This window comes from Phyllobacterium myrsinacearum, from assembly GCF_002980555.1.
In the GTDB taxonomy this organism is placed as follows: Bacteria; Pseudomonadota; Alphaproteobacteria; order Rhizobiales; family Rhizobiaceae; genus Phyllobacterium; species Phyllobacterium myrsinacearum.
The window spans coordinates 57672-114711 of record NZ_PVBT01000001.1 but is presented as its reverse complement, the minus strand read 5'-3'; the positions used below and the strand labels follow the sequence as shown (position 1 = coordinate 114711).

Below are 57040 nucleotides of genomic sequence, written 5' to 3'. Positions count from 1 at the left end.
GATCATGGCGAAGGGCATGAGGTAAGGCCAGGTGACATAGCGGAAGGTCTGCCACGGCGTGCAGCCATCGACACGCGCGGCTTCCACGGGCTCCTGCGGCATGGCGAGCAGGCCCGCCAGGATCAGGATCGCGAAGACCGAGGTCGAAGACCAGATTTCCGCGACAATGATCGAGAACAGCGCCAGATTGCCGTCGATCAGCCACGGGATGGCCGATGTGGTTATCCCCAGCGACTGCAGCACATTGTTGACGAAGCCGATATTGTCATTGAACAGGAATTTGAACTGAAAGCCGACGAGCACCGGTGAGAACATCATCGGGAACATCATCAGCGTGCGCAACAGACGCTGGCCGCGCGTGGCCTTGTTGACCAGCATGGCAAGACCGAGACCCAGGAACATTTCAGCATTCAGAGCGATGGTCAAAAGCAGAACCGTCCGCCCGAACGCCGTCCAGAATTCCAGGCTGGTCAGCGCGCTCACATAGTTGCGGAAGCCGATGACAACCCAGATCGTCTCGGGTTTCGTCAGCCGGAACGGCGTGAAGCTGGAGTAGAGCGAAAACAGCAGGGGCAGGACGATGACGGCAGCCAGAACGATAATGGCGGGCAGCAGCAGGAGCGTCGGCGCTGATAATTTGGGAAATTTCATCTGGAATATGGGCCTTTTAATCTCTGCTCTCGGGTAAGTGTCATGCATCACCCCCCTCTGGGCTGTCGCCCATCTCCCCCACAAGGGGGGAGATCACATCGACATCAACACTTTCGCTTTTATTGCAACATCTCAGGACTATTCGAAACCACGGTGAAGGCTGATCTCCCCCCTTGTGGGGGAGATGTCCGGTAGGACAGAGGGGGGTAGATATTCAATGCCCCGCCTCCCAACCGCATCAAAGCTTGCCGGCATCCTTGAGAATATCGGTTGCCTTCTGGGCAGCGGTGTCGAGCGCTTCCTTGGAGGTCTTGTCGCCAAGGATGGCGGCCTGCAGCTCCGGATAGACCGCGTTGGAAATCTCGATCCATTCGGCCAGCGGCGGAACCGGGAAGGCATTCTTCGCCGCTTCCTGGAAAGCCGCCAGAACCTCCGTCTTGTACGGATCGCTCTTGGCCTGATCGATATCCCAGGCCCAGACCGCCGTGCGGGTCGGCAACGGTCCGGCCTTGGCTTCCAGCTTCTGGCTGTCTTCATTGGTCAGCCACCAGACGAGCGACGCGGCGGCGTCCTTGTTGGCGCAGGCTTCCGTGACCGAGAAGCCGTGGCTGCCGGACCAGCCGGTGCGCTTGCCCGACGATCCCGCCGGTTGAACCTTGACGCCGACATTGCCGGCAACCTTTGAGGACTTCGGATCATTGAAGAAGCTTGCCCAGCCCGGCCAATCCAGATTGATGGCGATGGAGCCGGAGGCAAAGCCCTGGCCGAGATCGTCCCACAGATAGTTGGTTGTACCGGCGGGAACGGCCTTGGCCTTGTAGAGATTGACGAACCAGTCGAGCGCCTTGATGCCCGCGGCCGAATTGAAGGCGGGCTTGCCGTCCTTGTCGATGTACTCGCCGCCCTCGGCAACCAGCATTTCATAGAAGCGGCCATTGATCGCCTCTTCCTTGCCGGCAAATTGCGTGCCGTAGAAATCCGGCGCCTTGGTGAAGAACAGCGCCTGATCCGTCACCTGCTGCCAGGTATCGGGCGGTGTCAGCTCATAGCCATACTTGGCCTTGAAGGCCGTCTTGTTGGCTTCGTCGGCATAAATGCTCTTCTGGTAGTACAGCGCGGAAACGTCGAACTGCGCGCGCGGCAGCATCACCAGCTTGCCGTCGAGGGTCGAGGCCTTGATGTTGGCCGGCACGAAAGCAGCGACTTCCGCCGCCGGTATCAGCGGTGTCAGATCCGTATAGATGCCCGGATATTGCGGCGCAAAGGATGAATGGTTCGAACCGACGCACCACTTCAGGCTGCCCGAAGCGATATCCGACTTGATCTCCTTGTCGAGTTCGAAGTGATTCTTCTTGGACAGGATGTTGACCTTGGCGCCGGTCAGCTTCTCCCATTCGCCGATACGCTCATACAGCGGCTCATATTGCTGGCCGCCGATCAGTTTGGCGTCGATGGTGACGCCCGCGAACTTGCCCGGCAGCTCGGCGCCAAAGGCAAGGCTTGTGCTCAAAAGCGCAATAGCGCCGGCCGAAACACTGGCTAGCAGGTTTTTCATGCAGTTCCTCCCAACATCCAGAGTGCCGCCTCCCGGCACTTTTCTTCACCCATATATGGGCGTGTCATTCATATACAAACATTTACAGACTTGACCGTCAAGCGCGGAAACGCTTTCCTATGAAGATAATCTTCGTATATGCATTGGGTGAAATGAGGGGATAACCATGTTGGAAGAAGACGACAGCGACCGGTATCGCGCCCCGGCACTCGACAAGGGACTGGACATTCTCGAGCTGCTTTCGGGCATTGATGGCGGCCTCACCCAGGCGGAAATTGCCAAGCATCTTGGCCGCAGTCCCAATGAGTTCTACCGCATGCTCGACCGGCTGGTCCGGCGCGGCTATGTCACCCGGCTCGAGGGCGACCGCTATTCCCTGACCCTGAAACTCTTCGGACTTGCTCAGCTGCATGCCCCGGTTCGCCGGCTCGCCTCCTATGCCACGCCGCTGATGCGCGATCTTGCGGTCCTGACCAAGCAGGCCAACCAGCTCAGTGTGTTTGACCGCGGCGCGGCCGTCGTCATTGCCCAGCAGGAGGCACCGGATTATTGGGGCATTTCCATCCGCGTCGGCTCGCATATCAGCCTCTTCAACACCGGCTCCGGTCATGTGCTTCTGGCGTTCCGCTCGGATGAGGAACGCGCCATGATGATTGCCGAATATGAAAAACATGCCGACGACATTGCCCAGCCGGCGGATTTTCGCGAGCGGCTCGACCATATCCGTGCGCGCGGCTATGAGATCATGCCCAGCGCCCAGACCGCAGGCGTCTACAATATATCCGCGCCAATCCTGGGACCCGATGGGCGGTCCATCGCGGCCCTGACCTGCCCCTATATCAAGCTCCTGAACATCCCCGACGCGCCGGACGTTGATCAGGCGCGCGAAATGCTGGTGACGACAGCACACAAACTCTCCGAGCTTGCGGGCGCGGATGTCATCCATTCCAGCGTTGTGCGCCACGCGTGAACGGGAGCAGATCAGGCATGTTCATCGATACACACCTTCATCTCATCGACCAGTCGGCCCTGCATTATCCTTGGCTTGCCGGTGTCGAGGCACTCAACCGGGATTTTCTCTACGGCGAATATGCGCTGCAGGCGCAGCGGGCCGGAATTACCCGGGCGCTGCACATGGAAGTGGATGTGACCCCATCCGAAATCCAGACCGAAATTGACTACGTCGCGGGCCTTTCGAAGGGTGAAGGCAGCCTGATTGCCGGGGCGATTGCCGCCTGCCGCCCGGAAGAGGCCGGTTTTTCCGCCTACCTTGAACGCCAGCGGGCCAACCCGTTCGTCAAAGGCTTTCGCCGCATCCTGCACACCATGCCGGACGATCTGTCGGAGAGTTCCCTCTTCCGCGACAATATCCGGCGTATGGGCGGATCGGGCCTGACCTTCGATCTGTGCGTGCTGCCGCGCCAGACGGACCGGGCGATCACACTGGTTGATCTTGCTCCCGATGTGACCTTCATCCTCGATCATTGCGGCGTGCCTGACATCAAGGGCGATGATTTCGCCGTCTGGCGCGGCGGGATCACCGAGATCGCCAAACGCCCCAATGTCATCGCCAAGATTTCCGGCATCGTTGCCTATGCCGATGCGCAATGGCAGGCGGAAACGCTCAAACCCTATGTGCACCACGTCATCGGCAGTTTCGGCTGGGACCGGATTGTCTGGGGCAGCGACTGGCCGGTCTGCACGCTGGGCGGCGGCCTTGCCACATGGATCGCCGCCACGCACGCACTGGTTTCGGGATGCAGCGAAAGCGAAAAGACCAAACTGTTTTCCGGTAATGCCGAGCGGGTGTGGACGCTTTAGGCGTTGGTTCACCTTCACCCCCTCTGGCAGGGCAGAGGGGGGTGATAAACCATCCGCAAGCTCAAATCCCTTGCCTGCCAGGCCCCGGCGCTTTACCTCTGGTCACCAGCAGCACAACCAATGGCGGGAGATACAATGGCAGCGGAGCTTCACGGACCAGACCTTCTCAGTGCCGTCGTGCTTTTGGGAGCAGGCGTTGTCGCCGTGCCCGTTTTCAAGCGGCTGGGACTTGGCTCCGTCCTCGGCTATCTCGCCGCCGGTCTGGTGATCGGGCCTTTCGGCCTTAAATTCTTCTCGGACCCGCAGACGATCCTGCACGTCGCCGAACTTGGCGTCGTCATGTTCCTCTTCATCATCGGCCTTGAGATGCAGCCCTCCCGGCTCTGGGGCTTGCGCAAGGAGATTTTCGGCCTTGGCGCCCTGCAGGTCGGCGTTTGTGCACTCCTGCTCACCGGGGTTGGCATCGCCACCGGCTTTCCCGTCGCCATATCCTTCGTCGCCGGTGCCGGTTTCGTCCTGACGTCGACGGCCATCGTCATGCAGCTGCTGGAAGAGCGCGGCGAGATATCGAGCACCAAGGGCCAGCGCATGGTCTCGATCCTGCTGCTGGAAGACCTTGCCATCGTGCCGCTTCTCGCGCTCGTCGCCTTCCTCGCGCCCATCGCCGCCACCGATGCGCCGCCGTCTGGCCTGCGCTGGATGGATATCGGCATTGGTGTCGGCGCGGTCGTCGGCCTCATCGTCGCCGGCCGTTACCTGCTCAATCCCCTCTTCCGTTTCCTTGCCCAGTCGCGGGCACGCGAGGTCATGACCGCCGCCGCGCTCCTCGTCGTGCTCGGCGCCGCGCTCGTCATGCAGGTCAGTGGCCTCTCCATGGCGATGGGCGCTTTTCTTGCCGGTGTGCTCCTGTCCGAATCCACCTTCCGGCATCAGCTTGAAGCCGATGTCGAACCGTTCCGCGGCATCCTGCTCGGCCTGTTCTTTCTCGCCGTCGGCATGTCGCTGGACCTGAGCGTCGTCACCGCCAACTGGCGCAGCGTGCTGTTCTACGTCGCCGCCTTCATGGTGGTGAAGGGCATCGCGATCTATATCGTCGCCCGCCTGATGCGCTCGTCCCACACGGAAGCGCTGGAGCGCGCCGTCGTGATGGCGCAGGGCGGCGAATTTGCCTTCGTGCTCTATTCCACCGCCACCTCGGTCGGCATTCTCGATGGCCGCGCCAATGCCATGCTGACGGCCATCATCATCATCTCCATGGTGCTCACCCCGATCGCCATCATCGGCCTGCGCTATATCCTGCCGCGCGAAAAACAGTCGCTCGATGGCGTCGATGTCGCGGAAGGCCTGTCGGGCAGTGTCCTCGTCATCGGCTTTGGCCGGTTCGGCCAGATCGCCAGCCAGCCTCTGCTGATGCGCGGCGTCGATGTCTCGATCATCGACAATGACATCGAAATGATCCAGGCGGCAGCCGAATTCGGCTTCAAGGTCTATTACGGCGACGGCACGCGTCTCGATATCCTGCATGCCGCCGGTGCAGGCCGCGCGCAGGCCGTCCTCATCTGCGTCGACAAGCCTGACACCATTCTCGCCATCGCCGAGCATATCAAGGCGGAATATCCGCTTGTGCAGGTCTATGCCCGCTCCTTCGACCGCGGCAACACGCTGGCGCTGATCAAGGCCGGCGTCGAGTATCAGATCCGCGAAACCTTCGAGTCCGCTTTGTCATTTGGCGAGAACACGCTGATCGGCCTCGGCGTCGCGCCAGAGGAAGCGGCGGAGATCATCGGCGACGTGCGCCAGCGTGATGCCGAACGCCTCGACCTGCAGCTTGCCGGCGGCATCCATGCCGGCAATGACCTGATGAAGGGCAATGCACCGGTTCCAGGACCCTTGGTCAAGCCACGGCAATCCGGCCGGGCTCTGAGCGAAGAAACCGCCCGCGTGCTGCCGGCGGCGCAAACCGCCGACAGTGCAAACTGATTGCAACCACCATGGAAGGACAAGCAATGGCTGAAACCGATCAGGCGATCATCGACGGTATTGTCGGCTTCTGGCGCAAGGCCGGTGCCGACGCTTGGTTCAAGAAGGACGCGGCGTTTGACGAAACCTTCCGCCAGACCTTTCTCGACAGGCATTTCGCCGCCGCCCGGCGCGACTACGATCACTGGATCGAGACCGCCGATGGCGCGCTGGCATTGATGATCCTGCTTGACCAGTTCCCGCGCAATTGCTTTCGCGGCACCGGTCATATGTATGCAACGGACTCGCTGGCACGCCATTACGCCGGAGAGGCGCTGGAAAGAGGCCACGATCTTGCCCTCGAGCCGTCCGTGCGCGGCTTTCTCTATCTGCCCTTCATGCATTCGGAAGATATCAATGAGCAATTGCGCTGCGTGAAGCTTTACACCGCATCGGCCCCGAGCCAGCTCGAATGGGCCGAAGATCATTACAATATCATCCGCCGGTTTGGCCGGTTTCCCCACCGCAACGCCATTCTCGGGCGGAAATCCACGCCGGAAGAACAGACTTTCCTCGATGCGGGCGGCTTTGCCGGGTAGGCGGATTTCCTGCCCCGCTGCCGAATTTTCGCCACATCCTCTTGAACGCAGCCGTGCAGACTGCCATTATAAGCGCACCTGGCACCCGTAAATTTCACCAATGACGCCAGTCAAACAGGGACTGACCGCGCCTCGATGCCGGACGAACAATCTGAAGAGCCTCCAAGTCCGGACTTGCGAAGCAAGCTGACTCTGCCCGTGCAGCGTCAGCAACAACTCCCGTTTATCTCCCTAAAATTCGATTTGGCCTGCGTTGCGGGCGGATGTGCGCTGGCTTTCCCAGCCGCATCCGCACGCCATGCCGCGCACTGACCCGTATCTCTTAGAAGGAACCGACTTCCCAATGGAATGGATTGCCGACCCCAATGCCTGGATTGGTCTCGCCACGCTGATCGTGCTCGAGATCGTACTCGGGATCGACAACCTCGTCTTTATCGCCATCCTTGCGGACAAGCTGCCGCCGAGCCAGCGCAACCGCGCGCGCATCGTCGGCCTGTCCCTCGCCCTCATCATGCGCCTGGCACTGCTCGCTTCCATCTCCTGGGTGGTCACGTTGACCACGCCGCTTTTCAGCGTGGCGGGTTTCGGTTTCTCGGGGCGCGACCTCATCCTGATTGTCGGCGGCCTGTTCCTGCTGTTCAAGGGCACCATGGAGCTGCACGAGCGCCTTGAAGGCCATATGTCCGCCAAGGAATCCAATGGTGTCCATGCGGTCTTCTGGCAGGTCATCGCCCAGATTGTCGTGCTCGACGCCGTCTTCTCGCTCGACAGCGTGATTACCGCCGTCGGCATGGTGAAATATCTGGAAGTCATGATGATCGCCGTCGTCATCGCCGTGGGCGTGATGATGCTGGCCTCCAAGCCGCTGATGGCCTTCGTCAGCCGTCATCCGACCGTTGTGATCCTCTGTCTCGGCTTCCTCATGATGATCGGCTTCAGCCTGATCGTCGAAGGCTTCGGCTTCCATATTCCGAAGGGCTATCTCTACGCCGCCATCGGCTTCTCCGTGCTCATCGAAGCTGCCAATCAGGTTGGACGGCATAACCGCGACAAGCGCATCACCACGATGGATCTGCGTGACCGCACGGCAGGCGCGGTGCTGCGCCTTCTGGGCGGCGGCCGGACCGGCGATGCCAGCCACCACTCGGATGCGCTGGATGTGATTGCCGAGCAGACAGCCGCCGGCGAAGTCTTCCATCCGGAAGAAAAGGAAATGATCCGCGGCGTACTCGACCTGGTGGAGCGTCCGGTGCGCTCCATCATGTCGCCGCGCAACGAGGTCGAATGGCTTGATCTTGATGAAACCAACGAGGAACTGCTGGCGGAAATCCGCACGCTCTCCCATAGCCGCGTGGTCCTCGCCCGGGGACGGGTCGATGAATTTGTCGGCGTCGCCCTGACCAAGGACCTGCTGTTCGCCATTCTCGACGGCGGCAAGATCGACTGGGACAAGGTCACCCGCCAGCCGCTGATCCTGCATGAAAATGCCAATGTCCTGCGCGTCATGGAGCAGTTGCGCGGCACGACGGTGCAGATGGCGATTGTTCTCGACGAACATGGCTCATTCGAGGGCGTCGTCACGCCAACAGACATTCTTGAGGCCATTGCCGGCGACTTCCCGGACGAAGGCGAGGAAAGCCCGATCCTCGAGCGGTCGGAAGACGGCAGCATGGTGGTGGACGCCTATATCGACATCCGCCGCCTCGGCGGTCTGATCGAACGCGATCTCGTCGATGACGGCGACCGCTACACGACGCTGGCCGGTTACATCCTGTGGAATCTCGGCCACATCCCGGCCCAGGGCGAAAAGCTGAAAGTCGATGATTACGCGTATGAAATCGTCGAGATGGACGGCCGCAACATCGGCAAGGTGCGGATTTCGCCCACGGAGACGGCGGCTTATATTTGATCCTGCCCAAAAATATTCCCGCCCCGGCTGACCCCGGGACGGGAATGAGGCATCGCCCGTCAACACGACGCGATGGATTTGGCCAATGGTCCCAACGGTGTGATCGTCGTGTTTATCGTGCGACGCGCAAGCGATAACCCGATCAATCCGGCCAAAATCAGGCGGCCTGCCGCGCCCAGCTGGGAAATGGGTCGAACAGGTCCTCCCATTTACCCGGCGTGAACGCCTCCGCATCCACCAGGCACGCGTCCAGTTGCGCCCGCAGATGCACTTCGTTCATCGGATCGACTCCGATGAAGACAATCTCCTGCCGCCGGTCGCCCCAGACCTTGTGCAGGTAGGGTTTCATGGATTTCAGCCATTTCGGATGCTCCGGCCAGCGGTTGCGCGGGATCGACGACCACCACAGGCCGCGTTTTTCCGCACGCACCAGCGCACCCGCCTGGCTCAGTTCGCCGACGTAATCCGGCCGCGTCGCCAGCCAGAAGAATCCCTTCGATCGGATGACGCCGGGCCAGTTCTTGTCGAGAAAGGCCTGGAATTTCTGCGGATCGAACGGGCGCCTCTCGCGATAGACGAAGGAGCGGACGCCATATTCCTCGGTCTCCGGCACATGATCGGCAAAGCCGTTCAGTTCCTTGAACCAGAGCGGGTGCTCCTGCGCCCTGTCAAAGTCGAACAGGCCGGTATTGAGCACCTCGCCCAGCGGCACGTCGGCGAAATCCGTCTCGATCAGCTTGGCATCGGGGTTGAGTGCCCGGATGATTTTGCGCGCCAGATCGCGGTCATACAGGGACGAGTCGGAAATCTTGTTGAGGATGATGACATCGGCGAATTCGATCTGGTCGACCAGCAGGTCCACCAGCGTCCGGTTGTCCGCATCGCCGAGCGATTCACCCCGGTCCTTCAGGAAATCCGCCGAGGCGTAGTCCTTCAGGAGATTGGCCGCATCGACCACGGTCACCATGGTGTCGAGTTTTGCCACATCGGAGAGGCTGCGGCCGTTCTCGTCGCGGAAATCGAAGGTCGACGCCACGGGCAAGGGTTCGGAAATGCCGGTCGATTCGATCAGGAGGTAGTCGAAGCGATCCTGTCTGGCCAAGGCTTCCACCTCCTGCAGCAGATCATCGCGCAGGGTGCAGCAGATGCAGCCATTGGTCATTTCGACCAATTGCTCATCCGTGCGCGACAGGTTGGCGCCGCCGTCACGTACAAGCGCGGCATCGATATTCACCTCGCTCATATCGTTGACGATGACGGCAACGCGCCGCCCCTCGCGGTTGTTGAGAATATGATTGAGCAGGGTCGTCTTGCCGGCTCCGAGGAACCCCGAGAGAACCGTGACCGGAAGGCGGCTGGGTATGGCTGTGTTGTGCATGGCTATTGCCCTCAAGAAATGGCCTGCCGCGGGGGATCGCTGCAGGCCGGATAACATCAATCGTGAACCTCGCCGGAGCCGCCGGCGGCCACGACATTGAAAGGCTTGCCGTCGAGCGCGATCTCGCGGTCTTTCGCGAAGGCGGCCGCCTTGATCACGTGCAGGCGGCTTTTCAGGGGATCGCTGACGATGATCTCGTCGCCGGCAACGGCAATGCGCGGCCGCGGCAGGCTCCAGTGGCCGTCCATGCTGTAGGGTTCGGTCAGCTTGAGCGATTTTTCGATTGTGGCGGTAATGACATTCAGCTGGTGCAGCTGGCCGTCCTCGGTGAAGATGTAGGCAAATTGCGGCCGGGCTGAATCCACGGCAAAATGCACGCGGCGGGCCGGCAGTTCGACCCGGCGGAACGGTTCGGTATCGCCCGGCTCCACCAGCACCACCGCCTGCGGACCGTAATTGCCGAGGAAATATTGCAGACCCTTGCCGCCGAGGAGCGTGGTGATCTTGCCATCAGGCAGCGATGCCGCATAGGCGAGATGGCTGATCTCGGGCGCATCCGCGCCGGATTTGACCAGGAGCAGCCCGGTCTTGCAGGCGATGGCCAGAATATTGCCTGACGATGCTTCCCCATGCAGATCGGGGCATGCATGCAGCGAACCGACCGGGAACCCATCCCCGCCGAGAACCTTGATGCCGACGGGCAGTTCATCCACCGGCTTTTCCGGATGCGGTTCCGTCACCAGAACCGTGCCGCCATAGGAGATGGCAACGCCGTGATGCGGCGAGGCCAGCTTGATGCTGCGCGCATCGGCTTTTCCGGCCAGCACATCCTTTTCCCTGACGATCTTGACCACCCCATCGCCGTCGAAGAACTGGGCAATGTTGCCATTGTGATCGACGAAGTGCGAAGGCCGCTGGCCTTCCAGCTTCAGATCAAGCAGTTTTGGCGCCTCGACCTTGAGATCGCCATGGGCGCCATGGTCCTCCACGGCAATTCCGGTCGACAGGACCGCAACCTCGCCGCCGTCGCGCTGCACGGCAAAAATCGTTTTTCCGCTGTCGGACAGCGACAGGCCGGCCGGTGCCTTCACCGTGAACGTATCGATGATCCCACCGGTCCGCGGATCGAGCACGCGGATGGTCGGCTCCGCATGATCCGAGACGAAAATGCGCCAGGCGGTCTGCTCATTGGCCAGTGCGGGCAAGGCGGCAAAGCCGAAGGCCATGGCGAGGGGCAGTGCTTTCTTCAGATGTCGTGACATGCTTGTTCCTTTATGTGTCGTGGGAGTCCTGCTGGTATAATGTAATAACATTACATTTGTGCCAATGAAAAAAGCGGAGTCATCCCCCGCTTTTTCCGGCGCAGCCGATCAGCTGCCGAGAATGGCCTTTTTGAACGCACTGATATTGTGGTGCATCATGTCGATATAGGTGCTGGCGCCTTCGCCCGGTTCCGACAGGGCATCGGAGAACAGCGTGCCGCCGACTTTCAGCTTGGTCTCGCTGGCGATCTGTTCGATCAGGCGCGGATTGGTGATGTTCTCGACGAAGATCGCCGAGGCCTTGTCTTCCTTGACCTGCTTGATCAGCGCCACCACGTCGGCCGCCGACGGCTCCGCATCGGTCGACAGGCCTTCCGGTGCCAGGAACTTCAGACCATAGGCATGCTCGAAATAACCGAATGCATCGTGGGAGGTGATGATCAGGCGCTTGGCCTCCGGAATGGCGGCAATACCGGCCTTCACGTCGATCTCGGTCTGATCCAGCTTCTTCGTATAGTCCGCACCATTCTTCTTGTAGGTGTCGCAATTCGCCTTGTCGGCATTGCAGAAGGCATCGACGATGTTCTTCACATAGATCTTGGCATTGGCAATCGACTGGAACGCATGCGGGTCGAATGCACCGTGGTGGTGATGTTCGCCGCCGGCCTCCGCATGCCCTTCCTCTTCTTCCTGCGCCTTGAGCGGTTCGACACCCTTGGTCAATTCGACAATGGGCGCCTTGGTGCCGCTGGCCTCGACCAGCCGCGGCAGGAAGCCTTCAAACCCCAGGCCATTGACCAGAACGACATCGGCCTTTGCCAGTGCCGCCGCATCGGAAGGCTTGGGCTCATAGACATGGCTGTCGCCGTTCGGGCCGACGAGGTTGGTCAGGGAAATCTTGTCGCCGCCGACATTCTTGGCAAAATCCTCGATAATGGAAAAGCTGGAAACAACCTTCAACTCGGCAGCAAAGGCCGTGGAAGAACCCGCACCAAGTAATAGTATAACGTTTAAAGCCGTGGCGAATGTGAAAGCCTTGTGCATTGATAGTCTCCTTTATCTGGGTTTAGGCGGTTCTGTGGCGGTGGGAACGCATGCGGCTGCTGAGAACGCCGCGTGAGCCGGCAAGAATGGAGGCGATATACATCGCGCCAGCGGAAAGGATGATCGCCGGGCCGGACGGCAGGGCAAAATGATAGGAGATCAGCAGGCCCGCGACGCAGGATATGACCCCGATAAGAATGGCGACGGCGCACATCGGGCCGACACGGGTCGTCCAGAAGCGCGCGCCGGCGGCAGGCAGCATCATCAGGCCGACCGACAGCAGCGTCCCGAGCGCCTGGAAGCCGCCGACGAGATTGAGCACCACCAGCGCCAGGAAGATGAAATGCACGGGCGTGCCGATGCGGCTGACCGAGCGCAGGAACAGGGGATCAAGGCACTCGGCCACCAGGCCGCGCCAGAAAATGGCGAGGGTCACGATGCTGACGCCGCAGATCAGGCCGATCAGGCTCAGCGCTTCGTTGTTGAGGGCAAGGACCGTGCCGAACAGCACATGCATCAGGTCGACATTAGAGCCGCGCAGCGAAACGATCATCACCCCCAGCGCGAGGGATATCAGGTAGAAGGCAGCCATCGAGGCATCCTCCTTCTGGATGGTGAAGCGGGACACCGCCCCGGCGCCAAGCGCCACGATCACCCCGGCGATCAGCCCGCCAATGGTCATCGGCACGATCTGCAATCCGTAGAGCAGGAAACCGGCGGCAGCACCCGGCAGGATGGCATGCGACATGGCATCGCCGGTCAGGCTCATCCGCCGCAGCATCAGGAACACGCCGACGGGACAGGAACTGAGCGACAGCGCCAGCGAACCGAGCAGGGCGCGCTGCATGAAGCTGTAGTCGACGAAGGGTGCGATGAGGAAATCATACATCCGGATCAGGCCCCTGCCCGGCTGTGGCCATCATGATGGGCATGGTGCGGATGATCATGATTGTGACCGCCGCCGGCAGACGATTGCGCGTCATCCTCGCACCAGGGCGCACTCTCGGCCCAGGCCTCATGGAACTGGCGGGCATGCAGCAGGTTTTCCGGACGAAGCGTCTCCCGCGAGGCACCCCAGGCAATGGGCTTGCGCGCCAGAAGCAGGGTTTCGGGGAAATGCTCCCGCACCAGGTCGAGATCGTGGACCACGACCATGATGGTGCGCTTTTCGCCGTGCCAGCGCTTGATCAGCGCAATGAGATCGCCAACCGTCTTGGCATCGATGGCATTGAACGGTTCATCGAGCAGGATCAAATCGGCATCCTGCACCAGCACCCGGGCAAACAAGGCACGCTGCAATTGCCCGCCGGAAAGACTGTCGATGGGGCGCTTTTCAAAGCCGCCCAGCCCGACCCCCATCAATGCCCTTGAAACCTGCTCGCGATCTCCAGCGGTAAAGCGGCCGAGCAGGCCGCGCTTGGGCCAGAGCCCCAGCGAAACGAGATCGATGACCCGTGCCGGAAACGAGCGGTCCAGCTCCGATTGCTGCGGCAGATAGGCGACACGGATGTCCTTCTCGACCACGACGGAACCCGACATCGGCTTGAGAACACCGACGATACCCTTCATGAGCGTCGACTTGCCCGAACCGTTCGCCCCCACGACGGCGGTCAGCGACCCGCGTTCCACCACGCCGCTCAGGTGATGAACGGCCGGATGGCTGCGATAGCCAAGGGTAAGGTCACGAAAGGTCAGGCATTGGTCGGTCATGATACATCCGTATGCACGCGATAAGGGAAGTTCAACGGCTCACACCCATCACGTGTTTTCTTGACGTCTCGATATGTGATGTTATTACATTAGTCAACAATGGCGATTTTGAGAACGGGACAAATAATTTATCCACTGGCAGTCAACGGCGCCGCCACCTATCTTAAAGAGAGCAGATTTTGCGAAAAGAGACTTGTTTGCCGCTGTTTCACGCGATAGCTGCTTGGAAGTGCACTTTCAGGAGACCCGAAGGCAATGACAACCGCCCATGAGCTGACGAAGAACCAGGCGCTGGTGTTCAATACGTTGTCGCGCGCCGAAGGCCCCTTGAGCGCCTACACCATCCTCGACCAGCTGCGCGGCGACGGTTTCCGTGCACCGCTGCAGGTCTACCGCGCCCTGGAAAAACTGCTCGACTACGGCATGGTCCACCGTCTCGAAAGCATCAATGCCTTCGTCGCCTGCGCGCATCCCCACAATCACAGCCACAATCATGGCATGATCGCCTTCGCCATCTGCGAGAAATGCGGGCAGGTCTCGGAATTTTCCGACGATGTCATCACCCAGAGGGTCCGGGAATGGACCTCCCAGAACGGGTTCAAACAGACCAAGACGACAATCGAAATCCGCGGCGTCTGCGCCGCTTGCGGCACCGCCTGATCAGGCCTTGTAGGCCTTGAGAAACAGGTCGACGCCCGCCGTCACGGTCTTGCGGATCTGCTCCGGCTCCGGTTCCAGCTCCATCTGGCCGAACAGGCGGCGGCGCAGCAGGCCCGAATGGAAAAGGTCTGAAAGCTGATAGGCTGCCAACTCCGTATCCTCGATCGCGAGAGATCCGGCAGCGACATGTTTGTCCAAAAGCGCGCGCATCAGGGCAAGACCCTTTTTCGGCCCCTTTTCGTAAAAGCTGGAACTCATGGAGGGCATGCGCTCCGCCACGCCGATGATGACGCGCTGCGCCCGGATACCGGCATTCGATGTAATCAGCGTCGACAGTGAGATGCCGAACTGGATCAAGGCTTCGCGCAGGTCGCTGTTATTGCTCTCCAGTGCCTGGTAGATGCCGTCGAACAGCGCCGCCTTGTATTGCTGGCACAGGTCGATGAACAGCTCTTCCTTGTTGTTGAAATAGACATAGATCGTGCCCTTGGACACGCCCGCCTCGCGGGTGATGTCATTCATGCTGGCCGCATCGAAGCCCATCTGCGAGAAGACGCGATTGGCCCCATCCAGTATCTGCTGCCGTTTGACGGGGTCCTGCCCTGCGGCCAGACGGCCGGGGCGTTCGGAAGCGGTCATGCCTGGGTCCACAACGGATGCCTTGGTAGACGACATATTAGTCAAGTTTCCTCATTTTTGATTCTTTTTCGAACCAAGCGGTTCGATCCCCTTGATATGCGCTCTCATTTGCGCTATGTCAACGATCGAACCGATTGGTTCAATCAGTTTTCAGATTGAACATCTGTAGAAAGAGCCCTCTATGTCCGCGCCGAAATCCACCAACGAGGCTGAGATTCGTCAGTTCCCTGCACCTGCCCCTGCTTCCAAGGTGGAAGCACCGGCGAAAAGTGAAGCCCCGCAGCATGAGGTGGCCGCCACGACCCCGGCACCGCCAAAACGCTCGGTGAAGCGCTTCATATTGCCCGTCATCATTGTCGCTGCCGTCGGCGCCGGTGCCTGGTATGGCCATGAATGGTGGACAACGGGCCGCTTCATGGTCTCGACCGACGACGCCTACATCCAGGGCGACATCACGGCCATTGCGCCGAAGATCACCGGCTATATCGATACGATCAACGTCGTTGCCAACCAGCGCGTCAAGGCGGGCGATCCGCTGATCACACTCGACAATGGCGACTATACCATCGCGGAAGAACAGGCCGAGGCGCAGATCGCGACACAGCGCCTGACGCTTCTGCGCATCCAGGCCCAGACGGAAGCTGCCAAGGCATCCGTCAAGCAGGTCGAAGCCGGCAAGGTCGCCGCACAGGCGGTTCTGACCAATGCGGAAGCCGCCGCAACCCGCGCCGGCCAGCTGCATGCGACGCGTTTTGCCTCCCAGTCCCAGCTCGACGACGCCACCGCCGCGCTTGACCAGGCCAAGGCGAACCTCGTTTCCGCCGACGCCCAGATCGCTGCGGCGGTTGCCAATGTCGGTGTGCTCGAAGCCCAGTACAAGGAAGCCGAGGGTTCCATCGCCTCGCTGCAGCTGAGCAAGGACAAGGCCGCCCGCGACCTCTCCTTCACCGTCATCCGCGCGCCTCTCGATGGCGTCGTCGGCAATCTCTCGGCCAAGAAGGGCGATCTCGTCACTCCAGGCCAGCGGCTTGCCGCGCTTGTTCCCGTCAATGCGCTCTATATCGACGCGAACTACAAGGAAACGCAGCTGCGTGACATCGTGCCGGGCGAAAAGGTGCGGGTACGGGTCGATGCGCTCTCCGGTGACACGTTTGAAGGCACCGTCGCCTCGATTGCTCCGGCATCGGGCGCCGTCTTCTCGCTGCTCCCGGCCGAAAATGCCACGGGCAACTTCACCAAGGTTGTCCAGCGCGTGCCGGTTCGCATCGCCCTGCCCGCTGACATTCTGGCATCCGGCAGGCTTCAGGCGGGCCTGAGCGTCATCGTTGACGTCGATACCCGCACGGCACCGGCCAAGTAAGCGTCCCCAGCAGCGGAACCCGGATCATGTCGAGCACGACCATCAGCGGAAAGCCAGCGGCACCGGCCGTGCCGTCCGACCATATCGATCCGAAGAAAGCCATCGCCTTCGTGGCGATGGTCTTCGGCATGTTCATGGCCATTCTCGACATCCAGATCGTGTCGGCGTCGCTTGCCGAAATTCAGGCGGGTCTGAGCGCAAGCTCCGACGAGATTTCCTGGGTCCAGACCTCCTATCTCATCGCCGAAGTCATCATGATCCCGCTGTCCGGCTTCCTCGGCCGGCTCCTGTCGACGCGCGTCCTGTTCACCATTTCCGCGGCGGGTTTCACCGCGGCCAGCATTCTGTGCGCCACCGCCTCCAACATCGACCAGATGATCGTCTACCGCGCCATCCAGGGTTTCATCGGCGGCGGCATGATCCCCAGCGTGTTCGCGGCAGCCTTCACCATCTTCCCGCCTTCCAAGCGCTCGATCGTCTCGCCCATCATCGGCCTCGTGGCAACGCTGGCGCCGACCATCGGACCGACTGTCGGCGGCTATCTCAGCCACGCCTTTTCCTGGCACTGGCTGTTCCTCGTCAACGTCATTCCCGGCATTATCGTTGCCTTTGCCGCATGGAACCTCATCGACTTCGACAAGGGCGACAAGTCACTGTTCAGCAAGTTCGACTGGTGGGGCCTGGCCGGCATGGGCGCGTTCCTCGGCTCGCTCGAATATGTGCTCGAGGAGGGCCCGCGCAATGACTGGCTGCAGGACAGCACCATCTTCTTCTTCGCCATCGTTCTCGTCATCGGTGCGCTGCTGTTCTTCTACCGTGCCTTCACCGCCGAGGAACCGATCGTCGATCTGCGCGCCTTCAAAAACCTCAATTTCGCCTTCGGCTCGGTATTCTCCTTCATCATGGGCGTCGGCCTCTACGGCCTGACCTATCTCTATCCGCTCTATCTCGGCCGCATCCGGGGCTATGATGCGCTGATGATCGGCGAAGCCCTGTTCGTCAGCGGCCTGGCCATGTTCATGACCGCGCCCGTCGCCGGTTTCCTGTCCAACCGCATGGATCCGCGCCTGATGATGATGATCGGCTTCATCGGTTTTGCCGCGGGCACCTGGACCATGACTGGCCTCACCGCCGACTGGGATTTCTACGAATTGCTGCTGCCGCAGATCCTGCGCGGCTGCTCGCTGATGCTGTGCATGGTGCCGATCAACAATCTGGCGCTCGGCACCCTGCCGCTGTCCCGCCTCAAGAACGCTTCGGGCCTTTTCAACCTGACGCGCAACCTCGGCGGCGCCGTGGGCCTTGCCGTCATCAACACGATTTTGACGGATCGCGGCGTCAAGCATTATGCCCAGCTGTCCGAAAAAGTGCGCTGGGGCAATCCGGAAGCCGAGAATCTGATGGCCAGCATGGCCAAGAATTTCCAGTCCCGCGGCATTGACGGCTCAAGCGCCGCGCTCAGCCGGATTTCCGGCATGGTGCACCAGCAGGCCTCGCTGATGTCGTTCATGGACGTCTTCTATATCCTGACGATGCTGTTCGCCACGCTCGCCCTCTTTGCCGTGCTCATGCGCAAACCGGCACCCGCTGCCTCGGGCGGCGGAGGCGGCGGGCACTAACCCGCCTGTTCGCCCTTGAGGCGGCTTGACCAGTCCTCGACCTTGCCGGTGGCCAGACGGCGCTCGGCATAACGGCGCCATCCATCGGGAAGCCGTTCCAGCGCGGCCATCTGCGCCAATTCATCGAGGTTCATGGTGTCCACGTACAGCGTGCGCCACAGCCGGTGGATAGTCCACTCGGGCGAAGTCCGGTCAATGAGCGCCAGCGTGTCACCGGGCGCGACATAGCCGCTTTGCAGAACCCGGTAATACCAGCCGGTCCGTCCCGTTTTCTGCACCCGCATGGACATGTCGGCGACGCCGAAACGTGCGGTCAGCTTCCAGCAGGGCTGGCGTCCCTGCGAGACCTCGACACGCGCCCCGCCCAGCTGGAACACATCACCGAGTGCCACCGTGGTCTCATCAAGCCCGGTGGTCGATATATTCTCGCCGAAGGCCCCGGCCTGTTCGAGGAGGGGGATTGCCCCGATATCGGCAACCCATTTGTCATAGTGATCGTAGGGATAGTGGTGGACGGCCTTCTCGATGCCGCCATGGCGCACGGGATCGCCCTGCGCATCCCCCTCAAAACCGGTCTCGCCAAGCCAGAGCCGCCCGTTGACCGGCTTTTTTGCGATCCCGCTCGGTATTTTTTTGTCGCCGAGCGGCGCGAGGGCACCGGTCAGCAGTGCGATTGTACAATCTTTGATCGTCATGATGCCCGGTTTTCTAGCAGGATTTGCGCCGAATTGCGACCCGAATCCAGCACCGCGATTCCACCGGAAAACGGTGGTGCCGCGGTATCCGCCAGACGCGGCAGATCCCCGAATTTTTGCAAAATAATGTTAGTCCGCTAAGCGGATTTTTCGAGCCCCCGCCGGTCCTTGTGGACGAGCATGTCGCAGGAAATCAAATGCGACATTCATTATTCGGCTAAGTGACGCTCACGCCAATCTTTTTGTCGTTATGGGAGCAATTCCGCGCCCTGTCCAGACACTGTCATAATTCTCGCGCGAGCGAATTGCTAAGCCACCAAAAAAATGTTTCACTTCTTTCCACTGCTCAGGAAAAGACGTTCGCGGGCCTGTCATCTAACTGACATGAGAGCCCTATATCGGGAGGCAGGAACGTCGAAAAAGAGCCAATGACGTTTGTCGCTTAAACAGGGGTGTTAAAATGGTTGTTTCTTCAAAACGCTTGCTCTCTCTATCGACAGCGCTGCTGTTCGCAAGCACCACGCTTTCGTTCGCGGACGCACCAGCCGATTTGGTTGCCGCCGCGAAAAAGGAAGGGTCGCTGACGACGATCGCATTGCCGCACGACTGGTGTGGTTACGGCGACATCATTGCCGGCTTCAAGGCAAAGTATGGCCTGACCGTCAACGAACTCAATCCGGATGCCGGATCGAAGGACGAAGTCGAAGCGATCAAGGCCAACAAGGACAACAAGGGCCCGCAGGCGCCTGACGTCATCGACGTCGGTCTTTCCTTTGGCCCCGATGCCAAGAAAGACGGCCTGACACTGCCTTACAAGGTTTCCACCTGGGATTCGATCCCGGCCGAACTGAAGGATGCCGACGGCCATTGGTATGGCGACTATTACGGCGTCATGTCGTTCGAAGTGAACACCGACATCGTCAAGAACGTTCCGAAGGATTGGGCTGACCTGCTCAAGCCGGAATATGCCAATACCGTTGCGCTTGCCGGTGATCCGCGCGCTTCCAACCAGGCGATTCTCGCCGTCCAGGCTGCCGGCGCATCGACCGGTGCCAAGCCCGGTGCCGCTGCCGCTGAAGCCGGCCTGAAGTATTTTGCCGACCTCAACAAGGCAGGCAATTTCGTTCCGGTTATCGGCAAATCCGGTACGCTCGCCCAGGGTGCAACCCCGATCATCATCAACTGGGACTACAATGCGCTTGCCGGCCGCGACACACTCAAGGGCAACCCGCCGGTTGAAGTCGTTGTGCCCGCATCGGGCGTTCTTGCCGGTGTGTATGTTCAGGCCATCAGCGCCTACGCACCGCATCCCAATGCCGCCAAGCTCTGGATGGAATATATCTATTCCGATGAAGGCCAGATCGGTTACCTCAAGGGCTATTGCCACCCGACCCGCTTCAAGGATCTGGTGAAGAACAACAAGGTACCGAAGGAAGTCCTCGACAAGCTGCCCCCGGCTGCTGCCTACGAAAAGGCCTTCTTCCCGACGCTTGATGAACAGGCTGCCGCCAAGGAAGCCATCACCAAGGGCTGGGACAAGGTTGTCGGCGCCAACGTCAAGTAATCTCTGCCTATCGGGTCCCCGTGGAAACATCCGCGGGGATTCCCCTTTTCAGAGACAGGACGTCCCGGCGCGCCCTCGGCTTGAACCGGCGGCCAGTTTGTTCGCTTCGCAAATGATGCGGCAGCGGCTATAATGCAGCTCAGAAAGCGGTCTTCAAAATCCATGAGTGCGATTTCAGAAGCAAGCACCTCCTCCATCCCACCTGCCGCCACCCAGGAGCGCAAGCGCTTGTCGCTTGACTGGCTCGGCGTCATGCCGTTCTTCCTGTTTGCCGTAATGTTCCTGGTTTTGCCGACGATCTATCTCGTCGCCGGCGCGTTTCAGGATGCGCAGGGCAATCTGACTTTCGCCAATCTGGTCAACCTGTTCCAGCCGTCCATCATCGATGCATATGTGATATCGATCAAGATTTCGCTGACATCGGCGCTGCTTGGCGCATTCATCGGCTTCAGCATTGCTGCTGCGATCACTTTGGGCGGCCTGCCGAGCTGGATCCGCGCACCGATGATGACATTCTCGGGCGTTGCCTCGAATTTCGCCGGCGTTCCGCTTGCCTACGCCTTTCTGTTCACACTCGGACGCACCGGCCTCGTCACGTACCTTCTGGTCAACGTCTTCGGGTTCAATCTCTACGCCCACGGTTTCAATCTCCTCAGTTTCTGGGGCCTGACCATCACCTATCTCTACTTCCAGATTCCGCTGATGGTGCTGATCATCACACCGGCGCTGGACGGGCTGAAGCGGGAATGGAAGGAAGCCGCGCTCATTCTCGGCGCAACCGGGCCGCAATACTGGCGCATGGTCGCCTTCCCGATCCTGTGGCCGGCCCTGCTTGGCACCATTCTGCTGCTTTTCGCCAATTCCTTCGGTGCCATCGCCACGGCCTATGCGCTGACCGGCTCATCGCTGAGCATCGTGCCGATCGTCCTCTACGCGCAGATTCGCGGTGACGTCCTGCAGGACCCGCAGCTCGGCTATGCCCTGGCCTTCGGCATGATCGTCATCACCGGTATTTCCAACGGCATCTACATCTGGATGCGCGCCCGCAGTGAACGGTGGCTCAAATGAAGAAAAACCGTTTCTGGTCCTGGGTCGCCCTCGCCTTCGGCATCCTCTATTTCGCCCTGCCGCTGATCGGCCTGTTTGAGTTTTCGCTGCGCATGCGGCGCGGGGTCTATTCGCTTGATGCCTATTGGGTCGTGCTGAGCGATCCCGGCTTCCAGGCGACGTTCGCCTATTCCGTCGTCATGGCCATCGCCACCATTTTCGTCGGCGTGCTGCTCATCGTTCCCACCGCCTATTGGGTACGCCTGCGCCTGCCGGGCTGGCGGCCGTTCATCGAGTTCATCACGCTGCTGCCGCTGGTCATTCCGGCGATTGTCATCGTGTTCGGCTATATCAGGCTGTACAACACGTCATCGATCCTGCCGCTGACCGGTTCGGCCATGGGCACCAACATCCTTTTATGCTTCGGCTACACGACCCTGGCGCTGCCCTACATGTACCGCGCGGTCGATACCGGCCTTGGCGCCATCGATATCCGCACCATGACGGAAGCCGCCGAAAGCCTGGGCGCAAGCCGGATAACCATCATGGCACGCATCATCCTGCCCAATGTGCTGATTGCGGTGCTGTCGGGTGCGTTCCTGACCTTCGCCATCGTCATCGGCGAATTCACCATGGCCGCCCTCCTGAACCGTCCGGCATTCGGGCCGTTCCTGCAGCTGCTTGGCGCCAACCGCGCCTATGAACCGGCGGCACTTTCCGTCATCGCCTTTGCCATCACCTGGGTTTGTATGGGGCTTATCCAGGTCGTCACCCGTTTCAACAAATCCCTCGCTGCAACCAAGCGATAATCGGGAACCTTGCCAATGTCATTTCTCACCATCAGCCATTTGAAAAAAAGTTTTGGACCCACGACGGTCGTTCACGATTTCAATCTGGACATCGAGAAGGGCGAATTCATCTCCTTCCTCGGCCCCAGCGGTTGCGGCAAGACGACGGTGCTGCGCATGGTGGCGGGCTTTGAAACACCGACGTCGGGCACGATCAGCATCGGCGGCAAGGACGTCGTCAACCTCAAGCCCAACCAGCGCAATATCGGCATGGTGTTCCAGGCCTATGCGCTTTTCCCCAACATGACCGTGGCGCAGAATGTCGCCTTCGGCCTGAAGGTTGCCAAGAAGCCGCAGGCGGAGATCAACGCGACGGTGCATGAGATGCTGTCGCTGATCAAGCTCGACCATCTGGCCGAGCGTTTCCCCTACCAGCTCTCCGGCGGCCAGCAGCAGCGCGTGGCGCTTGCCCGCGCCCTTGCCACCAAGCCGCAGGTTCTCCTGCTCGACGAGCCGTTGTCAGCGCTCGATGCCAAGATCCGCGTGTCGCTGCGTGAAGAGATCAGGGCGATCCAGCGCAAGCTTGGCATCACCACGATTTTCGTCACCCACGATCAGGAAGAGGCCCTGTCGATTTCCGACCGCATCGTCGTCATGTATGAGGGCAAGGCCGAGCAGGTCGGCGCGCCATTCGAGATTTACAACCAGCCCTCGTCGCGGTTCGTCGCGTCCTTTGTCGGCACGCTCAACACGCTGGATGCGGTTGTGCGCGATGCGGCCACCGGCACCATCACCGTCGACGGCAAGGATGTTTCGATCGGCCTGAAGCGCCTCAACGGCCACAAAACAGGCGACAAGATTTCCCTGGCCGTGCGCCCGGAGGCCGTGAGCCTCGGCGACGCGACCGGCAACCGCGAGACGACGCTGGACGGCAAGATCAACAGCGTGCATTTCCTTGGCTCGGTCATCCGCATCCGCGCCTCGCTCGGCCAGAACACCGTGTCCTTCGACACGTTTAACGATCCAAGTGCACCGCCGCCGGTGCCCGGCGAAGATGTCAAGGTCAGCCTTGCCGCCAAGGACCTGCTGGTTCTGGAGCATTGAAGGCCGGTATTGCTTGCAATCGGCAATCATGCTATTAGCTAGACTATCTTAGCTAATAGGATATTGTCATGGTCACCGTGAATATGCACGATGCGAAAACCAAACTTTCAAGTCTGGTCGAGGGCTTGGAATCTGGCCGCGAGAACGAGATAGTTCTGGCGCGTAATGGCAAACCTGTTGCCAGACTTGTGCCCTATAGCGCTCCGAAACGCTTCGGCGCGGCACAGCATATTCTTGCAGGCTTGAACCTTCCTGAAACGGTGGAAGCGTTCAACGCAGGCGATACCGAGATAGCAGCAGATTTTGCAGCGAGTGGCGAGCAAGACATTTTTCCATGAAAATCCTGCTCGATACGCACATCGCGATCTGGATTGCTGCGGGCAATCCCAGCGCTTCGCGGAAAATCAAGGATATTGCTGACGATCCTGAAAATTCGTTGTTCATCAGCAGCGCGGTCATATGGGAAATCGCGATCAAGCATGGCAAGGGACAGTTGGCTCTTCACCCGCTTGAGGCCAGATCATCGTTTCATCAGACAGGAATGACCGAACTGCCAATCAGTGTCGACCACACGTTAGCGCTTACTTCGCTGGCCCAATACCCGGATCATGCGGACCCATTTGATCGCATCATGATTGCCCAAGCTCTGCATGAAGCGATGCCACTCCTGACAGCGGACGCGAAGCTTTGGCGCTATCACCCGACACTCGTCATTCCTGCTTGACCAGAGCCCAGCAAAAAGGCGCTGTTTCCAGCGCCTTTCAATTTGACGATTGAAGCGGGCCGGAGCCTATCCTTCAATCGCTTCGTCCAGCAGCTTGAGCGCTGCTTTCTTTGTCAGTTTGACCGGATTGCCGCCGGCGGTCGGATCGACAATCGCCATGTCGGCGATCAGTTCCTTCTGCTTCTTGCTCATGTTCAGATCCTTGATCAGACCGGGCAGCGCATGCGGCACCTTCAACTCCTTGCGCAGCTTGAGGATCGCCTTGGCAAAACCGTCGAACCCGCCCTTGATGCCGATATAGCTGGCCAGCCGCGCAATGCGCTCTTCCACCGCATCGCGGTTGAACGCCAGCACATAGGGCATGAACACCGCATTGGTCATGCCGTGGTGGGTGTCGTACAGCGCGCCGATGGGATGCGACAGCGAATGGATCGCGCCGAGGCCCTTCTGGAAGGCGGTGGCGCCCATGGCCGCGGCGCTCATCATATGGGCGCGCGCCGTCAGGTCCTTGCCATTGGCATAGGCCTTGGGCAGGTTTTCGAACACAAGCCGGATGCCTTCGACCGCGATGCCGTCGGCCATCGGGTGATAGCCCGGCGCACAATAGGCCTCGAGGCAATGCGCCAGCGCGTCCATGCCGGTACCGGCGGTGATGAAGGCGGGCATACCGACCGACAATTCCGGATCGGCGATGACGATTGCCGGGAGAAGTTTTGGATGGAAGATGACCTTCTTGGTGTGGGTCTCTTCATTGGTGATGACACCCGCGCGGCCCACTTCCGAACCCGTCCCCGCCGTGGTCGGCACGGCGATGATCGGCGCGATGACATCGCTGTTGGCGCGCGTCCACCAGTCGCCCACATCCTCGAAATCCCAGACCGGCCGGGTCTGGCCCGCCTGGAAGGCGATGAGCTTGCCAAGGTCGAGCGCCGAGCCGCCGCCAAAGGCGATGACGCCGTCGTGCTTGCCCTTCTTGAATACGGCAATGCCGGCGGTGAGGTTGGATTCGACCGGGTTGGGTTTCACCTCGGAGAAAACGCCGTAGGGAACTTTGGCATCATCGAGGATTTTCAGCGTGCTCGCCACCACCGGCAGCTTGGCGAGGCCGGGATCGGTGACGAACAGCGGCCTCTTGATGCCGGTCGCCTCGAGAACCTCGGGCAGTTCCTTGATACGGCCCGCACCGAAGCGAACGGTGGTCGGGTAATTCCATTTGGAGATCAGCTTGCTCATCATGTGTCTCTTTCAGAAAATCAGATCGCTTCACGCAGGTGGAAGGATTTGGGACGGGTCAGGTTGCCGTAACCGATGGCCGACATGGCGGCGCCCTTGCCGGTTTCCTTGACGCCGGTCCACACCAGCGCCGGATCGATATAATCGCAGCGGTTCATGAACACCGTACCGGTTTCGATCCGCTCGCCAATGGCAGCGGCCCGGTCCGTATCGGTGGTCCACAGCGACGCCGTCAAGCCATACTGGCTGTCATTCATCAGCGCGAGGGCTTCCTCGTCATTGCGCACCTTCATGATGCCGACAATGGGGCCAAAGCTTTCCTCGCGCATGACGCTCATCTGGTGGTCGACGCCGGTCAGCACTTCGGGCGCAAGATAGGGCGATCCGGCCGCGTCATTGGCAACGCGCATATTGACATGCGCCTTGGCGCCCTTGCGCAGGGCTTCCGCCTTCTGTTCGCGGATGAGTTCGGCAAAGCGTGTCTGCGCCATCGGGCCCATCGTGGTGGCCGCATCGAGCGGATTGCCGACCACATACTGCTTCGTCAGGTCGACAAAGCCGTCGACAAAACGGTCATAGACATCCGCATGCACATAGATGCGCTCGATGCCGCAGCAGCACTGGCCGGAGTTGAAGAAGGCGCCGTCGACCAGATTGGCCACCGCATGGTCGAGATTGACATCAGGCAGCACATAGGCCGGGTCCTTGCCGCCAAGCTCCAGCCCGAGCGACATGAAGGTGCCCGCCGCCGCCTTTTCGATGGCGCGGCCGCCACCGACCGAGCCGGTGAAGTTGACGTGGTCGATCAGGCCCGACCCCAGCAGTTTCTCGGTCTGGGCATGGTTCAGCACGATGTTCTGGAAAACGCCCTTCGGCAGCCCGGCCGCAGCAAAAGCCTGGGCGAAACGCTCGCCGACAAGCAGCGTCTGCGCCGCATGCTTGAGGATGACGGTGTTGCCAGCCATCAGCGCCGGGATGATCGTGTTGACGGCGGTCAGGTACGGATAGTTCCATGGCGCGATGACCATGACGACACCCAGCGGCACGTGCCGGATGTAACGGCGGAAGCCCGGCTTGTCATTTTCGATAACAGGCGCAAGCGCCCGTTCGGCAATCGCGACCATGTAGCGGGTGCGTTCCTCCACGCCGCCCTTTTCCCCGCCATAGCGCACGGGGCGGCCCATCTGCCAGGCGATCTCCGGCATGATCGCGTCATTCATGGCAAGCAGCGCATCCAGCGCCGCAAGGCAAAGCCGGCCGCGTTCAGCGATGCTGGTCTGCGACCAGCCGGCCTGCGCCTGCCTTGCCGCTTCCACGGCCGCGTCGATGGCCTTGTCCGTTGCAACGGGACGCTCCGCGTAGACGGAGCCGTCAATGGGGGTGATCAGTTTGACCGTCTCGGTCATGGGTAAACCTCTAGCCTGTGTTTTCCAAAAACTGGCCCTGCCCCGCAAATGCTTGCCGCGGGACAGGCCTTTGCCGTGATCTTCAATACCGTTCGAAACCGCGATGCAACTCCCAATCGGTGACGCGGCGGTCATATTCGAACTGCTCCCACCGGGCGGTGTGCACGTAATGCTCGACCACCTCGTCGCCGAGCGCCGTCTTCAGCATTTTCGACTTCGCCAGCGTTTCGGTCGCCTCGCGCAGGGTCTTGGGGATTTCGCGCAACCGCGCCCCGCCATAGGCGTCGCCCTGGAACGGCTTGTCGAGTTCCAGCTTCTCGTCGATACCCGCCAGACCCGACGCGATCAGACCGGCAAAGGCGAGATAGGGATTGAGATCAGCCCCGCCAATGCGGCATTCGATGCGGATGCCCTTGGTGCCTTCGCCGCACAGGCGGAAGCCCGCCGTCCGGTTGTCGAGGCTCCAGACATTCTTCGTCGGCGCGAAGGTGCCCGCCTGGAAGCGCTTGTAGGAGTTGATGTAGGGCGCGAGGAAGAAGGTGAAATCATCGGCATATTTCAGCTGCCCCGCCACCCACTGGCGCATCAGCGGCGACATGGTGTATTCGGCGTTCTTGTCATAGAACAGCGGCGTCTTGCCATCGGCGCTCCACAGCGAGTTGTGCACGTGGCTGGAACTGCCGGCGAGCGCATAATCATACTTCGCCATGAAGGTAATCGCCTTGCCCATCTGGGTGGCGATTTCCTTGCAGCCGTTCTTCATGATCACATGCCGGTCGGCCATTTCAAGCGCTTCGGCATAGCGCACATTGATTTCCTCCTGGCCCGGACCCCACTCACCCTTGGAGTTTTCCACGGGAATGCCCGCATCGAACAGACCGTTGCGGATGGCGCGCATGACGGCGTCTTCCTTGGTGGTCATCTGGATCACATAGTCCTGGATGTAGGGCGATGCAGTGGTCATGCCCTTCCAGTGCTTTGCACGCGCACTCTCATAGGTCTCGTCGAACAGGTAGAATTCCAGTTCCGAGGCGAAGTAGGCGAGATAGCCGCGCTCCTTCAGCCGCGCCAGCTGGCGCTTCAGGATGGCGCGCGGCGAATGCGTGAGATCCTCGTGATGGTGATGGTCGAGAATATCGCACAGGACCAGCGCGCATTTTTCCAGCCACGGGATATGGCGGATGGTGGAAAGGTCAGGCTTGATGACGAAATCGCCATAGCCCTGTTTCCAGCTGGCGGCCTTGTAGCCGGGCACCGGCTCCATATCGATGTCATTGGCCAAGAGATAGTTGCAGCCATGGGTCTCGTCATGGGCGGAGTCGACGAAGAAGCTGGCATGAAAGCGCTTGCCGATCAGGCGGCCCTGCATGTCGACGAAGCAGGCCAGCACCGTGTCAATCTCGCCATTGGTTACATGGCGCTTTAATTCGTCGAAACTCCAATGTCCGGGCATTTCGTGTCTATCCTCAAACAGAATTTGGATTGGGTCAAAAGACAGGGCGGCGGGCTCAAGCCGGCCGCCCCCGTTTTTGCAATCAGCCGCGTTCGCCGACGGCCTTTTCAGCGGCAGCAATATCGGCGGCACGCTTGGCCACGGCATCGCCGATGGGCGGGCCCTGGAAGCGGCGGCGTTCGAAACCGAACCAGACAAGAGCCGTCACCACCAGGAAGCCGACGGTGATGTACAGCGCCCATTCATTCGGCGGCTGGATGCCGATGATGAAGATCAGCGCCATGGCGAGGATCGACAGGATGGCGAACAGCTTGAACATGCCTTCGCCGAGATTCCATGGCCCCATCCGGTTCCATTTCGGCGTGCCCCAGGCGAAAAAGCCCAGTGCAATCGGAATGGCGAAGGAGAAGAACAGGAAGATGACCGTGCAGGAAACCACCACCGAATAGACCGGCGTGTCACCGATGGACACCATGTTCGAACCCCAGACGAACAGCACCGCCAGGGTGGCGCCCGTCCAGATGGCGGCGACAGGCGTGCGGTATTGCGGGCTGACCTTCGACAACAGGCTCGATCCCGGCAGGCCCTTGTCGCGGGCGAAGGCGAAAATCATGCGCGAGACCGAGGTGACCGTCGCCAGGCCGCAGAGGAACTGGCTGATGAAGATCAGGAAGTAGAGAATGTTCTTGACGACAGGATTGACCTGTTCGCCCATCGCCCAGAAGAAGACATTCCAGCCCTGTGCCGCCGCCGCATCCATGCTTGGCAGCATCAGCACGAACGAGCACAGCATGATATAGCCAAAGACGGCCGACCAGAGCACCGACGAAACCATGCCGCGCGGTACGGAATGCGCCGCCTTGACGGTTTCTTCGGATGTATGGGCGGATGCGTCATAGCCGGTGATCGTGTAGATCGGCAGCAGCAGGCCGAGCAGGAACACCCACAGGCTTGAGCTTGTCGGCCAGACCGGGCTGCCGGTCATCGATCCGTCCGCCGCCGGTGTCGGCATGCCGGAATAGTTGGCGAAGGTGAACAGGCGGCTGAATTCGAACGACTTGGCCGAAGCGAGGCAGACCACCGACAGGGCAATCGCCGTGGCGAAAATCAGATAGCCGGAAAAGTCGGTCAGCTTGGCGGTGAGGCCGATGCCCATATGGTTGACCAGGGCCTGGATGCCGGTCAGGATGATCAGGAAGATGATCTGCACCGTGGTGGAATCCGTGATCCCGAGATAGGTGCCGAAGGCGCCGATGAAGAAATAATAGGTGCCGACATTGATGGCACCGAGCACGGTGATCAGGCCGAGCAGGTTGAACCAGGCCGTCAGCCAGCCCGTGCCGCGATTGCCGAGGATCGATCCCCAGTGATAGAGGCCGCCTGCGGTCGGGTAAGCCGAGCTGATCTGCGCCATGGCGATGGCGAAGACCGCCGACACGAGGCAACCGAGCGGCCAGCCGATGCCGATGGCCGCACCGCCGGCGCCAGCCGTCGCCTGTCCCAGCGAGTTGATGCCGCCGGACAGGATGCAGATGATCGAAAATGAAATGGCGAAGTTGGAGAAGCGGCTCATGCGCCGCTCCAGTTCCTGGGCATAGCCCATGCCGTGGAGAACTTTGATGTCCTCCGATTTATCCACGTCGGTATAATCTTGGTGTGTCATCGTACTCACGTTCCCCGTTATTCTTGAGAGATTTCTAACGTCAGATACCAGTCTTCCTCAGATCCTGTTTGCAGCCTTCCTGGTTGTGGAAAGCGGCCCTTGGGCAATTTCCTTCAAAATGGCCGAGAGTGTCCCGGCCCATGCTTTTTCTTCTTTGGGCGTGGTGATGAGATCGTTGCGGATCTCGATCATCACCGCGGCAAGTCCTTGCGCCGATGCGTGGCGGTCAAGCGTGTAATAGACCCGGTCGGCGGGCGAATAGGGCTCATTGATGCCGACGCAGTATTGATCGAGCGCCTGCAGGCCCGCGATCAGCGGTGCGGCAACCTGATCGTATTCGTCATGAATGATGCCGATGTGCCAGGGCCGGTCGACCCCGCGATAGACCGGCGTGAACGAATGCACCGCCACATAGACCGGCGCCGGAAATCCCTTGCGCGCACGCTCCCTTGCCAGTTCTTCGATGGCCGCATGATAGGGCTGATGCGACAGTGCGATACGCCGCTGCCTTTCCAGCGCATCGAGGTCCGTATTGGCGGGAACCGTGGTCAATTCGCTCGTGGCCGGGATGAGATCGGGCGCATCGAGCGGCCGGTTGCAATCGATGATCAGCCGCGAGATGCAGGATTCGACCAGCGGCGCGTCCAGCAGCGCAGCCATCCCCTGGCTGACCCCCAGCGCGCCGGGGTCCCAGGCGATATGCTTTTGCAGATCGTCCGGCTCAAGGCCGAGACGGCCATAGGGCGCGGGAATGTGGTTGGAAGCATGATCGCACAGAATGACAAACGGCGAACCGCCATCGGGGTTGGATACCCGGACCGGCTCCCAGACACTGTGCGTGGCCTGCGATAATCCCATTTTGCCCTCTTCGGCAATTTGTACTTTGTATTACATTTTGTATTTTTATTTCAACTCACGTATGATTTGATACACAAGTCACAAAATTGTCAAATGCGAAAATTGCGTTTCTTGACTTTGACCGAAAGAAGTTTGATGGGAACAAGCATTTCCGAACTGATCAGCGAAAAAATCGATGCCATGTCGACGTCGGAGCGCAAGGCCGCGCAGACCCTCATCGCCAACTACCCGCTGATCGGCCTGCGCACGGTGGCGGAGTTTTCGGCGCAGGCGGGGGTCAGTTCGCCGACGATCCTGCGTTTCGTCTCGCGTCTCGGCTTTCAGGGCTATCCGGAGTTCCAGCAGGCCCTGCAGCAGGAACTCGCCGCCCAGATCCAGTCGCCGCTCAACCGCGCGACGATCATTCAGTCATCCAAGAGCAGCACCGCTTACCCGCTGATGGAAGCAGCCATCGAGAACATCCGTGAAACGTTTCACCATCTTTCGACACAGCAGCTCGACGATGCGACGGAAGCGCTCAGCCGCACCCGCACCCATGTCTATCTGCTCGGCGGCCGCTTCACCGATCCGATTGCCATCTACATGGCCGCGCATCTGAAGATCATCCGTTCCGGCGTCACCCATCTCACCGGCCAGGAAAGCAACTGGCGCGATCAGCTGATCGATATGGGCAAAAAGGACGTCCTCGTCATCTTCGATATCCGCCGCTATCAGGACAGCCTCATCCGCTTCGCCGAGAAGGCACAGGCGCGCGGTGTCGAGATCGTGCTGGTCACCGACCAGTGGCTCTCACCCATCGCCCGCTTTGCCCGCCATGTCATTGCCGGGCGCACCGCCGTGCCTTCGCCCTGGGACTCCTCCACCACGCTTTTCCTGATGGCGGAAACCCTGATCGCCGGGGTAACGCAGAAGCTGCAGAACAGCAGCGCCGAACGCATCCGTGACATGGAACAGCTGCGCGACGGCTGAGATTGTCATTGCCCGGAATGCACATTGATATACAAATGCTCACCCGGGCTCTGGGCCTGCGTTCGAATCGAATAAAGCAAGGACATAATCATGCAGCAAGCTGACATTGGATTGATCGGCCTTGGCGTCATGGGTGCCAATCTCGCGCTCAATATTGCCGAAAACGGTTATCGCGTCGCGGTTTACAACAGGACGGTGGAAAAGACCCACGCCTTCCATCAGGAAGCGGGCGCCCTCAAAGACAAGATCATTCCCTGCGAAACGCTGGAAGACCTGGCCAAAAATATCCGCGCACCCCGTCCGATCATCCTGATGGTAAAGGCCGGTGAAGCCGTCGATGAGCAGATTGCAGCGCTGAAGCCCTTCCTTGCCAAGGAAGACATCATCATCGACGCGGGCAATGCCAACTTCCACGATACGGTCCGCCGCCTGAAGGAACTCGGCGCCAATGATCCGACCTTCGTCGGCATGGGCGTTTCCGGCGGTGAAGAAGGCGCGCGCCACGGCCCGTCGATCATGGTCGGCGGCACGCCCGAATCCTATGCGCGCATCGAACCGGTGCTGACTGCCATTTCGGCGAAGTATGAGGGCGAATCCTGCGCCGCACTGCTCGGCCCCGATGGCGCCGGTCACTTCGTCAAGACGATCCACAACGGCATCGAATATGCCGACATGCAGATGATCGCCGAAATCTACGGCATCCTGCGCGATGGGCTCGCACTGTCGCCGGTTGAAATCGGCAAGATTTTCGACACGTGGAACAAGGGCCCGCTCAATTCCTACCTGATCGAAATCACCGCCAAGGTGCTCGCCGCCACCGACACGGAAACCGGCAAGCCGGCCGTCGAGATCATCGTCGACAGCGCGGGCCAGAAGGGCACCGGCCGCTGGGCCGCCATCGAGGCGCAGATGCTTGGCATTCCGGCAACCGGGATTGAAGCGGCGGTTGCCGCGCGCTCGATTTCGGCGCTGCGCGACGAACGCGCCAGGGCGGCCAAGGCCTATGCCTCGCTCGGCGCCCCCAAGCTTGCGGGCACGGATCAGTCATTCATCGACGCACTCGAACAGGGCCTTCTCGCTGGCAAGATTGCCGCCTATGCGCAAGGCTTTGCCGTCATGTCAGGCGCTTCGGCCGAGCATGGCTGGAACATCCCGCTCGACACCACGGCTAAAATCTGGCGCGCCGGTTGCATCATCCGTTCGCAGTTCCTCGACGAGATCGCCTCGGCGTTCGCCGGTGGCGGCCAGGACAATCTGCTGCTGGCGCCATCCTTCGTCGAACGCATGAAGACAGCCTCGACGGCATTGCGCGACGTGGTTGCCAAGGCGGCCCTCGCCGGTCTGCCGACCCCGGCGCTGGCCGCCGCCCTCGGCTATTTCGATGGTTACCGGCAGGCACGCGGCACGGCCAATCTCATCCAGGCCCAGCGGGACTTCTTCGGCGCCCACGGTTTCAAGCGCGTGGACAAGGAAGGCGATTTCCACGGCCCGTGGTCGGATATCGGCTGATCACGGCATCCCCCGCGCCCCGCTTGGCGGGGTGGCGTGGATGCGGCCCCAGGCGCGGCGCAGCTGCCGCGCCGAAGCGAACCCCGTGCGCTCCGCCACACCTTCCATGTCAAGCCGCGTATGGCTGAGGATTTCCTGCGCCAGCGCCACCCGCAGGCGGTTGAGGTAATCGGGAATGCTCATGCCCGCATGTTCGTTGAACAGGCGTGACAGATGCCGCGGGCTGGTTGCGGCGATATCCGCCAGGCTTTCCAGCGTCCAGCGTTGCGCCGGGTCGGCGGCAAGCCGGTCCTGCACCCGGTGGATCGCCGGGTGGATGTGGTTGCGCCCGTCCAGCCATGGCGACCATTGCGGATCGGTGCCGCTGCGCCTGAGATAGACCACCAGATAGCGCGCGACGGCCACCGCGCAGGCCGGCCCGGCCATCTGGCTGACCAGATGCAGCATCAGATCGATGCCCGCCGTGATCCCCGCGCTGGAAAAACGGTTGCCGTCCTCGACGTAGAGCCGGTTGTCCAGCACCCGCGCCGTCGGCGCCAGGGCGCGCAGATCGTCAACGGAGGCGAAATGGGTGGTGCAGCTGCATGCATCGAGCAGACCGGCCCGCGCGGCGAGAAGCGCGCCGGAGCAGATCGTCACCAGCGTCTGGCTTTCCCCCACATGTGCCTTCAGCCAGGCGACAATCTCCCTATCGCGGTGTCCATGCGCCTCCGCCCCGCGGCTCGCCGCCGTGTCCATAAGGATCGTCGTATCGCCCGCCAGCATGATCATCGCATCATCCGGCACATGGTGGGGCAGCGGCTCGATCCCGCTGATGGTCAAGCCGATGGATGTGGTGACGCTCGCCAGCGGGCCGACATAGCGCACGCCGAAATGCACCGCGTCCTGCTCCAGATTGGCCTTGCGCAGCACCTCGACCGGCCCGGCAATATCCAGCAGCAGCGCCCTTGCGGGCACCACCACCAGAACATCGATGTGCCGGCGTTCCTCCAGCGTCATGCGGCCAGCGCCTGCCCCGCCCCGTTCAACGCCTCGTCGACGGTGACGATGCGGGCAAAGCGTCCGTCCAGCACCAGTTCGGTGCGGGCACGGATCTCGTCGGCGCTGAAGGTGCGCCCGGCGGCATTGGTCATGGCGAAGGTCAGCGTGGCCTCGGAGACGTAATCGACGGTATAGCCGAGGTCCGACGCATGGCGCGTCGTGGTTTCGCAGCACTGTTCGGTGCGGATACCCGATACCAGCAGCTTGCGGATGCGGTTCTCCGTCAGCCAGACATCAAGCCCGCTGCCGACAAGCGCGCTATGCCGGGCCTTGTGGAACACGACCTCGGCCTCGAGCGAAACCGGTGCCAGCGGCTTGATGAAGCCGGAGTCCAGCGCAAACGGACCGTCGCCGTCGACATGGAAAATCTGGATGACCGGCAGGCCGGCGGCCTTGGCGCCATCGATCAGGCGCTGGATGTTGGCAATGAAAGGCTGCGCTTCGGCTTCGTTCCAATAGCCGCGCTGGCGAAAGGATTCCTGCACGTCGATGACGATAAGAGCAGTATCTGCGGACATTTCTGGCATCTCCTGTGTGTTGATAGCCCAACAATACAACGCGATGCAATCGGCTGATACGCATGCAATGGACGGGAAGCGGACAAAAAAGGACATCGATTGATGGAGTACATCCATTGCAAGCGTTGTCAAAGATTTCAGAACCATGCGCGCCCGCTGTCTACGCCACGGAGACAATCCATCAAGCGGCGGGCAGCTTTCACGCCAGCCGCCGCCGCGCCATATGTGAGGCAGCACGCACAATCACGAAGCCCGGTGCCAGGCGCCGGGCGGAAAGGACGGATATGTCTGCGAACACCTATCAGCACCGCATCCATGCAGCGCTTACCCCGAACAGCCCCCTCTTCTTCGTTTTTCACGGAACGGGCGGCGACGAGAACCAGTTCTTTGATTTCGCCCGCCGCCTGATCCCGTCTGCGGGTATCGTCTCGCCGCGCGGCGATGTCTCGGAGCATGGCGCCGCGCGCTTTTTCCGCCGCACCGCCGAAGGCGTCTACGACATGGACGATCTTGCCGTGCGGACGCAGGCCATGGCGGATTTTGTCAAAGCCCATAAGGACGCTGCCAATCCATCCGGCGTTGTCGGTCTTGGCTATTCCAACGGCGCCAACATTCTTGCCTCGGTCATGCTGGAGCAACCGGAGCTGTTTGACACGGCCATCCTGATGCATCCGCTGATTCCGTGGACACCGGCGCCCCAGCCAAAATTGGCGGGAAAGCGCGTGCTCATCACCGCCGGGCAGCGTGACCCGATCTGCCCGCCCGGCCGCACACAGGCGCTGGCGGATTATCTTGCGGCTCAGGGAACGGATGTGCGTATTGCCTGGCATCCCGGCGGACACGAAATCCAGCAGAGCGAGATCGGCGCAATCCAGGAATTTCTGACCCGCTAAACAAAAAGCCGGCCAAAGGGCCGGCTTTTCCATTCAGGCGGAGAACCGCAGCGAGACCGGAATGATCCGCATTGCCCGCGAGGAGCGGCGGCCTTTCGGCGTCAGCAGGCCCTTGGCACCATCCAGATGCCCCGGCTTCAGCTCCAGCGCGAGGAAGCGGCGGCGTTCGACCGGACCCGGCATGGCAAGCCCCGCTGTCTTCGCACCGGTAAAGCCGAAGCGCTCGTAATATTCGGGATCGCCGACCAGGATGATGGCGCCATGGCCGAGCCGGGCGGCTTCCTTGACCGCATGGCGCATCAGCGCCGAACCGATGCCGAGATCCTTCGATGCCGGATCGACGGCAAGCGGTCCGAGCAGCAGCGCGCGCACGCCCTTGCCCGCGGCGTCATGGCCGGCCTGGATGTCCCACAGCCGGACCGTACCGAGCAGCGCGCCGCCAGCACCGCGTGCCGAGAAGGCAAGACCTTCCGACGGCAGGCGGCCGCGGCGCAGCTTTTCCGACGACTTGCGGCGGCGGCCCTCGCCCATGGCGCGGTCGAGCAAATCTTCGCGCGCCTTCTCGTCCTGCGGCAGTTCATTGACGATGGTATAGGCACCCGCGCCGGCGAAATACAGGCCGTCGGGTACCAGGTTCTGTTCGATGTTTTCTGCTGCGTCCATTGTCTCGACCAATCATCTCATGTGCGTGTCACCGCTGCCCGGCGCGTTGCCGGGCAGAACGTTTCAACCGGGCTCAATGCCGGTTTAGATGACGTATGATCGGAGTGGTTCGAAGCCGTTGAAGGCCACCGCGGAATAGGTCGTGGTGTAGGCGCCCGTTCCCTCGATCAGCACCTCATCGCCGATGGTCAGCGAAATGGGGAGCGGATAGGGGTTCTTTTCGTACATCACGTCGGCGGAATCGCAGGTCGGACCGGCCAGCACGCAGGGTTCGCTGCGATCGCCATCCCGCGGGGTGGTGATCTGGTAGCGAATGGCTTCGTCCATGGTCTCTGCCAGGCCGCCGAACTTGCCGATGTCGAGATAGACCCAGCGGACATTGTCATTGTCGGCCTTCTTCGACACCAGCACGACTTCCGCCTTGATGACACCGGCATTGCCGACCATGCCGCGGCCTGGCTCGATGATGGTCTCGGGCAGGCGGTTGCCGAAATGCTTGCTCAGCGACTGGAAGATCGCCTGGCCATAGGCCTGTGCGGTCGGCACGTCCTTGAGGTAACGGGTCGGGAAACCGCCGCCCATATTGACCATCTTCAGCGTGATGCCTTCCTTGGCCAGCGCATCGAAAACCTGCTTGGCATCGCCCAGGGCACGGTCCCAGGCAGCCAGGTCCGTCTGCTGCGAACCGACATGGAACGACACGCCATAGGATTCGAGGCCGAGCTTCTGCGCTGCACGCAGCACGTCGACGGCCATGGCCGGTACGCAGCCGAACTTGCGCGACAGCGGCCATTCAGCGCCCGCACCATCGGTCAGGACGCGGCAGAACACGCGGGCGCCGGGAGCGGCACGGGCAACCTTTTCGACTTCTTCGACGCAATCGACGGCGAACAGGCGGATGCCGAGTTCGAAGGCGCGGGCAATGTCGCGCTCCTTCTTGATGGTGTTGCCGAAGGAAATACGGTCGGCCGATGCACCGGCATCGAGCGCCATTTCAACTTCTGCAACCGACGCTGTGTCGAAATTCGAGCCAAGCGAAGCCAGGAGGCGCAGGATTTCCGGCGCGGGGTTGGCCTTCACGGCATAGAAAATCTTCGAGTCCGGCAAGGCCATCTCGAAATTGTGGAAATTTTCGCGCACGACTTCGAGGTCGAGCACCATGCAGGGGCCATTCGGGCGTCGGGTATTGATGAAATCGAGAATGCGCTGTGTAGCCATCTTGGGTCTCCAATCGTGACGGCACTTCCGGCCGCCTCAACAAGTCGCGATCGCAGGGGTTTCTCCCCCGTATGACCGCCAGGACAAAGTGCGTGAATCCATCTCGCGCGAAGCCAGCCTTTGGAGATGCTGGAAACACGGACAAGTTCATGCGGCGATGGATCTACGCTAAGCCAGCGTTGATCCGCTTTGTCTGCCTTGGTTTGGATGAAGCCATCCGCACTACCGGCAATGAAGGTGTGCCTCTTCAGTAATTCCGGCTTATGGACAGCCGAAAGACACCAGAAAGGCCCGCACCGTCGTTGCTTCAAGATGTCCTCAGTTTGGCAGTAGGCCGTCAAACTGACTGGAGGGGTTAGTTCCAGGTACCATACCGTTTCTTCACCATAATGAAGATCGGCGGACACCCATGGGGCACGTGCGACTTTGGGCAAGGGCGATATAAGTCCAAACTTGTGTCCAATCAATGACAAATCTCGCATCTGCGAAATTTTTTTATTCATTGAACAAAGGGGGCCAAATCACATAGAATTATTGAACGATGCGCACGATTTCACCGCTGAATGCCCTGCTGAATCTGCCTTTTCAGGCCTTTCCACCGGTGGAGGGCCCGCTGAGCGGTTATACGCTCGCCGTCAAGGATATTTTCGATGTGGCCGGTTTGCCGACGCAATGTGGCAATCCTGGGAAAAATCACGAATCAGCCGCACATATTACCGCGCCATCGGTGCAGAAATTGCTGGATTCAGGCGCCCGTTTCATCGGCAAGACGCAGACGGATGAGCTGGCGTTTTCGCTGATGGGGCAGAACAGCCACTACCCCTTTCCGGTCAACCCGAAGGCGCCGGACCGGGTCACCGGCGGATCGTCATCCGGTTCCGCCTCCGCCGTGGCCGGCGGGCTGGCCGACATTGCCACCGGGTCCGACACCGGCGGTTCGATCCGCGCCCCGGCAAGCTTCTGCGGACTGATCGGCCTGCGCACCACGCATGGCCGCATTTCGCTGGCCGGCACCATGCCGCTTGCCCCCTCACTCGACACGTTCGGCTGGTTCGCCCGCGACAGGCACCTCTACGAAAAGGTCGGCGCGGTCCTGCTTGGACCGGATGCGGAGGATTTCAAGCTCAACCGCCCGCTGTTCATTCCGCTGCTTGAGCACTATCTGCTCGGCGAGGCGGAAGACGCCGCCTTCCGCGCCATGTACCGGCATGTCGCCGCCCATCTCGGCCATGCCAAATCCGCCCGCCAGTCCACAGCCTCCATGGACGATCTCTATCTCTGCTTCCGGCAGATTCAGGGCTTCGAGGCCTGGGCTTCCCATGGCGCCTGGATATCGGCAGGCGAGCGCGGCCTCGGCCCCGGCGTCAAGGACCGTTTCGACTATGGTTCGGCCATCGATGCGCAGACCTATGAGGCACAGACCCGGCGGCGCGATCTCTTCCGCCGCGAACTGGCCGATGTGCTGGGGGATGACGGCGTCATGGTGCTGCCGACCGTTCCGGGCGCCGCGCCGCTGGTCAGCTCGCCCTTCGATGACCTGCAGACCTACCGGGAACGCGCCCTGCATCTCCTCTGCCTGTCCGTCCTTTCGGGCTTTCCGCAGATCACCTTGCCGCTCGGCGAAGTCCATGGTGCACCCTTCGGCATTTCCCTGCTTGGCCCCAAGGGCAGCGACAGCGCCCTGATCCGGCTTGGCAGCGCCATTCTGTCCGCCGCGGAAGGAAACCACTGACATGGACACACTCACCCGGATGCGGGCCTATATCGACGTGGTGGAGGCGGAAGGGTTTTCCGCCGCAGCCCGGAAGATCGGCCGCTCCAAGGCGCTATTGTCCAAATATGTGCGGGAGCTGGAGGACGAGCTCGGCGCGCTGCTGCTCAACCGCACCACCCGGCAATTCTCGCTGACCGAAGCCGGGCACACCTATTACCAGCGCGCCAGCGAAATCCTGCGCGAGGTGGAAAGCCTGCAGGAAACGGTGCGCGAATCGAGCAGCGACATCAAGGGCCGCATCAAGATATCGGCGCCGCGCACCTTCGCCGATGCGGATATCGGCCAATGCCTGATCGACTTCTGCATCGAGCAGCCGGATATCATTCTCGATGTGCGCCTGGACGACCGGTTCGTCGACCTGGTCGAAGAGGGTTTCGACCTCGCCATCCGCATCACCCGTCTGCAGGATTCCTCGCTCATCGCCAAGCGCATCGCTCCCTTCGGGACGCTGCTATGCGCCTCGCCTGAACTGATCGAGCGGGTCGGCCGCCCGACCCGTCCCGAGCAGCTGGCCTCCCTGCCCTGCATCATCGACACCAACAACCGCTCGCGCAACAATTGGCAGTTTCTCAACGACAGCGGCCCGACGATCTCCGTGCAGGTATCGGGCCGGATGGAAATCAACAGCCCGCTGTCCACCCGCCGTGCCGTGCTGGCCGGGCTGGGGTTCGGTTCCATGCCGGATTTCATCGCCAGGCCCGATATCGAGAGCGGCAGGCTGGTCAGCGTGCTGGAGGAGTTTTCGCTGCGCGATGGCGGGATTTATGCGGTTTACCCGCACCGCCGCTATCTGCCGGCCAAAGTGCGCGTGCTTGTTGACTATCTGGCAAAATGGTTCAAGGACAACCGCCGGGCGTGAATATGTTATATCGTCCCAATTTCGACACGTTCGGAATGTCCTTTGCGCTCATGTTACAGGCGGAATAATGCATCAACGAATCGCGATTTTCGTCGCAACCCTCGCAACAGGCCTGATGATCGCCACGCCGGCGTATGTGCATCCGCACGTCTTCGCCGAGGCGCGTCTCGATATCACCATCAATCCCGACGGAACCGTGCAGAAACTCGGCCATGTCTGGCGTTTCGACGATCTCTTCTCCAGCACCGTCCTCGTCGAATTCGACAAGAACGGCGATCTGAAGCTGGACGAGAAGGAACTGACCGATCTCGCAAACACCATCAATGCATCGATTTCCGAATTCGACTATTTCCAGACGGTAACGCTCGACAACAAGAAGGTCGTCATGGCGCCGCCGGAGCACCTGATCGCCGATTTCCAGAACAATCAGCTGCTGATCATCTTCGAGAGCAAGCCGAAACAGCCGCTGAAGCTCGGCAAGGTCGCCAGTTTCGGCGTCTATGATCCGACCTTCTACACGGCGATCGATTACGTCAATGACAGCGATATTCATGTCACCGGCCTGCCCGCCAACTGCAAATCCAAGGTGGTGCGGCCCAATCCGGATGAAGCGCTTGCCGCCAATCAGGCAACGCTGACCGATTCGTTCTTCAACGACCCATCCGGGACCAACATGTCGAAAATCTTTGCGACCAAGCTGGAAATCGACTGCCCGGCAAAAGGATAAGATGATGCGGAAAACAACCCTTGTTTGTGCCCTTATTCTCGCAGCGCTGGCCGGCGGCCACGCATGGGCGCAGACCTCCTCGCTCGGCATCGGCTCGAACGAGGTGGCGATGCAGCCGACCGGGCCTTTCGCTGAAATCATCCTCTGGATCAACATCCAGCAGCGCAATTTCTACCTCGCCATGACCCATGCGCTCAAAGCCATGCGCGAGGACCCCTGGCAGGCCTCGGTGCTTGTTGGCCTCTCCTTCCTCTACGGCATCCTGCATGCGGTCGGCCCCGGACATGGCAAGGCGGTGATTTCCTCCTACATGCTCGCCAACGAGACCACGCTGAAGCGCGGCATCCTGTTGTCCTTCGCCTCGTCCATGCTGCAGGCCATCACCGCGCTGTTCATCGTCGGCCTGGCCTGGCTCGTGCTGCGCGGCACCACCGTGTCGATGAACGACGCGGCCCGCTACATGGAGATCGCCAGTTTCGTCCTGATCATCGCCTTCGGTCTGTCCCTGCTCTGGCGCAAGCTGCCGCTCCTGTTCAGCCCTCGCGTTGCCCATCTCATGCCGGAAAAGCACGATCACGGTTCTGTCCTGACCGACCACCACCACGATCATCATCACAGCCATGACGATGATGGCGGCTGCGGGCATGACCATCACGATCACAGCCACTCGGCGCATGCGCATGATCACACCCACCACACGCATGATCATCACGATCACCATCATGCGGCGGGGGAAGTCTGCGCCACCTGCGGGCATTCCCATGCGCCTGATCCGGCGATGCTTGCCGGCGAGTTCAACTGGAAGACCGCGTGGTCGGCCATCGTTGCGGTGGGCCTGCGCCCCTGTTCCGGCGCGCTGATCGTGCTGACATTCTCGCTGCTGAACGGGCTGATGCTCGGCGGCGTGCTCTCGGTTTTCGCCATGGCCTTCGGCACCTTCATCACCGTGGCGGCGCTGGCGACGCTGGCGGTCACGGCCAAGAATGTCGCCCTGAGGATTTCCGGCGGCGGCGCGCTTTCAACCCGCGTTCAGAACACCATCGAAGTCGGCGGTGCGCTGTTCATCGTGCTGGTCGGCGTGCTGCTGCTGACGGCAGCGCTGCGTTTTTAAACAATGTGCGTTTTGCATCGTTGTGGTGCGTGGTTCGACAAGCACACCGCCACAGCACCTTAATCCCTGCGGCGCTGGCTCCTGCCGCGCAACCAGAACACCAGAAAAAAACCAACCACAAAGACAGCGGCGAAAATGCCTGCCAGCACCGGCGAGCGGGCACCCAGCGCGATCATCATGGTGGGCATGTAGAATGCGGCAATTCCGAAACCAAGCATGATACAGGCTGCGGCGATGGCAGCATTGCGGCTTTTGGGATCACTCACGGTCATGCTCTTTCCTGGGTACAACAGTCGCAGCCTTTTTAGCCCCGTTGCGCCCGAACGCAAGCTCTAACCCGCGCGCAAATCCTCAAGCCGCCTGATCTGCATGCCCTGAGCATCGAAATTATCCGGCGACAGCCATGCCTGATAGGCGGCTTTCAGCGCCGGCCATTCGCTGTCGATGATCGAGAACCAGGCGGTGTCGCGGTTCTCACCCTTCTGCACCATGTGCTGACGGAAGATGCCTTCAAAGGTGAAGCCGAACCGCTCGGCCGCCCGCTTGGACGGCTCATTGGCATTGTTGCATTTCCACTCGTAGCGGCGGTAGCCGAGCGTGTCGAAGATATAGGAGGCAAAGAGATACTGCGCCTCGGTGGCCGCCGGTTTGCGCGCGATCAGCGGCCCCCAGTAGATGTTGCCGATCTCAATGACACCGAAGGCCGGGTCGATCCGCATCAGGGTCTGCCGTCCCGCTACCTCACCGGATGCCTTGTCGATGACGGCAAAGAACAGCGGGTCCTTGCTGGCCGAGACCTTTTCCAGCCACGCGTCGAATGCCGGGCGGTCGCCCGCTGGCGTTTCAAACAGATAGCGGAAACGGTCGGCCGCGTCCGCAACGCTCGATGCCGCGTAGAGCCCGTCGCCATGCCTGGCGGCGTCCAGCGGCTCCAGAGTGACGTATCGCCCCTCGATGGCTTCGCGGGCGGGCAGAGGGCGCGGTGTCCAGTCCTTGAGATCGGTCATGCTACCAAACCTGTTTTGCATATGAGTATTTGACTCCATACAATCGGAACCGCACAAAGCAGAAGACATAAATTGTATGTGAGACAAGATAATGCTGCGTACCATCTCCGGTTTCGACCGTATCGGTGAAGAAAATGCCTTCGCTGTTCTCGCCCGCGCCACCGCCCTCGCCGCCCAGGGCAAGGACATCATCAATCTCGGCATCGGCCAGCCGGATTTCAAAACGCCCGGCCATATCGTCGAAGCCGCCATCAAGGCGCTCAGAGACGGCCATCATGGCTATACGCCGGCAACGGGGCTGCTCGCCGCGCGCGAGGCCGTGGTGCGCCGCACGCTGACCACCACGGGTGTGGAAGTCTCGCCGGAGAATGTCATCATCGTTCCCGGTGGCAAGGTGACCATGTTTGCCGCCATCCTGATTTTCGGTGAGCCGGGCGCGGAAATTCTTTACCCTGATCCCGGTTTCCCGATCTATCGCTCGATGATCGAATTCACCGGCGCGACGCCGGTTCCCGTGCCGGTCCGCGAGGAGAATGGCTTTGCCTTCTCGGCTGAGGAGACGCTTGCGCTCGTCACGCCCAGGACGCGGCTGCTGATCCTCAATTCACCTGCCAACCCGACCGGCGGCGTCACCCCGAAGACCGAGATTGAAAAGCTGGTCAAGGGGCTGGAGGCGCATCCGCATGTCGCCATCATGTCCGACGAGATCTATGATGTGATAACCTATGATGGCGAGGAGCACTGCTCACTCCTGACCTTCCCGTCGATCCGCGACCGGCTGATCGTGCTCAACGGCTGGTCCAAGACATGGGCAATGACAGGCTGGCGCATGGGCTGGTCGATCTGGCCGGACGGTCTTTACGACAAGGTGCGCAAGCTCGCCGTCAATTGCTGGTCCTGCGTCAATGCCCCCAGCCAATATGCCGGCATCGCCGCCATCGACGGCCCGCAGGACGATGTGGAAAAGATGTGCCGCGCCTTCGACAGCCGCCGCAGGATCGTCGTCGACGGCCTCAACAGCCTGCCCGGCATCAGCTGTGCCACGCCGAAGGGCGCGTTCTATGCCTTCCCCAACATCAAGCAGACGGGATGGCCGGCCAAGCAGCTGGCGGCGGCCCTGCTGGATGAAGCCGGTGTGGCGCTGATCGGCGGTCCCGATTTCGGCATTCTCGGCGAGGGCTATATCCGCCTCTCCTACGCCAATTCGGAGGAAAACATCCTGCGCGCCATCGAGCGCATCGAGCGGTTCCTCGCCAAGTAACGGATCAGCCGCGCAACACGCCGCGATCCACCGATGCGGCCTTGACCAGGGCGAACACCGCCTCGCCCTGTTTGAGCGCAAGCTCGCTCGCCGACTTGCGCGTCAGCCGCGCAACGATGGTCTGGCCGCCAATGTCGAGCGTCAGGTCGCAGTCGGGACCGTCATTGCCGGCGATGGCGGTAATTTTCGCGGGCAGGATGTTGCGCACGCTGATCGCCTGCGGCAGGGCGCGGGCGATGGAAACGTCCCGCGCCCTTATCCGCAGCCGCAGCTTTGTTCCGGCGGCAAAGCCGAGCCTGGCGATCTGGAACGGCTGGCCGCCAATATCGAGGGATGTCAGCCCGAAAGCCTCGTCGCTTGCCGTGACCACGCCCGTCACCAGTGCACCGGCATCGTCATGGCTGCCGAGCCGCGAAAAGATCGCCTCGGCCGGTCCGCTCGCCGTGACCCGGCCGCCCTGCAGCAGCACGATCTCGTCGGCGAGCCGCGCCACCTCGTCGATCTCGTGGCTGACATAGAGGATCGGCAATCCGGTTTCATCGCGCAGGGTTTCGAGGAAAGGCAGGATTTCCTGGCGGCGCGAATGATCGAGGGACGACAGCGGCTCGTCCATCAGCAGCAGCGCCGGATTGGACAGAAGCGCCCGCCCGATCGCCACGCGCTGGCGCTCGCCGCCGGACAGCAGCGCCGGGGCGCGCTGCTGCAGATGCTCAAGGCCGAGCAGTGCCACCACCCGGTCATAGGACAGGCCTTCGCTGCGCCGCCCCGCCCAGCGCGCATAGGTCAGGTTGTTCCTGACCGAAAGATGCGGAAACAGCCGCGCATCCTGGAAGACATAGCCGATCCGGCGCTGTTCCGGCGCAAGGTGGATACCCCTGGCGCTGTCGAACAGCACGTGGTCGCGGATGGCGATCCGGCCCTTGGCCGGGCGCGTGACCCCGGCAATCATTTTCAGAAGCGTGGTCTTGCCCGCACCGGATTCGCCGAACAGCGCGGTGACGCCGCCGCCTGCCGTGAATGCGGCGGTGACGGGGAATGACCCGACCTGGCCCTCAACCGAGACGAACAACGTATCGCTCATGTCCGCCCTCCGCTGAGCCGCCGCTGCAGCCATTCGGATGCCACCACCGCGACGATCGAGATCACCACGGAAACCAGAATCAGCCGCAGCGCGGCCACATCGCCATTCGGGCTCTGCAGCAGCGAATATATGGCAAGCGACAGGGTCTGTGTTTCGCCCGGAATATTGGACACGAAAGTGATCGTCGCGCCGAATTCGCCCAGCGCCTTGGCAAAGCCCAGCACCGCACCGGCGAGAATACCCGGCAGCAGCAGCGGCAGCGTCACCGTCAGGAACACCACGATGCGCCCCGCACCAAGCGAGCGCGCCGCCTCCTCGAGGCCGCGATCGAGACTTTCGATGGAAAGGCGCATCGGCCGCACCAGCAGGGGAAAGGCCATGACACCGGCCGCCAGCGCCGCGCCGGTCCAGCGAAACGAAAAGGTCAGCCCGAACACGTCATTGAATAAGCCGCCCAGCATGCCGCGCGCGCCGAACCACACCAGCAGGAGATAGCCGGTGACGACGGGCGGAATGACCAGCGGCATGGTGATGAGCGCCTGCAGCAGGCTTTTGCCCCAGAAGGAAAAGCGCGCCAGAATCCAGGCGAAAACGAAGGCAAAGGGCAGAGCGACGAGGATCGCGACCAGCGCGACCCTCAGCGACAGAAGAACAATGGCCCATTCTGTCTCACCCGGCACGATCAGCCTGCCTTGTCAGATGCGCCGACAAAGCCTTTCGACTTGATGATCTCCTGGCCTTCATCGCTGGCGAGGAAATCGAGGAACGACTTGCCTTCGGCCGAAGGCTCCTTGCCGACCAGCGCAGCCGGATAGAGGATGGGCTTGTGCGTCGAACCGGCAAAACGATAGGCTTCGATCAGTTCCGGCGCAGCGGTATGGTCCGAGGCGTAGACGATGGCGGAGTTCGCCTCGCCGCGACGCACGAATTCCAGCGCCGCGCGCACGTTCTCGGTGAAAACGGCGTTCTTGGCGACGTCGTCCCAGACTTTCAATGTCTCCAGCGCGCTCTTGCCATACTTGCCCGCCGGCACGTTGCTGGGATCGCCCATGGCAAAGCGCCCGGCCTTCAGGATGGCCGCGGCATCGCCCTTGTCAGCCTTGGTCAGAATGACAAGCGCATTGCCCGCAACGATCTTGCGCGACGGCTTGTCGATGAGATTGCGCTGCTCGAGATAGTCCATCCAGTCGAGATCGGCGGAAATGAAAAGGTTCGCGGGCGCGCCCTGCTCGATCTGCTTGGCCAGCACCGACGATGCGGCAAAGGAGGAGGTCACTTTCGTGCCGGTCTTTGCTTCAAATTTCGCAGCCGCCGTTTCGACCACTTCCTTCATGCTCGCCGCGGCAAACACCGTTACCTTTTCGGCGGCAGAGGCACCGTTGGCACCCGCCATCGCCGCCAGAACCATAAAGCCCAGAATGAGAATTTTTTTCATGAGGTCCACCCCTGTCCACGAATCCATGGCGGTCTCACACCGGCCATGCATCCAGTTGCATACATCAGACATGATGGTGGGTCCGAACAAAGCGCGCGCGACCCGGACGCTCTCAAAACCCTTGACGCAATGGCAGCCATCGACACTGCCCTTATGTCCTGACGAACCCTCGGCCCCGAGTCAGAACGCGTCAAACTAGACTGGAGTCGTTTGTCTTGTCGAGAGCAAAACACCCGCCTTGCGGGGCGGGTGTTTTCAATGCGGGTTCGCTCGCCGCTACGCCTGCGGCGCGGGCGTTTTCACATTGGCCACGGTGGCCTCGATATGATCGATGAGATTATCCGGCAGTTTCAGGCGTCCGGCCAGAAGATCGAGATAGCCGCGTTCGGCGCGGGTCTTGGCCTCGATGGCAAGGCGCGACGCCGTGTAAAGCTCGACCTTCTGCGCATCGGTGACAGCGGCGGCAACCAGCGCGTCGACATTGACGGGGGCATTCAGCTCCATGGCGAGGAATTCCTGCGCGTCGCTGTTCATGCCGGACAGGGAGAGCTTTTCAACGATGCGGGCCCGTTCCGCCTCATCCACATGGCCGTCGGCGCGGGCAGCGGCAATCATGGCGCGCACCAGCACCAGCGCAAATGCGTGCTCGCCCTGCGGCGCCGTCGCCGGATGGAAGCTTGAATCGTCAGGCGGCGGCAGCAGGTCCGGCTGCCCGGTCTTCGCCGTCTCGGCCGGTGCATTGCCCGACTGATAACTCTGATAGGCCTTGTAGGCGAGCCCGGCCACGGCAGCGAGGCCGCCGAGCTTCAGCGCACCGCCGGCGATGTCGCGGCCCGTGCCCGTGCCCAGCAGCACCGCAGCCAAAGCGCCGGCCGCCAGCGGATTGTCCTTGGCCATCTGTGTTGCCTTGCCGGCCGTATCTCGAACGGAGGTTCCAGTTCCGGGAATACTGCTTCCCAGAAAATCATCAAGAATCTTCTTCGGGTCGAACATGCAAATCTCCTCATGGCTGCACGGATGCGTCCCGACCTAGTTAGGGTCGGCATGGCGGCATTGCAATGACCGATGGATTTTTTGTGATCAGGAGCCGATATGCTGCTTTTCGCCGCGCAATTTGGCGAGTTTCACCTGTTTTTGCCGTTCGGCAAAGCGGGCGCGGTCGGCATCCGTCCGCTCGTGATAGCAGTTCGGGCAGGAAATGCCTTCGGCAAACAGCGGGGACAATTTGTCCTCCGGCGCAATCGGATTGCGGCAGGCATGGCACAGCTCCGCGTCGCCCTCGACCAGTCCATGACCGACCGAGACGCGTTCGTCGAAGACAAAGCACTCGCCTTCCCAGCGGCTTTCCGCGGCGGGCACGTCCTCGAGATATTTGAGGATGCCGCCCTTTAGATGGAACACATCGTCAAAACCCAGCCCCTTGACGAAGGCCGTCGCCTTCTCGCAGCGGATGCCGCCGGTGCAGAACATGGCGATCTTCTTGCCTTCCAGTTCGTCGCGGTGGTTTTCCACCCATTGCGGGAACTCGCGGAACGTCTTTGTCTGCGGGTCAACCGCATTGGCAAAGGTGCCGATCGCCGTTTCATAATCATTGCGCGTATCGATGACGATCGTGCCGGGGTCGGAAATCAGCGCGTTCCACTCCTGCGCGGGCACATAGGTGCCGACGCTCTGGAGCGGGTCGATATCCTCGACGCCCATGGTGACGATTTCCTTTTTCAACCGCACCTTCATGCGCTTGAACGGCATGTCGCTCGCGTAGGAATATTTCAGTTCCATGCCCGCAATGGCAGGCTCCGCTTCAAGAAATGCAACCAGCCTGTCGATGGCTTCAGCCGAACCGGCCACCGTGCCGTTGATGCCTTCGCCCGCCAGCAGCAGCGTGCCCTTGATGCCCGCCCCGCAGCACAGCTGCGCCAGCGGCTCCTGCAACGACTGGTAGTGTTCCAGCCGGGCAAAACGGTAGAGTGCTGCCACTTTGAAGGGCAAGTTTGCTGTGTGATCGGTCATGATCCCCTGCAACTACTGCTCCCAGGCGATGATTTCAAGAGTTTTACACCACCAACTTATCAACCACCCGCCAAAGCGCCCGATAATCCCTGGTGAACAGGTACAATTCCCGAGGGACTGAGAACATGCTTTCACAACAGGATATGGGCGACATCCGCGACGAGGCGCAGCGGGCCGGAATCGAACCGGCGGCGCTGCTGGCCGTCGTCGAGGTGGAAAGCGGCGGCGTCTGCCTTTACCGGATCGACGGGCACAGCGAACCGCCCATCCGCTTCGAGGGACACTATTTCGACCAGCGTCTGACAGGCGGCCAGCGGCAGATCGCCCGCAGCAAGGGTCTCGCCAGCCCGACCGCCGGTGCGGTCCGCAATCCCGCATCGCAGGCGGCGCGCTGGCAGCTGCTGGAGGCAGCCATCGCCATCAACCGGCCGGCAGCGCTTGAATCCGTATCCTGGGGGATCGGGCAGGTCATGGGCGCCCACTGGAAATGCCTTGGCCATGACAGTGTCGAGGCGCTGGCCGCCGAAGCGCGCGCTTCGCTCAAGGGGCAGCTGCGCCTGATGATCCGCTTCATCGCGCACAACAACCTCATGCCTGCCCTGGCACGGCATGACTGGAAGAGCTTTGCCCGCGCCTATAATGGTCCAAAGTTCACACAGAACCGCTATGATGCCAAACTGGCCCTCGCCTGGCGCCGTTTTGCCGCGGCCGAATCCCGCGGCACCACAGCAAGCGGTGGACAAAGCGGCCCGGTATGACTAAATCGATTGAACCCAACAACAGCGGAGAGTTTGACATGGCCCAGAAGACCGATTTGCTATTACCCGTTCTGAAGGGCCAGCCGGTTATCCCGGTCATTCTCGTCAACGATGTCGCCCATGCGGTGCCGCTGGCCCGTGCGCTGGCCGCCGGTGGCCTTCCGGCCATCGAGATCACCCTGCGCACACCCGCCGCGCTCGACGCCATCCGCGCGGTCGCCAATGAAGTGCCCGAGGCCATCGTCGGTGCCGGAACCATTCTCAATGCGCGCCAGTATGAAGAGGCCAGCGCCGCCGGATCGCGTTTCATCGTCAGCCCCGGCGCCACGCCGCAGCTGCTGAAGGCTGCGAGCACCGGCAAGGTGCCGCTGCTTCCCGGTGCGATCACACCGGCGGAAATCATGGCGCTGCGCGAAGAAGGCTATACAATGCTGAAATTCTTCCCGGCCGAGCAGGCAGGCGGAGCGTCCTTCCTCAAATCCCTGTCGTCACCCTTTGCCGGTATCCAGTTCTGCCCGACCGGCGGTATCGGTGCGGGCAATGCAAAAACCTATCTTGATCTGCCGAACGTTGTCTGTGTCGGCGGCTCCTGGGTTGCTCCGGAAAATCTGGTTCAGGCCGGAAACTGGGATGAAATCACCAGGCTTGCCGCCGAGGCCGCCAAGCTGGCGAAGGTATAGAGCGGTATTTTTAAGCATGCCTTTTGGTGTGTGGTGCAGCAGATACCGGAATTCATGAAAAAGGGCGGCCCGTTTCGGAGCCGCCCTTTTGTTTGACCCGTGAACGGGTGATCAGTTGGTTGCGGTGAACTTCGCAATCGACAGGAAGGTCACAGCCTTGCCCGTGAACTTGTTGGTGTCGGCCACCGGCAGCGCCTGCTGGAAGCCTGCCGTATAAACGGTCGTCGGCGCAGTGCGCATGGCTTCGTTGCGCAGGACGGCCGGTTCGACATTCGGCGAGGTCTCGGCGACCTGCTGGCTGGACAGCGCCCGGTCCGGCACTTCCGAGGCAACCTGGATAGCCTTGGCACCCTGGTTCTTGGCCGTCTGGCGGCGCGGCTTCGAGGTTTTGCCCGTGGTGATCACACCGCTGTCGAGCATGGCCACCGGATCGGCCGAACCGCCCGCATCCAGCATGGTGCGGCGCAGCGACGGCTGGGGCTCAGCCGATGCGAGCTGCGTGTTCTGGGCCGGTGCCGGCTTGTTGCGGACGACGCGGCCGCCCGTGGTTGCCGGTACTGTCGGCATGGCCTGGGCCGATGCAACGGCCGGTGCCTTGGCATGGGCGGCATCGGACTGCTTGATGATGGTTTCCAGATCGTCGTTCGGGACCGGGATGACATCATGCTCGGATGCCGCGGCAACCTGTACCTGCGCAGGCGGCATGGCCGGGCGCGGGTTCGGCACCACCGAGGCCACCATCATGTCGGTACGCTTGGGACCGGACTGCGGCTTGTCAAAGGGAACGGGAACCAGCGCATTGACCATTTCCGGCTGAGCGGCCGGTGCCGGTTCGTTGGCCGGAGTGTTCACATTGGCGGCGATCATGTCACGGATGGCACCGGCGCTGTCGGTGGGACGCGGCGTCGGCAGGGCTGCGACAACGGTCGACTGATCCTCGGCGAGCGCGTTCAGCGTGGCGGGAGCGCCTGTTTCAGGTGCAGCCGGCGCATAATCCGGACGGCGCAGCGGCACAGGAACGGCAAAGGCGAGCGCGGCATTGTCTTCCGGCGAGGCTTCGACCGGTGTTTCAGGCCGCGGCGCTGTCAAAGGCGCAGGCGCATTGCGGGTTGGCAGGGCAGGCGCAGCCGGAGCTGCGGCAGGGGCGGACTGTCCGACCGCCACGCCCGGCAGCGATGTTGCACCGCCGCCTTCGTCATCATCCGATGCAGCCGGCCTTGCGACGCGGGCTACGCCGCGCGATGGGGTCGGCGCGGAGGCCACGGCGACGCTGCCTTCGCTGGAATCCTCCTCGTCGTCGGCACCGCCGCCGCCAAAGAGCATGCCGAACAGGGTCTTGCCGCGACGGCCGGAGCTGGAGGAATTGCTGGCGACCTGCACGGAACCGCCGCTGCGCTTGCGCGATTCATAGGCGGCAACAGCCTGTTCATAACCGGGCAGCGGCTTGCCATCCGCGGGGATGTGCATCGTCTTGCCGTCGGGGAAGACGGCCAGCAGTTCGCGGCGGCTCATGCGCGGCCACATGCGGACATTGCCGACGTCGGTGTGGACGAAAGGCGAGCCGGATGTCGGGTAATAGCCGACGCCGCCGGCCTGGAATTTCAGCGCGGTCACGCGCAGGGTCGAAAGTTTCACGCCGGGAAGATACCAGTCCATCGCCTTGCCCAGCATATGCTGGCTTTTCTGGGCGACGCCGCGGCTGCGCGAGCGCAGCATGGAATTGGTGGCCGGAGACCGGTAGGCGGAAACCACATGGATGTAATCGGAGCCGCCGACGGCCTGATAGACCTGCCAGACCAGATCGAACAGGCGGGGATCCATGTTCGTCGGTTCGTTGCGGCGCCAGTCGCGCAGGAAGCGGTTGAGCTTGTTCAGGCCGTCCTGCTGATAGCGTCCATTCTTCTTGAACGTGATTTCCGCGCGTTCCTTGGTGTGAATGAAATAGAGCTTGAGCGTGCGTGTCTCAGCGGAAGCCTGTGCCGATGCGAACAGCATCGAGCCGAAGACCATGAGGAACACAAACCAGCTGGCGCGTACAAAAGAACCTGCCGTCGATTTGCCGTTCTGTGCATGAATCATGTTTGACAATGTCGTCCCAACCTTGACCGTTTTTTCCAGTCCCCGAATATCTGGATTATCCGATTTAATGGTTAATGGTCACTTATTGAAGAACAAATACGTTGAGAGCATGGCAAAAACCCAGACGCGAAAAGCTGATTCAAGACATGGTCAACGGGTGGTTAACAGCACCATTAAGACCTTTTGGCGTCAGAATCCACCCTTCTTAGGTCTTACACACGCACGTTTTGTAAACGCGGAATACGCAACTGGAACAATCGCCAATGGACTTTTAACATCTGGCTCGCCGAAACTATCTCTCATGATTCGCGTTTGAACAAGCGGTCGATTGCCAAAAAACGGTGCCAAAATGAATTTCGAAATCAAGAACCCCATGCCTTCCGCAAAGTCCGGCGCTGCCGCCGTCAAGGCGGATCAGAGCGCGCTCGGCGCCCTGCCCGAGTGGAATCTGGCCGACCTCTATCCGTCGGCGGACAGCAGTGAACTGAAAGCGGACCTGCAGAAGGCCGATGAGCTGGCCGTGCTGTTCGCCAAGCGCTGGAAAGGCAATCTGGCGGCGGAAGCCGCCAAGCCCCAGGGCGGCGCCTTTGCCGAAGCGATCAAGGAATTCGAAGCGCTGGAAGAACTGATCGGCAAGATCGTCTCCTATGCCGGGCTGGTCTATGCGGGCGATACCTCCGATCCCAAGCGCGCCAAGCTCTATGGCGACATCCAGGAAAAGATGACCAATGCCAGCGCGCATCTGATCTTCTTCAGCCTCGAACTCAACCGCATCGACGATGCGGTGATCGAAAAGGCGATGGACGGCAATCCCGCCATCGGCCATTACCGGCCCTGGCTGGTCGATCTGCGCAAGGACAAGCCCTACCAGCTCGACGACAAGATCGAACAGCTGTTCCACGAGAAGTCGATCACCGGACGCGGCGCCTGGAACCGCCTGTTCGACGAAACCATGACGGCACTGCGCTTTGATGTCGATGGGGAAGACCTTGCGCTCGAACCGACGCTCAACATGTTGCAGGACGCCGATGGAGCCGTGCGCAAAAAAGCATCCGACGCGCTGGCAAAGACCTTCAAGGCAAATCTGCGCACCTTCACGCTGATCACCAATACCCTGGCCAAGGACAAGGAAATCTCCGACCGCTGGCGCGGCTTTGCCGATATTGCCGACAGCCGCCACCTCGCCAACCGCGTCGAGCGGGAGGTGGTGGACGCGCTGGCCGAGGCCGTGCAGGCGGCCTATCCGCGCCTGTCGCACCGCTACTACGCGCTGAAGGCCAAATGGCTCGGCCTCGACTACCTCAACAACTGGGACCGCAACGCACCCTTGCCGGAAACGCCGCAGGCGGTGATCCCGTGGACCGAAGCCCGGGACACGGTGCTGTCGGCCTATCGCGGTTTTGCGCCTGAGATGGCCGATATCGCCCGCGCCTTCTTCGAGAAAAACTGGATCGACGCGCCCACCCGCCCCGGCAAGTCGCCGGGCGCTTTCGCCCATCCGACCGTGCCGTCGGTGCATCCCTATGTGCTGCTCAACTACATGGGCAAGCCGCGTGACGTGATGACCCTTGCCCATGAACTCGGGCACGGCGTGCATCAGGTTCTGGCCGGTGATCAGGGGGCGCTGATGGCGTCAACACCGCTGACCCTTGCCGAAACCGCCTCCGTCTTCGGCGAAATGCTGACCTTCCGCTCGCTGCTGGAAAAAACCCGCGACAGGCGCGAGCGCAAGGCCATGCTGGCCCAGAAGGCCGAGGACATGATCAATACGGTCGTGCGCCAGATCGCCTTCTACCTGTTTGAACGGCGGGTGCACACCGAGCGCGCCAATGGTGAACTCACCTCAGACCGCATCGGCGAGATATGGCTGGACGTGCAGAAGGAAAGCCTCGGGCCGGCAATCCGCTTCGGCCCCGGCTATGAGACATTCTGGACCTATATTCCGCATTTCATCCATTCGCCGTTCTACGTCTATGCCTATGCCTTCGGCGATTGTCTGGTGAATTCGCTGTATGCGGTCTACCAGAATGCCGATGCGGGCTTTCAGCAGAAATATTTCGACATGCTGAAGGCGGGCGGCACGAAACACCATTCGGAGCTTTTGGCTCCGTTCGGTCTCGATGCGACCGATCCGGCATTCTGGCAGAAGGGTCTTTCGGTCATCGAAGGCATCATCGACGAGCTGGAGGCGATGGACAGCCCGGAATGAGTGCGCCCGCTCACACGCCATATGACGGCTCGGCGCAACCCTTCACCATCGGGTTGCACCAGCTTGACCTGAAGGACTGGATCGAGATTGACGCCAATCTCGTTCCCTACCTCAGGGAAAAGCGACGGCTATTCGGGCTGCATGCGGGGAAGATTTTTGTCGAGGAACCCGGCACGCAGGACGCGCAAAAGGAAGTGCTCGACCTCTTGAGCGCGCATCTTGCCGGGCACTACCCAGCGCTTTACCGGCGGGACGGCGAGGATTACCGGCTGGGACGAGCAGGTGGCGCTCGGCGGCGCCGGTTCGCCCTTTCTGCATCGGGCCGCCAATCTGGTGCAGGAAGACCTCGTCCTCATGCGCAAGGATGAACGGCGCGGCTGGCATCTGGCGGCGGCATCGCTGTCCTTCCCTTCCTCCTGGACCCTTCTGGAAAAATTCGGCCGCTCCATGGAGGATATCCACGCGCCGGTGCCGGATTTCGGCGCGGGCACACGCAATGCCGGCCTGATCAGCCGCATGTTCGACAATCTGCGGCCGGACCGGTCGGTCTATCGCATGAACTGGTCGTTGCAGCCGGACGGCGATCTCTACCACCCGTTGTCGAGCCACCAGAAGGGCGCACGCTACACGGATGCGGACATTGTTACCCAGAGCTTTATCCGCGTCGAACGCCAGACCCTGCGCAAGCTGCCGGCATCCGGCGCCATTCTCTTCACCATCCGCATTCATCTCGATCCGGTGAGCGCCTTGAAACGGCACCCGGAATGCCGCGGCGTGGCCGAAGCCTTTGCCCGTCAGCTCCAGTCGCTGAACGAGGCGCAGGCGCATTACAAAGGCATTATGGCTGTCCGCGACCGGCTTGTCGCGGCTTTAAAGTCACTTTGAAGCATTTCAATTAACAGTAGTTGCAGTTTTCACCCCTTTCGGGTGAACGGTTGTTTGCTCTTTGTCATCACTATGCTCTATGGTTTCTTTGAAGCGGTGAAATAACCGCTGCCCTCATTGATGGAGATTAAAAAATTAGGAGTAGCAAAAAAATGGCGAAGGCGAATTGGCCTGTACATGGAGAAATTACTGGTCCGATCGTGATGATCGGTTTCGGGTCCATCGGACGGGGTACCCTGCCCCTCATAGAGCGCCACTTCAAATTCGATAAATCCCGCCTGGTCGTCATCGACCCGAGTGATGCCAACAAGAAACTGCTCGACGAGCGTGGCATCCGCTTCATTCAGGAAGCCGTTACCAAGGAAAATTACAAGACGCTGTTGAAGCCGTTGCTGACTGCAGGCGATGGTCAGGGTTTTTGCGTCAATCTGTCCGTGGATACGTCGTCGGTCGATATCATGCGCCTGTGCCGCAAGCTCGGCTCGCTCTATATCGACACGGTCATCGAGCCATGGGCCGGATTCTACAATGCGGGCGGCGACAACGCGAAACGCACCAATTATGCGCTGCGCGAAACGCTGCTGGCGGAAAAGCGCCGCAAGCCCGGCGGCACCACGGCTGTCTCCTGCAGCGGCGCCAATCCCGGCATGGTGTCGTGGTTTGTCAAACAGGCGGTTGTCAATCTCGCCAGGGATCTGGGCATCGAGCACACCGAACCGGCGCGCAATGACCGCGACGGCTGGGCGCGCCTGATGCGCCAGACCGGCATCAAGGGCATTCACATTGCCGAACGCGACACCCAGCGCGCGGGCGAGCCGAAGCCGTTCGGCGTGTTCTGGAACACCTGGTCGGTGGACGGCTTCATTTCCGAAGGCCTGCAGCCAGCGGAACTGGGCTGGGGCACGCATGAAAAATGGCTGCCCAAGAACGCCCGCAAGCAGAAGAAGGGCAACAAGGCCGCGATCTTCCTCGAACAGCCCGGCGCCGATACCCGTATCCGCACCTGGTGCCCGACCGAGGGACCGCAGTTCGGCCTCCTGGTGACACACAATGAGGCGATCTCGATTGCCGACTTCTTCACCGTGTTCGACAAGAAGGGCAAGGCTGCCTACCGGCCGACCTGCCACTACGCCTATCATCCGTCCAACGTGGCAACGCTGTCGCTCGACGAAATGTTCGGCGCCGCCGGCCAGCCGCAGCCGATCCATCACGTTCTGGAGGAATCCGAGATCGTCGATGGGGCGGATGAGCTGGGTGTCCTGCTCTATGGCCACGACAAGAACGCCTACTGGTACGGCTCGCAGCTGACCATCGAGGAAGCCCGCAAACTGGCGCCTTACCAGAATGCAACCGGCCTGCAGGTCAGTTCGGCCGTCCTTTCCGGCATGGTCTGGGCGCTGGAAAATCCGCAAGCTGGAATTGTCGAAACCGACGAGATCGATTTCCGCCGCTGCCTTGAAATCCAGAAACCCTATCTCGGGCCGCTCAAGGGGCACTATACCGACTGGACGCCGCTGGAAAACCGTCCTGGCTTCTTCAAGGAAGACATCGACACCAGCGACCCCTGGCAATTCCGCAACATTCTCGTGCATTGATCAAAAACGGCAACCCAAGGGTTGCCGTTTTCATATCCGCTGCGTGGCTGTGGTGCG

53 protein-coding genes and 1 pseudogene (1 of these 54 running past the window's edge) are annotated in these 57040 nt (G+C 61.1%); 28 read left to right on the top strand and 26 right to left on the bottom strand.

Translation table 11 applies throughout. The features are described from left to right. Positions 1-651: the 5' portion of a carbohydrate ABC transporter permease gene (locus C5750_RS00530; RefSeq protein WP_105731923.1), read on the bottom strand. Its footprint begins 246 nt before the window's first position; 651 of the gene's 897 nt are visible here — the first part of the coding sequence; the start codon lies at positions 649-651; the stop codon falls past the left edge of the window. A gap of 238 nt (positions 652-889) precedes the next feature. Continuing rightward, a complete protein-coding gene (locus tag C5750_RS00525) occupies positions 890-2206 on the bottom strand; it encodes an ABC transporter substrate-binding protein (RefSeq protein WP_105731922.1) in 1317 nt (438 codons plus the stop codon). A 166-nt stretch (positions 2207-2372) separates the two neighbouring features. Between C5750_RS00525 and C5750_RS00520 the strand changes: the two genes are divergently transcribed. The 5 genes from C5750_RS00520 (at position 2373) to C5750_RS00500 (ending at position 8494) form a co-directional block, all read left to right on the top strand. Further along, the gene (locus tag C5750_RS00520; protein ID WP_374042760.1) at positions 2373-3176 is read left to right on the top strand and encodes an IclR family transcriptional regulator; all 804 of its coding nucleotides are present in this window, start codon (positions 2373-2375) and stop codon (positions 3174-3176) included. Between the two features lie 17 nt (positions 3177-3193). Continuing rightward, a complete protein-coding gene (locus tag C5750_RS00515) occupies positions 3194-4027 on the top strand; it encodes an amidohydrolase family protein (RefSeq protein WP_105731921.1) in 834 nt (277 codons plus the stop codon). A gap of 135 nt (positions 4028-4162) precedes the next feature. Beyond that, positions 4163-6007 (top strand): monovalent cation:proton antiporter-2 (CPA2) family protein, encoded by a 1845-nt coding sequence (locus C5750_RS00510; protein ID WP_105731920.1) that lies wholly within the window; start codon positions 4163-4165, stop codon positions 6005-6007. Positions 6008-6033: 26 nt separating this feature from the next. Then, positions 6034-6585, top strand: coding sequence for a DUF924 family protein (locus tag C5750_RS00505; protein ID WP_105731919.1), 552 nt, complete (start codon positions 6034-6036; stop codon positions 6583-6585). Positions 6586-6928: 343 nt separating this feature from the next. Further along, the gene (locus C5750_RS00500) at positions 6929-8494 is read left to right on the top strand and encodes a TerC family protein (protein ID WP_105731918.1); all 1566 of its coding nucleotides are present in this window, start codon (positions 6929-6931) and stop codon (positions 8492-8494) included. A gap of 157 nt (positions 8495-8651) precedes the next feature. Here C5750_RS00500 and zigA read toward each other — a convergent pair whose 3' ends face one another. The 5 genes from zigA to aztA form a co-directional block, all read right to left on the bottom strand. After that, the gene (zigA, locus tag C5750_RS00495; RefSeq protein WP_105731917.1) at positions 8652-9872 is read right to left on the bottom strand and encodes a zinc metallochaperone GTPase ZigA; all 1221 of its coding nucleotides are present in this window, start codon (positions 9870-9872) and stop codon (positions 8652-8654) included. 56 nt (positions 9873-9928) lie between these two features. Beyond that, positions 9929-11134, bottom strand: a complete 1206-nt coding sequence (locus C5750_RS00490) for a metallochaperone AztD (protein ID WP_105731916.1) — start codon at positions 11132-11134, stop codon at positions 9929-9931. Between the two features lie 108 nt (positions 11135-11242). Continuing rightward, a complete protein-coding gene (gene aztC, locus C5750_RS00485; protein WP_105731915.1) occupies positions 11243-12178 on the bottom strand; it encodes a zinc ABC transporter substrate-binding protein AztC in 936 nt (311 codons plus the stop codon). Between the two features lie 22 nt (positions 12179-12200). Further along, positions 12201-13067 carry a zinc ABC transporter permease AztB gene (gene aztB / locus C5750_RS00480; RefSeq protein ID WP_105731914.1) on the bottom strand — a complete coding sequence of 289 codons (867 nt, stop codon included), beginning with the start codon at positions 13065-13067 and terminating at the stop codon, positions 12201-12203. Positions 13068-13072: 5 nt separating this feature from the next. Next, positions 13073-13888: a zinc ABC transporter ATP-binding protein AztA gene (gene aztA / locus C5750_RS00475; protein WP_105731913.1), complete on the bottom strand. Its 816-nt coding sequence runs from the start codon at positions 13886-13888 to the stop codon at positions 13073-13075. A gap of 255 nt (positions 13889-14143) precedes the next feature. On the opposite strand from aztA, the gene C5750_RS00470 reads away from it, so the two are divergent. Then, positions 14144-14548 carry a Fur family transcriptional regulator gene (locus C5750_RS00470; protein WP_105731912.1) on the top strand — a complete coding sequence of 135 codons (405 nt, stop codon included), beginning with the start codon at positions 14144-14146 and terminating at the stop codon, positions 14546-14548. Here the strand turns inward: C5750_RS00470 and C5750_RS00465 are convergent, their stop codons facing one another. Next, positions 14549-15187: a TetR/AcrR family transcriptional regulator gene (locus tag C5750_RS00465; RefSeq protein WP_245420946.1), complete on the bottom strand. Its 639-nt coding sequence runs from the start codon at positions 15185-15187 to the stop codon at positions 14549-14551. It abuts the gene before it with no gap. 181 nt (positions 15188-15368) lie between these two features. Here C5750_RS00465 and C5750_RS00460 point away from each other — a divergent pair, with 181 nt between their 5' ends. Next, on the top strand, positions 15369-16547 hold the full coding sequence (locus C5750_RS00460; RefSeq protein WP_105731910.1) for an HlyD family secretion protein: 1179 nt from the start codon (positions 15369-15371) through the stop codon (positions 16545-16547). Between the two features lie 26 nt (positions 16548-16573). Then, positions 16574-18166, top strand: a complete 1593-nt coding sequence (locus C5750_RS00455) for a DHA2 family efflux MFS transporter permease subunit (protein WP_105731909.1) — start codon at positions 16574-16576, stop codon at positions 18164-18166. Here C5750_RS00455 and C5750_RS00450 read toward each other — a convergent pair. Then, positions 18163-18861, bottom strand: coding sequence for an MOSC domain-containing protein (locus C5750_RS00450; RefSeq protein ID WP_105731908.1), 699 nt, complete (start codon positions 18859-18861; stop codon positions 18163-18165). The genes C5750_RS00455 and C5750_RS00450 overlap by 4 nt on opposite strands. 460 nt (positions 18862-19321) lie before the next feature. On the opposite strand from C5750_RS00450, the gene C5750_RS00445 reads away from it, so the two are divergent. The 6 genes from C5750_RS00445 to C5750_RS00420 all read left to right on the top strand — a co-directional run bounded on the left by C5750_RS00445 (position 19322) and on the right by C5750_RS00420 (position 24088). Next, positions 19322-20425: an ABC transporter substrate-binding protein gene (locus C5750_RS00445; RefSeq protein WP_105731907.1), complete on the top strand. Its 1104-nt coding sequence runs from the start codon at positions 19322-19324 to the stop codon at positions 20423-20425. A 252-nt stretch (positions 20426-20677) separates the two neighbouring features. Further along, a complete protein-coding gene (locus C5750_RS00440) occupies positions 20678-21493 on the top strand; it encodes an ABC transporter permease (RefSeq protein WP_425350416.1) in 816 nt (271 codons plus the stop codon). Further along, positions 21490-22281 carry an ABC transporter permease gene (locus C5750_RS00435; protein WP_105731905.1) on the top strand — a complete coding sequence of 264 codons (792 nt, stop codon included), beginning with the start codon at positions 21490-21492 and terminating at the stop codon, positions 22279-22281. Before C5750_RS00440 ends, C5750_RS00435 begins: the two co-directional genes overlap by 4 nt. 15 nt (positions 22282-22296) lie before the next feature. Beyond that, positions 22297-23364 (top strand): ABC transporter ATP-binding protein, encoded by a 1068-nt coding sequence (locus tag C5750_RS00430; protein WP_105731904.1) that lies wholly within the window; start codon positions 22297-22299, stop codon positions 23362-23364. Between the two features lie 68 nt (positions 23365-23432). Continuing rightward, a complete protein-coding gene (locus tag C5750_RS00425; RefSeq protein ID WP_105731903.1) occupies positions 23433-23702 on the top strand; it encodes a type II toxin-antitoxin system Phd/YefM family antitoxin in 270 nt (89 codons plus the stop codon). Next, positions 23699-24088: a type II toxin-antitoxin system VapC family toxin gene (locus C5750_RS00420; RefSeq protein ID WP_105731902.1), complete on the top strand. Its 390-nt coding sequence runs from the start codon at positions 23699-23701 to the stop codon at positions 24086-24088. The genes C5750_RS00425 and C5750_RS00420 overlap by 4 nt, the downstream gene beginning before the upstream one ends. Positions 24089-24154: 66 nt before the next feature. Here the strand turns inward: C5750_RS00420 and C5750_RS00415 are convergent, their stop codons facing one another. The 5 genes from C5750_RS00415 to C5750_RS00395 form a co-directional block, all read right to left on the bottom strand. After that, positions 24155-25321 carry an iron-containing alcohol dehydrogenase gene (locus C5750_RS00415; protein ID WP_105733040.1) on the bottom strand — a complete coding sequence of 389 codons (1167 nt, stop codon included), beginning with the start codon at positions 25319-25321 and terminating at the stop codon, positions 24155-24157. A 20-nt stretch (positions 25322-25341) separates the two neighbouring features. Then, positions 25342-26727, bottom strand: a complete 1386-nt coding sequence (locus tag C5750_RS00410) for an aldehyde dehydrogenase family protein (protein ID WP_105731901.1) — start codon at positions 26725-26727, stop codon at positions 25342-25344. An 82-nt stretch (positions 26728-26809) separates the two neighbouring features. Further along, the gene (locus C5750_RS00405; protein WP_105731900.1) at positions 26810-28180 is read right to left on the bottom strand and encodes a glutamine synthetase family protein; all 1371 of its coding nucleotides are present in this window, start codon (positions 28178-28180) and stop codon (positions 26810-26812) included. An 82-nt stretch (positions 28181-28262) separates the two neighbouring features. Then, complete coding sequence (locus tag C5750_RS00400) at positions 28263-29843, bottom strand: APC family permease (protein WP_105731899.1); 1581 nt, start codon at positions 29841-29843, stop codon at positions 28263-28265. Between the two features lie 57 nt (positions 29844-29900). Further along, positions 29901-30701: an N-formylglutamate amidohydrolase gene (locus C5750_RS00395; protein WP_105731898.1), complete on the bottom strand. Its 801-nt coding sequence runs from the start codon at positions 30699-30701 to the stop codon at positions 29901-29903. Positions 30702-30836: 135 nt separating this feature from the next. On the opposite strand from C5750_RS00395, the gene C5750_RS00390 reads away from it, so the two are divergent. Together C5750_RS00390 and gndA are read left to right on the top strand one after the other, a co-directional pair. Next, positions 30837-31670: a MurR/RpiR family transcriptional regulator gene (locus tag C5750_RS00390; RefSeq protein ID WP_105731897.1), complete on the top strand. Its 834-nt coding sequence runs from the start codon at positions 30837-30839 to the stop codon at positions 31668-31670. Between the two features lie 90 nt (positions 31671-31760). Then, positions 31761-33179, top strand: a complete 1419-nt coding sequence (gene gndA / locus C5750_RS00385; RefSeq protein ID WP_105731896.1) for an NADP-dependent phosphogluconate dehydrogenase — start codon at positions 31761-31763, stop codon at positions 33177-33179. Here gndA and C5750_RS00380 read toward each other — a convergent pair whose 3' ends face one another. Both C5750_RS00380 and C5750_RS00375 read right to left on the bottom strand, forming a co-directional pair. Next, on the bottom strand, positions 33180-34178 hold the full coding sequence (locus tag C5750_RS00380; RefSeq protein WP_105731895.1) for a GlxA family transcriptional regulator: 999 nt from the start codon (positions 34176-34178) through the stop codon (positions 33180-33182). After that, entirely contained in the window at positions 34175-34738 is a 564-nt protein-coding gene (locus C5750_RS00375) for an isochorismatase family protein (protein WP_105731894.1), read from the bottom strand. Before C5750_RS00375 ends, C5750_RS00380 begins: the two co-directional genes overlap by 4 nt. Before the next feature lie 284 nt (positions 34739-35022). Here C5750_RS00375 and C5750_RS00370 point away from each other — a divergent pair, with 284 nt between their 5' ends. Continuing rightward, positions 35023-35631 carry an alpha/beta hydrolase gene (locus C5750_RS00370; protein ID WP_105731893.1) on the top strand — a complete coding sequence of 203 codons (609 nt, stop codon included), beginning with the start codon at positions 35023-35025 and terminating at the stop codon, positions 35629-35631. A 33-nt stretch (positions 35632-35664) separates the two neighbouring features. Here C5750_RS00370 and C5750_RS00365 read toward each other — a convergent pair whose 3' ends face one another. Continuing rightward, entirely contained in the window at positions 35665-36294 is a 630-nt protein-coding gene (locus C5750_RS00365) for a GNAT family N-acetyltransferase (RefSeq protein WP_105731892.1), read from the bottom strand. 84 nt (positions 36295-36378) lie between these two features. Further along, on the bottom strand, positions 36379-37512 hold the full coding sequence (gene odc2 / locus C5750_RS00360; RefSeq protein ID WP_105731891.1) for an ornithine/lysine decarboxylase: 1134 nt from the start codon (positions 37510-37512) through the stop codon (positions 36379-36381). A gap of 541 nt (positions 37513-38053) precedes the next feature. Between odc2 and C5750_RS00355 the strand changes: the two genes are divergently transcribed. From C5750_RS00355 to C5750_RS00340, 4 genes are all read left to right on the top strand, one after another. Beyond that, positions 38054-39244, top strand: a complete 1191-nt coding sequence (locus C5750_RS00355; protein ID WP_105731890.1) for an amidase — start codon at positions 38054-38056, stop codon at positions 39242-39244. Between the two features lies 1 nt (position 39245). After that, entirely contained in the window at positions 39246-40145 is a 900-nt protein-coding gene (locus C5750_RS00350) for a LysR family transcriptional regulator (RefSeq protein WP_105731889.1), read from the top strand. 115 nt (positions 40146-40260) lie between these two features. Next, positions 40261-40872: a DUF1007 family protein gene (locus C5750_RS00345; RefSeq protein ID WP_245420997.1), complete on the top strand. Its 612-nt coding sequence runs from the start codon at positions 40261-40263 to the stop codon at positions 40870-40872. Positions 40873-40876: 4 nt separating this feature from the next. Continuing rightward, entirely contained in the window at positions 40877-41983 is a 1107-nt protein-coding gene (locus tag C5750_RS00340) for a nickel/cobalt transporter (protein ID WP_105733039.1), read from the top strand. 59 nt (positions 41984-42042) lie between these two features. On the opposite strand, the gene C5750_RS00335 is transcribed toward C5750_RS00340, so the two are convergent. Together C5750_RS00335 and C5750_RS00330 are read right to left on the bottom strand one after the other, a co-directional pair. Continuing rightward, positions 42043-42255: a hypothetical protein gene (locus C5750_RS00335; protein WP_165403425.1), complete on the bottom strand. Its 213-nt coding sequence runs from the start codon at positions 42253-42255 to the stop codon at positions 42043-42045. 60 nt (positions 42256-42315) lie between these two features. After that, positions 42316-42990: a GNAT family N-acetyltransferase gene (locus C5750_RS00330; RefSeq protein WP_105731887.1), complete on the bottom strand. Its 675-nt coding sequence runs from the start codon at positions 42988-42990 to the stop codon at positions 42316-42318. A 91-nt stretch (positions 42991-43081) separates the two neighbouring features. Between C5750_RS00330 and C5750_RS00325 the strand changes: the two genes are divergently transcribed. Continuing rightward, positions 43082-44251: a pyridoxal phosphate-dependent aminotransferase gene (locus C5750_RS00325; protein ID WP_105731886.1), complete on the top strand. Its 1170-nt coding sequence runs from the start codon at positions 43082-43084 to the stop codon at positions 44249-44251. A gap of 4 nt (positions 44252-44255) precedes the next feature. On the opposite strand, the gene modC is transcribed toward C5750_RS00325, so the two are convergent. From modC to trhO, 5 genes are all read right to left on the bottom strand, one after another. Then, positions 44256-45332, bottom strand: coding sequence for a molybdenum ABC transporter ATP-binding protein (gene modC / locus C5750_RS00320; RefSeq protein ID WP_245420945.1), 1077 nt, complete (start codon positions 45330-45332; stop codon positions 44256-44258). Next, entirely contained in the window at positions 45329-46012 is a 684-nt protein-coding gene (modB, locus tag C5750_RS00315) for a molybdate ABC transporter permease subunit (RefSeq protein ID WP_105731884.1), read from the bottom strand. Before modB ends, modC begins: the two co-directional genes overlap by 4 nt. A gap of 2 nt (positions 46013-46014) precedes the next feature. Further along, positions 46015-46767, bottom strand: a complete 753-nt coding sequence (modA, locus tag C5750_RS00310) for a molybdate ABC transporter substrate-binding protein (protein WP_105733037.1) — start codon at positions 46765-46767, stop codon at positions 46015-46017. A 276-nt stretch (positions 46768-47043) separates the two neighbouring features. Then, complete coding sequence (locus C5750_RS00305) at positions 47044-47760, bottom strand: tellurite resistance TerB family protein (RefSeq protein ID WP_105731883.1); 717 nt, start codon at positions 47758-47760, stop codon at positions 47044-47046. A gap of 87 nt (positions 47761-47847) precedes the next feature. Beyond that, a complete protein-coding gene (gene trhO / locus C5750_RS00300) occupies positions 47848-48777 on the bottom strand; it encodes an oxygen-dependent tRNA uridine(34) hydroxylase TrhO (RefSeq protein ID WP_105731882.1) in 930 nt (309 codons plus the stop codon). A 125-nt stretch (positions 48778-48902) separates the two neighbouring features. Between trhO and C5750_RS00295 the strand changes: the two genes are divergently transcribed. Together C5750_RS00295 and C5750_RS00290 are read left to right on the top strand one after the other, a co-directional pair. Continuing rightward, entirely contained in the window at positions 48903-49535 is a 633-nt protein-coding gene (locus C5750_RS00295; protein WP_105731881.1) for an N-acetylmuramidase family protein, read from the top strand. 38 nt (positions 49536-49573) lie between these two features. Next, a complete protein-coding gene (locus C5750_RS00290) occupies positions 49574-50215 on the top strand; it encodes a 2-dehydro-3-deoxy-phosphogluconate aldolase (RefSeq protein WP_105731880.1) in 642 nt (213 codons plus the stop codon). Positions 50216-50326: 111 nt separating this feature from the next. Here C5750_RS00290 and C5750_RS00285 read toward each other — a convergent pair whose 3' ends face one another. Further along, a complete protein-coding gene (locus tag C5750_RS00285; RefSeq protein ID WP_425352314.1) occupies positions 50327-52225 on the bottom strand; it encodes a peptidoglycan L,D-endopeptidase MepK in 1899 nt (632 codons plus the stop codon). 442 nt (positions 52226-52667) lie between these two features. On the opposite strand from C5750_RS00285, the gene C5750_RS00280 reads away from it, so the two are divergent. The 4 genes and pseudogenes from C5750_RS00280 to C5750_RS00270 all read left to right on the top strand — a co-directional run bounded on the left by C5750_RS00280 (position 52668) and on the right by C5750_RS00270 (position 56983). Further along, positions 52668-54503: a M3 family oligoendopeptidase gene (locus tag C5750_RS00280; RefSeq protein WP_105733035.1), complete on the top strand. Its 1836-nt coding sequence runs from the start codon at positions 52668-52670 to the stop codon at positions 54501-54503. Continuing rightward, positions 54500-54703, top strand: a pseudogene (locus tag C5750_RS26965) (DUF3445 domain-containing protein); the annotation flags it as partial. The gene C5750_RS00280 and the pseudogene C5750_RS26965, both read left to right, overlap by 4 nt. A gap of 19 nt (positions 54704-54722) precedes the next feature. Beyond that, entirely contained in the window at positions 54723-55388 is a 666-nt protein-coding gene (locus C5750_RS00275; RefSeq protein ID WP_280953517.1) for a heme-dependent oxidative N-demethylase family protein, read from the top strand. 152 nt (positions 55389-55540) lie between these two features. Next, positions 55541-56983, top strand: a complete 1443-nt coding sequence (locus C5750_RS00270; RefSeq protein WP_105731879.1) for a homospermidine synthase — start codon at positions 55541-55543, stop codon at positions 56981-56983. Positions 56984-57040: the final 57 nt, after the last annotated feature.

What these genes read in the sequence shown, in the direction of transcription:
- C5750_RS00525 (WP_105731922.1), bottom strand. Translation starts at nt 2,206, where the DNA reads ATGAAAAACCTGCTAGCCAGTGTTTCGGCCGGCGCTATTGCGCTTTTG.
- C5750_RS00520 (WP_374042760.1), top strand. Translation starts at nt 2,373, where the DNA reads ATGTTGGAAGAAGACGACAGCGACCGGTATCGCGCCCCGGCACTCGAC.
- C5750_RS00515 (WP_105731921.1), top strand. Translation starts at nt 3,194, where the DNA reads ATGTTCATCGATACACACCTTCATCTCATCGACCAGTCGGCCCTGCAT.
- C5750_RS00510 (WP_105731920.1), top strand. Translation starts at nt 4,163, where the DNA reads ATGGCAGCGGAGCTTCACGGACCAGACCTTCTCAGTGCCGTCGTGCTT.
- C5750_RS00505 (WP_105731919.1), top strand. Translation starts at nt 6,034, where the DNA reads ATGGCTGAAACCGATCAGGCGATCATCGACGGTATTGTCGGCTTCTGG.
- C5750_RS00500 (WP_105731918.1), top strand. Translation starts at nt 6,929, where the DNA reads ATGGAATGGATTGCCGACCCCAATGCCTGGATTGGTCTCGCCACGCTG.
- zigA (WP_105731917.1), bottom strand. Translation starts at nt 9,872, where the DNA reads ATGCACAACACAGCCATACCCAGCCGCCTTCCGGTCACGGTTCTCTCG.
- C5750_RS00490 (WP_105731916.1), bottom strand. Translation starts at nt 11,134, where the DNA reads ATGTCACGACATCTGAAGAAAGCACTGCCCCTCGCCATGGCCTTCGGC.
- aztC (WP_105731915.1), bottom strand. Translation starts at nt 12,178, where the DNA reads ATGCACAAGGCTTTCACATTCGCCACGGCTTTAAACGTTATACTATTA.
- aztB (WP_105731914.1), bottom strand. Translation starts at nt 13,067, where the DNA reads ATGTATGATTTCCTCATCGCACCCTTCGTCGACTACAGCTTCATGCAG.
- aztA (WP_105731913.1), bottom strand. Translation starts at nt 13,888, where the DNA reads ATGACCGACCAATGCCTGACCTTTCGTGACCTTACCCTTGGCTATCGC.
- C5750_RS00470 (WP_105731912.1), top strand. Translation starts at nt 14,144, where the DNA reads ATGACAACCGCCCATGAGCTGACGAAGAACCAGGCGCTGGTGTTCAAT.
- C5750_RS00465 (WP_245420946.1), bottom strand. Translation starts at nt 15,187, where the DNA reads ATGACCGCTTCCGAACGCCCCGGCCGTCTGGCCGCAGGGCAGGACCCC.
- C5750_RS00460 (WP_105731910.1), top strand. Translation starts at nt 15,369, where the DNA reads ATGTCCGCGCCGAAATCCACCAACGAGGCTGAGATTCGTCAGTTCCCT.
- C5750_RS00455 (WP_105731909.1), top strand. Translation starts at nt 16,574, where the DNA reads ATGTCGAGCACGACCATCAGCGGAAAGCCAGCGGCACCGGCCGTGCCG.
- C5750_RS00450 (WP_105731908.1), bottom strand. Translation starts at nt 18,861, where the DNA reads ATGACGATCAAAGATTGTACAATCGCACTGCTGACCGGTGCCCTCGCG.
- C5750_RS00445 (WP_105731907.1), top strand. Translation starts at nt 19,322, where the DNA reads ATGGTTGTTTCTTCAAAACGCTTGCTCTCTCTATCGACAGCGCTGCTG.
- C5750_RS00440 (WP_425350416.1), top strand. Translation starts at nt 20,678, where the DNA reads ATGCCGTTCTTCCTGTTTGCCGTAATGTTCCTGGTTTTGCCGACGATC.
- C5750_RS00435 (WP_105731905.1), top strand. Translation starts at nt 21,490, where the DNA reads ATGAAGAAAAACCGTTTCTGGTCCTGGGTCGCCCTCGCCTTCGGCATC.
- C5750_RS00430 (WP_105731904.1), top strand. Translation starts at nt 22,297, where the DNA reads ATGTCATTTCTCACCATCAGCCATTTGAAAAAAAGTTTTGGACCCACG.
- C5750_RS00425 (WP_105731903.1), top strand. Translation starts at nt 23,433, where the DNA reads ATGGTCACCGTGAATATGCACGATGCGAAAACCAAACTTTCAAGTCTG.
- C5750_RS00420 (WP_105731902.1), top strand. Translation starts at nt 23,699, where the DNA reads ATGAAAATCCTGCTCGATACGCACATCGCGATCTGGATTGCTGCGGGC.
- C5750_RS00415 (WP_105733040.1), bottom strand. Translation starts at nt 25,321, where the DNA reads ATGAGCAAGCTGATCTCCAAATGGAATTACCCGACCACCGTTCGCTTC.
- C5750_RS00410 (WP_105731901.1), bottom strand. Translation starts at nt 26,727, where the DNA reads ATGACCGAGACGGTCAAACTGATCACCCCCATTGACGGCTCCGTCTAC.
- C5750_RS00405 (WP_105731900.1), bottom strand. Translation starts at nt 28,180, where the DNA reads ATGCCCGGACATTGGAGTTTCGACGAATTAAAGCGCCATGTAACCAAT.
- C5750_RS00400 (WP_105731899.1), bottom strand. Translation starts at nt 29,843, where the DNA reads ATGACACACCAAGATTATACCGACGTGGATAAATCGGAGGACATCAAA.
- C5750_RS00395 (WP_105731898.1), bottom strand. Translation starts at nt 30,701, where the DNA reads ATGGGATTATCGCAGGCCACGCACAGTGTCTGGGAGCCGGTCCGGGTA.
- C5750_RS00390 (WP_105731897.1), top strand. Translation starts at nt 30,837, where the DNA reads ATGGGAACAAGCATTTCCGAACTGATCAGCGAAAAAATCGATGCCATG.
- gndA (WP_105731896.1), top strand. Translation starts at nt 31,761, where the DNA reads ATGCAGCAAGCTGACATTGGATTGATCGGCCTTGGCGTCATGGGTGCC.
- C5750_RS00380 (WP_105731895.1), bottom strand. Translation starts at nt 34,178, where the DNA reads ATGACGCTGGAGGAACGCCGGCACATCGATGTTCTGGTGGTGGTGCCC.
- C5750_RS00375 (WP_105731894.1), bottom strand. Translation starts at nt 34,738, where the DNA reads ATGTCCGCAGATACTGCTCTTATCGTCATCGACGTGCAGGAATCCTTT.
- C5750_RS00370 (WP_105731893.1), top strand. Translation starts at nt 35,023, where the DNA reads ATGTCTGCGAACACCTATCAGCACCGCATCCATGCAGCGCTTACCCCG.
- C5750_RS00365 (WP_105731892.1), bottom strand. Translation starts at nt 36,294, where the DNA reads ATGGACGCAGCAGAAAACATCGAACAGAACCTGGTACCCGACGGCCTG.
- odc2 (WP_105731891.1), bottom strand. Translation starts at nt 37,512, where the DNA reads ATGGCTACACAGCGCATTCTCGATTTCATCAATACCCGACGCCCGAAT.
- C5750_RS00355 (WP_105731890.1), top strand. Translation starts at nt 38,054, where the DNA reads ATGCGCACGATTTCACCGCTGAATGCCCTGCTGAATCTGCCTTTTCAG.
- C5750_RS00350 (WP_105731889.1), top strand. Translation starts at nt 39,246, where the DNA reads ATGGACACACTCACCCGGATGCGGGCCTATATCGACGTGGTGGAGGCG.
- C5750_RS00345 (WP_245420997.1), top strand. Translation starts at nt 40,261, where the DNA reads ATGATCGCCACGCCGGCGTATGTGCATCCGCACGTCTTCGCCGAGGCG.
- C5750_RS00340 (WP_105733039.1), top strand. Translation starts at nt 40,877, where the DNA reads ATGCGGAAAACAACCCTTGTTTGTGCCCTTATTCTCGCAGCGCTGGCC.
- C5750_RS00335 (WP_165403425.1), bottom strand. Translation starts at nt 42,255, where the DNA reads ATGACCGTGAGTGATCCCAAAAGCCGCAATGCTGCCATCGCCGCAGCC.
- C5750_RS00330 (WP_105731887.1), bottom strand. Translation starts at nt 42,990, where the DNA reads ATGACCGATCTCAAGGACTGGACACCGCGCCCTCTGCCCGCCCGCGAA.
- C5750_RS00325 (WP_105731886.1), top strand. Translation starts at nt 43,082, where the DNA reads ATGCTGCGTACCATCTCCGGTTTCGACCGTATCGGTGAAGAAAATGCC.
- modC (WP_245420945.1), bottom strand. Translation starts at nt 45,332, where the DNA reads ATGAGCGATACGTTGTTCGTCTCGGTTGAGGGCCAGGTCGGGTCATTC.
- modA (WP_105733037.1), bottom strand. Translation starts at nt 46,767, where the DNA reads ATGAAAAAAATTCTCATTCTGGGCTTTATGGTTCTGGCGGCGATGGCG.
- C5750_RS00305 (WP_105731883.1), bottom strand. Translation starts at nt 47,760, where the DNA reads ATGTTCGACCCGAAGAAGATTCTTGATGATTTTCTGGGAAGCAGTATT.
- trhO (WP_105731882.1), bottom strand. Translation starts at nt 48,777, where the DNA reads ATGACCGATCACACAGCAAACTTGCCCTTCAAAGTGGCAGCACTCTAC.
- C5750_RS00295 (WP_105731881.1), top strand. Translation starts at nt 48,903, where the DNA reads ATGCTTTCACAACAGGATATGGGCGACATCCGCGACGAGGCGCAGCGG.
- C5750_RS00290 (WP_105731880.1), top strand. Translation starts at nt 49,574, where the DNA reads ATGGCCCAGAAGACCGATTTGCTATTACCCGTTCTGAAGGGCCAGCCG.
- C5750_RS00285 (WP_425352314.1), bottom strand. Translation starts at nt 52,225, where the DNA reads ATGGTCTTCGGCTCGATGCTGTTCGCATCGGCACAGGCTTCCGCTGAG.
- C5750_RS00280 (WP_105733035.1), top strand. Translation starts at nt 52,668, where the DNA reads ATGCCTTCCGCAAAGTCCGGCGCTGCCGCCGTCAAGGCGGATCAGAGC.
- C5750_RS00270 (WP_105731879.1), top strand. Translation starts at nt 55,541, where the DNA reads ATGGCGAAGGCGAATTGGCCTGTACATGGAGAAATTACTGGTCCGATC.